Below are 57,671 nucleotides of genomic sequence, written 5' to 3' on the forward strand. Positions count from 1 at the left end.
CACACAGTAAACGTGAAACCGAATATGCCGAAGAAGGCATGGAAGGCTTCCTAGATACCGTGTATCGCCAGATGCGCCTTGTTACTGGCTTCAACATCTGTGTGGAATTCGCTAACTACCTACTGGTATTCAGCATCGCGGGTATCTCTATCTACCTATGGCTCGATAGCGCAATCACTGTGGGTGCCATTGCGATTGCGGTAAGTTTGGCTCTACGTATTAACGGCATGTCGAAATGGATCATGTGGGAGATCGGTGGCCTGTTTGAAAACTTAGGCACCGTGATTGACGGCATTAAAACCATGTCGAAGCCGATCGCTATCGAAGATAAGAAAGATGCGCAGCCACTTAAGGTTCCACAAGGCGGCATCAACTTCGAAAACGTGAGCTTCAACTACGGTGAGAACAAAGGGGTTATCAATAAGCTAAACCTCAACATCAAACCAGGTGAAAAAGTCGGCCTAGTAGGACGTTCTGGCGCAGGTAAATCGACGTTAGTTAACTTGTTACTGCGTTTTCATGATGTCGAAAGCGGCCGTATCCTGATTGATGATCAAGAGATCTCAAGCGTTACTCAAGACTCACTGCGCAGCAATATTGGCATGGTGACACAAGACACCTCACTGCTTCACCGTTCAATCAAAGACAACATTCTTTACGGTCGTCCGGAAGCAACAGATGAAGAGGTGTATGCCGCAACCAAACAAGCGCACGCACATGAGTTTATCGAAACCCTAACCGACCCGTTTGGCAACATTGGTTACGATGCTCAAGTGGGCGAGCGTGGTGTGAAGCTTTCTGGTGGTCAGCGCCAACGTGTAGCAATTTCACGTGTACTTCTGAAAAATGCACCACTGTTGGTTCTTGATGAAGCGACGTCAGCTCTAGATTCAGAGGTAGAGGCTGCAATCCAAGAGAGCTTAATTGAGCTAATGGAAGGTAAGACGGTTATCGCGATTGCACACCGCCTATCCACCATCGCAGCAATGGATCGCCTGATCGTTTTAGATGAAGGTAATATCGTTGAAGAAGGCACGCACCAAGATCTGATTAACCAAAATGGTATCTACGCGCAGTTGTGGAATCACCAGACTGGTGGCTTCATAGCCGATGATCTTGAGCAAGCTAGCAACGATTAATTTGTGTGCTATTTTAAAAGTGCGGCGTATTTCACACCAATTTACTAAATAGCGGCAATTACACATGGCAGAATGTTATGTCGTAATTATATAATGACTTTAACAAACCAAGACGGCTTCGCTTGCGCGTTCTGGAATAAGGCTAGACTTCGGGGGGAGGCTAGCCTTTCTTATGTCCGTAGTTCAGCGATCTTTCCCACCTGTTCCTTCAACTTCATCGATCCTTTTGTTTTTTTCTTGGCGTTTTTTTCTTAAAATGCGCGCAATATTCTTTCTAGAGATCGACCATGAACAAAAGTGTCTTAACTAACGTCATCGCGTTAGCACTGCTTGCTGGCGGCTATGCGACAGCAAATCAATACCTACTTTACGCGGGCCTATTCGCCTTTTCTGGTGCCATCACCAACTGGCTCGCGATTCACATGTTGTTCGAGAAAGTACCCGGCCTATACGGTTCTGGCGTCATTCCAGCACGCTTTGAAGAGTTCAAAGCAGCCATCAAGCAACTGATGATGGAGCAGTTCTTTACTGAAAGTAACATCGACCGCTTCCTAAGCAGCGAAATGAGCGGTGGTCAATCACTGAACCTAGAGCCTGTGATTAAGAAAATCGATTTCAATCCTGCGTTCGATTCACTGGTTAACGTTATCGAGAACTCACAGTTTGGCGGCATGCTAGCAATGTTTGGTGGTACGGAAGCATTAGAACCAATGAAAGCGCCATTTGTTGAGAAGATGCAAGAATCGGTTATCGAAATCAGCAAGAGTGATTCAGTGAAGAATGCCATCAAGGAAGAACTGGAATCACCAGCGATGATGGACGAAATCAAAGAGAACATCGAAGCGATCATCGATCAGCGATTGAATGAACTGACACCGAAGCTGGTAAAAGAGATGGTTCAAACCATGATCAAGAAGCACCTTGGCTGGCTAGTCGTTTGGGGTGGTGTATTCGGTGGTGTGATTGGCTTAATCTCTGCGGCAATTACGCTGTAAGCCGGACAAGTTTATCGGATTACTTTTTATCTGACGCTCAACAAAAAATGGAAGCTCATTAGCTTCCATCTTTTATATCTATCAAAACTGGCTCAAGCCAGGAGGGCACTAATTTAAAGTCGCTAACAGCTCAGGGTTCACACCAAAGCCCTTTTTATGCTCTTCAATCACCACTTCACTGCGCGTCTGAATCACACCAGGCAAGGTACCTAACTTGGTGGCCATAAACGCTTGGTATGCCTTCATGTCTTTCACTCGAACCTTGATCATGGTGTCAAAGTCTCCCGACAACGAATAACACTCTTCCACCTCTGGCATCATTTCTACAGCTTGAGCAAACTTATCAAAAATCGAAAAGCTGGTCTGATCCAAGCGAATATGGATAAACACTTGAACATCGAGCCCCAACTTCTCGGAACACAGCTCTGCGTGGTAACCCGTGATGTAACCCTCTTTTTCTAATCGCTTCAATCTATCAGAGCAAGGGGAGGTCGTTAGGTTAACCTGCTTGGCCAACTCAACCACAGGCAAGCGCCCTTTCATATGCAGAATTCTTAGTATCTCTTTATCGATACGATCAAGCTGATGCTGAGACATAACATTCCTTAAACATTCTAAATTCGGCTCAGTATATTCCATACCTAGAGCAATCGAAGAAAACCCCGCTCACACATTTAAAAACTAAACATACAAGCCACATTTACACCAAATATAAATTCATACAAATAGATAACAATCGTTATAGATCAAACTCTGGCTATTAACAAATTATTATAGAAATGACCCGATAAACAAATAAGTTGAGCCAGAAACGAAAGAAAGGATATATGGCAAAGTGAATAATAGAATTATCAAAGAGAAAGGATGACTCTATTATGAAAACACAAGAACTCGCATATAAACCCTACGGTATCGGCTCATGGACACACGTAACAGTGTCAAAAGATGTGGCTCAAGCACTCGCTAATGAATACTCAAACTACGGATGGGAAGTAAAAATTGATGGCAATGCCATTAACAGCGAGATCGCGCTTAAAGCAGCTTAAATGACAAAAACCTCCCAAAAGGAGGTTTTTTTGATATCAGTTAGTAAGCACTTACCATCAGCTAAGCTAAGCCAACTTGAGGAACTGCATTTCCCGCTTCACAACGGCAGTTGCATGTGCGACAAAAGTGCTGCGTTTCCATATCGTAATATAAATTGCCACTAAATAGCTTTGACGTCCATTGCAACATACGGCCTGAGGTTGTCTCAGGCTCTGATTCACAACGTTTCATTATAGACTTATGTAGTGTTGTTTTTTTACATCCTTTGCAATAGAGATCAGGCATACCTTTGTCCTATAGGTCTTTAGTGGTTACTGACAATTGACACATGATGTCCAATTCGGTTCCACAATTCACCGAGCTAATAACAAAAGTGAGCGCCAAGTTCAAAAAACAGCCACTTTTCTATTTCATTTTTTGACATCACACACCATTGAGTAAGTTGATCTTTCACTTGTCACCGAAGATCCAACCACTTCGATTTACATTGTAAAACCCCACCAACCGCTCGATCACGCCTGATTCCCCCCCGATCTTAAGTACGACAAAGGTCGCACCTCACTAACAAAATACCGATATCGTAGGCTGCTCAAATTGCCGAATCAAAACCCATCACCTATACACCTTTATACGACGCGATTAGAATACTTGGCTATCAATTAAACATGCCTGTTTAGTTCACGCGCTCGCAACCAATGAGGTAGAAATGCTCACCGTTACTCAAATTGCCAAGGCCTACAACATATCTCGTACCACCATTCTCTACTACGAGCGTGCCGGGCTGCTGCTTCCTCACAGTCGCTCCGATAATGGCTATCGTTGGTATGGCAAAAAAGAGCAAGCTCGGTTAGAGAGTATTATCTCTTACCGATCGTTTGGTTTGTCTATACAGGAGATAAGCGCCCTGCTTGATCGCACAGACGATGTGAAACAAGAGCAGACACTAGTGAATCAGTTCAACGCCTTGGAAAAGGAAATTCAGAGCCTGCGTCAACAGCAGAAGGCGATCGTGATGTTACTTGAGCAACCTGAGTTGCTAGAGCAGAAGATGCTGACAAAAGAGCGCTGGGTACGGGTGATGGAGAATGCTGGGTTTGACGAAAAGGATATGAAGAACTGGCACAAGCAGTTTGAAAAGATGGAGCCTACCGCTCACCAAGAGTTTTTGGAGTCATTGAATATCGATGAGCAAGAAGTCGCGAGCATCAGAGAGTGGTCAAAAAAATAGAGCCACCGAAGTGACTCTATTGTTCTTTGTTTATATCTTTTGCTAATTCGCTTGTATTTTTACAATGTAAATTAGTCTAGCTCTACTAGCTTCTTCTCGAACTCAGCGTGTTGCGCTTTCACTTCGTCTTCTGGCTCGCCAGTAATTAGGCTCACGATAACGATAGATAGAGTCGATAGGATGATTCCCGGTACGATTTCGTAAACGTCGAACCAACCGCCAGTGAACTGCTTCCAAAGTACGATTGTCACACCACCAACCACGATACCCGCTAGAGCGCCGTTACGGTTCATACGAGACCAGTAAAGGCTCATCACGATAGCTGGACCAAATGCCGCACCAAAACCAGCCCAAGCGTAAGACACAAGGCCAAGTACAGAGCTGTCTGGCGTCATCGCTAGGAATAGCGCAATAAGAGAGATGATGATTACCGCAAAGCGACCCACACGAACGATCTCTTCAGATGTCGCATCTTTCTTAAGTACTTGCTTGTAAAGGTCTTCTGCCATTGCAGATGAAGATACAAGAAGTTGTGAATCCGCAGTACTCATGATTGCAGCAAGGATAGCCGCCAGTAGAATACCTGCGATTACTGGGTGGAACATAGCGTTAACAAGAAGCATGAAGATCTTCTCACCATCGTCTAGCTTAGGCGCGCCAGAGTTAGTCACGTAGATAAGACCAACCAGACCCACTAGCATTGCACCAACCATAGACAGTGCAGTCCATACCACTGCGATACGACGCGCTGTTGCTAGGTCTTTATTAGTACGTGTTGCTTTGAAACGAGCAAGGATGTGCGGCTGACCGAAGTAACCAAGACCCCACGCCGCTAGCGAGATGATCGCGATAGCAGATAGCGGTTCACCTTTCGCATCATTCCATAGCGTTAGAAGCTCTGGGTTGATGTTGTGAAGATCAGTCGATAGCTGACCAAGACCACCGTTCATCGCTGCAATTGGTACAATCAATAGCGCAGCAGACATCAGTAGACCTTGAACCAAATCCGTCCAAGATACCGCAAGGAAACCACCAAATAGCGTGTAAGAAACCACACATACTGTGCCGATGATTACCGCTGTTGTGTAATCTAGACCGAATACCGTTTCAAACAATTTACCACCCGCTACCAAGCCAGAACTTGTGTAGAAAAGGAAGAATAAAAGGATAAAGAAAGCAGAAATTGTTTGGATCAGCTTAGAATTATCATTGAAACGACGAGATAGGAACTCAGGTAGTGTCAGTGACTCTGTCGTAATGCTGTAAGTACGCAGACGCTTAGCACTGATTAACCAGTTCGCCCAAGTACCAACTAGCAGGCCACCAGCAAGCCAGAATGCTTCAAAACCAGCAGCGTAAGCGTAACCCGGTAGACCAAGTAGTAGCCAACCACTCATGTCTGATGCACCAGCAGAAAGTGCAGCAGGCCATGGGCCTAGCGAACGACCACCAAGGAAGTAGTCTGTCGAGCTAGAAGTACGTTTGTAAGCAATAACACCGATTGCCAGCATCATAATTAGATACGCAATGAACGTCGTCGTTATTGCAAAACTGTTTTCTATCATTTGATAGTCCTCATTTGTAAAAAGCCTTCCATGCCTAATTCAATGCAAGACACTCACCGTAAAGGCAAGCGAGTGCATTGAGTTAGGTATTGAGGCTCCAAGGCACTATGAGTTAAAACCAAAGGTGGTGAAACCAACAATGGAGAAAACAAAAGTGCTTAGAGCCAATGTTACTGAAGGTTAGTGAGCTTCGCTTCCAAGTTCGAGCAAGGTCGCGTTACCGCCCACGGCTGTTATATTTATAGTTCGCGTACGCTCGGTAATGAAACGCAGCGATAGGTGTGGATCGTGAGCAACATGCATTGCTGTCAGATCCGTTTCAGCTACTAAACTGACGATGGCACCGTCACGCTTAGCAAGTTGTAAATTGATAGCTTGAGCCGTTTGTGAGTTACCTACGTAACCTGCGCTACGTACATCGCAAGACAGCAGCTGTTGAGCCGCGTCGTACGAAGCAACCTGCACCAAGTTCGTCGGTAAATTCGCTTGTTTCGCTGCATCAACAATCAAGGTGTTGAATTGCACGTCATCACTGCACAATTGCACGCTGTTACCCGCTAATAGTGCTGCGGTAATCATCGCGGTTGCTGTTTGCAGTGCTGGCTCTTTGTCTTGGCAATCATCAACAATCACCAAAGCCACACCACGTCCTGCAGCATACAGCTCGTTTGTTTCACCAGTCGGGCCAGCCATTAGGTGCTGCTCAGAAAGCAGCGCAGAGGCCTGCTCTAGGTGATAAGTTGCCACTGCCGCCAAAGACGTAGATTGGCTTTCGATCTCTGATTTGAATGCAAGTACCTGAGCACTCTTATGATCAAAATCGGTAAGATTCCATTGTTCCCACGCCAAGAAAGCATCAGAAAAACCTGTCACTTGATGAACCATGATACTGCTCCTTATGCCTTGTCTTGTGATTGAGAGAAATGAACATCAGTAAAGCGGTATAGGTAGTGAGGACCACCCGCTTTAGGGCCAGTACCAGACAAGCCTTGACCACCAAATGGTTGCACACCAACAACAGCGCCGACCTGGTCACGGTTGATGTAACAGTTACCCACACGAACGTGTTTTTCGATCCAACGGTAAGTTGTCTCGTTACGGCTGTGGATGCCCATGGTTAAGCCAAAACCGGTTTGGTTAATTTGGTCTACCACTTGCGCCAGTTCACTCGCTTTGAAGCGAACGATATGCAGCACAGGACCAAACTGCTCTTCTTTCAAACAGCTGATGTCATCGATTTCAAATGCACTTGGTGGAACAAAGTCACCATGTTCACAATCCGCTCCTAGAGAAAGTTGAGCTACTTTCTTCTGGGTCTTGGTCATGTTTTCTAGGTGCGTCATCAACTTCTGCTTCGCATTTTGGTCGATAACTGGGCCCACATCCGTTTTATGAAGATGTGGAATACCAACGCTTAGCTCATCCATCGCACCGTGAATTAGTCCAATCACGCGATCTGCAATGTCTTCTTGAATGTAAAGCACACGTAGCGCAGAACAACGTTGACCTGCTGAAGCAAAGGCAGAACGAATCACATCACGAACCACTTGTTCAGGCAGTGCAGTACTGTCGACAATCATCGCGTTCTGACCACCGGTTTCCGCAATAAACGGCACAGGCTTAGCGTTGCGGCTTGCCAATGACACGTTGATGCGTTGTGCAGTTGGGGTTGACCCCGTGAAGGCAACGCCTGCAATCGCATCGTGGCTAGTTAGCGCACTGCCGATCTCTGCACCACGACCAGGTAGAAGTTGAATCGTGCCAGCAGGGAAACCCGCTTCATTCATCAGTTCAACCGCGCGAGCTGCAATCAAGCTGGTTTGCTCTGCAGGTTTCGCCACAACTGTGTTACCCGCCACTAGTGCTGCAGTAATTTGGCCAAGGAAGATCGCCAATGGGAAGTTCCAAGGACTGATACAAACGAACACACCACGACCTTGTCGCGAAGCGATTCGAGTTAGACCATCAAAGCCTTTTAGCTCAAAACCTTGCAGGTTGTTCGCTTGTTTTGCGTAGTAACGACAGAAGTCGACCGCTTCACGCACTTCATCAATGCTATCGTGAATAGTCTTACCCGCTTCTTGATGACAAATTGCCACCAGCTCTGCAAGGTTCTCTTCCATCAGATCCGCTAGCTTCTCTAGAGCAGCGGCTTTGGTTTCAACCGATGTCGCATTCCAATCAGCAAATGCTGCGTCTGCACCAGTGATCGCTGCGGAAACATGATCAAGGTTTGCAAAAGCCACCTGACCCACGTTAATACGACGATCGTAAGGTGCTGTTACTTGTTCAACATTCTGATCAGCCTTGATCATGCTTTCGGCAAGAGATTCGCCGTTGATCACAGGTCCAGCAGTCCATTGATTGTTCAAAAAGCCTTTTACTTGCTCTTCAAACTGATGCGCTTCGCTCTCGATATCAATGTTCACACCGTATGAGTTCTTACGCTCAGGGAATACCGCTGGCGGCAGAGGAATCTTAGTGTTGTTCAACGTATCGAATGCCAAAAGCATGTCGACTGGATGCTGTGTTAGCTCTGCCACAGGGCAACGAGCATCAACCAAACGGTGTACAAACGAACTGTTTGCACCATTCTCTAACAGACGACGTACTAGGTATGGCAGTAGATCTTTATGGCTACCAACTGGCGCGTAAATACGTACCGACTGTTGGTAAGCTTCCATTGCATGGTTGTAAAGTGAATCACCCATGCCGTGTAAGCGTTGGAATTCAAAGTCTTTATGGTCTGTCATCACTGCAATAGCAGAAACCGTATGAGCATTGTGGCTCGCAAACTGCGGGAAGATATTGCCACGAACACTTGGGCTCAATAGATAACGCGCACACGCTAGGTAAGCAACATCAGTCGCTTCTTTGCGAGTGTAAACAGGGTAGTTATCGAAACCAGCTTGTTGTGACCATTTGATCTCACTATCCCAGTAAGCACCTTTAACTAGGCGAAGTGGGATTAAGTCACCCTGCTCTTTTGCTAGGCGGTTTAGCCAAACTAGAACTGGTAACGCACGCTTTGAATACGCTTGAATAACCAGACCAAACTTACCCCAGCCTTTCACTAGCTCGCTGCGATACAGTTTTTCGAATAACTTAAGCGAAAGCTCTAGGCGATCCGCTTCTTCTGCATCAATCGTGATCGCAACATCAAGCTCAATCGCACGGCGCAGTAACTGCTCTAGCGTATCGCATAGCTCAGTCAGTACGCGGTCTTCGTTCGCCACTTCGTAACGAGGATGAAGTGCAGAAAGCTTGATAGACACAGATGGCGCTGGGCTAGATTTTGAAGAGACATAAGTGTCTCGACCTACGGCTTCAATCGCCATTAGGTAATCTTTAAAGTACTTATTTGCGTCAGCTGTAGTCAGTGCCGCTTCACCTAGCATGTCGTAAGAGTAGGTAAAGCCTTTATCGCGCATAGGCTTACCGTTCTTTTGCGCTTCAGCAATGCTGCGGCCAAGAACAAACTGGTGGCCCATCACTTTCATCGCTTGGTGCATCGCTTTACGAATTACCGGCTCAGAAAGCTTGTTCACTAAACGGTTAACCGCTTGTCCAGCACTCTGCTCGTTCGATGAAAGTCCAACCACCTTGCCTGTTAGCATTAAGCCCCAAGTCGAAGCGTTAACAAAAACTGAATCAGAATTCTTTAGGTGAGACTTCCAATCCGCAACGCTTAGCTTGTCGCGAATCAGTGCATCAGCCGTTGCTGAATCAGGAATACGCATCAAGGCTTCCGCCAGACACATCAGCAAGATGCCCTCTTGAGTATCTAAGCTGTATTCAAGCAACAGTGCATCGATCATCTGGATAGAAGTCTTATCCGCACGGATAGCTTCGATCAAAGAAGTCGTTTTGTCTGTGATTTGCTGCTTTTCAGACTCAGAAGGGGTAGCTAGTGGCAGAAGTTGCTCTAGCCATTGGGTTTCATCCACCATATATAATGGTGAGATAAGCGACCATAGATCATCAAGCGACTGCTCGTTGAATTCTGGCTTTAACACATCAGTAGCTGTAAACATGCGTTTTCCTTAATCTCACACCCGGAATTAGCCCGGGATCTCTACAATGGCTGCAGTGTATTTAGAGTATATAAGGAATACTTGTCAAAAACTCCGAGTTTTTTGCTAAAAACTCGCTTTATTAACAAAACAAACACAATGTCACATATGAAACTTTAATATAATATGCCGTTTCGTTTCACTATTTAACAGAAATTTGCTTTTTGTATTGAGATGGTGACATGCCTTGAAGGCGTGAAAATGTGTGGGTAAAAGAGGATTGACCGGAGAATCCAGCAAGTTCTGCGACCTGACCAAGGCTTAAATTCCCTTGTTCAATAAGACGTCGAGCACGGTCGATTCGCTTACCTAGTACATACTGGTGAGGAGTAATGCCCATTTGCTCTTTAAACAACATATGGAATTGGCTTTCGCCCAAGAACACGCTACCTGCAAGTTGCGCGACTGAAATCTTACTTGCTAAATGTTGCTCGATGTAACGATCAAGCGCTTCAAGATCGAAGCGCGAATCCTTCACTGACGTTTCAAATGCCGAGATGTGCCTTTGCATTAAGGCGATCACCGTGTCATTGCAGGCTCGGCTTAACAACAGATCATCAGGACTCGCCTGCATCTCTTGTACCAGCATATGAATAAGCTTTTGAATTTGCGCATCTAATTGGAAATAGACGTTCGAAGACTCGAGCTGATTAATCTTCTCTAGCATCAGCGGGTCGTCGTCACTGGGCACGGGCATGTTAAGCACCAAAATGTCGGACTGACCGACCACACCACCGAAAGCATGATCAGAGCTCGCTGTCACCACACAACCTTGTCCTGGGCCAACAAGATTCCCCTTACCACTCACTTCAAATTCCGCCTGACCTTTTAAACCAATCACCACCTGAGAATAATGGTGATCGTGGCAATCCATATGCGATGGCAAAGTGATAATCTCAGCAGGACGAGGGCCAGTAAGGCCTAGCGGAGAAAGGTCTAGGTTAGGAAAGGGTAAAGGTTTAGACATGACAGAAAAATACTCGGGTCAACATAGTAAGAATAATACTCTTAAATGCGCATAAGATGAATTTGTAAATGCTCATGACAGTTATTTGCTCGCGAGAATGAAAAGATCATTATCGCGATCATCTTGATCATGCCTCCGGAAAGATGATCAAGAGTGTACAAACTACGGCCTATGTAAAATCAATATTTTCGGTGCTTTTTTATAAATCTCAACCTCACGATTCACTCAACCAAGATGACTCATAAATGAGAAATTAATCATCAGAGCATCACTAAAACATTTGCTTATATAGCTCAAACAATTCGCATAAAACTTATAAAAAGTGTATCCAAAGTACCGAAACGCGGCATTTGAGTAGATTGAAATACAATAAAACGGTATAAAGACGGATACTGTGTTAATTGCTAATAACTAGTGACTCACAACTAGAAAGCAGACACATTATCAATGAGCCAATTTCAATCTATAAGTTGCAGGGACCTATGACTAACTTTCGAATTTCAGCGCTTTTACTTGCGCTATCCCCACTTTGGGTATCTGCATCGGTATCAGCTGAAGAACTGAATCAAGTCGATCCCGTTTCAGCCATCGATGCAAAAATAACAGAGAAAAACTCAGATATTGAGCGTATTTCAGCAACCAAAGTATCGGCGACTGAGAACCTAAAACAACTACAGAACACAAACAGTAAGTTGTTGCGCGAAGGTGAAGAACTTAAGGCAAAACGTAACAGAGCCAAGTCTGTACTAGACAAACAGTACAGTCGTCTACTTGAAGACCCAGAAACGGACCTGGTCTCTTTTCAAAAAAGCTACCAAGATGCATGGGCTGCAGTTAAAGAAAATCAATCGGCTCAGCTAGACAATCAACAAGCGATGAATGAGGGTGAGATTCACCTTTCTCAGATCAAACAGAAGCAAGCTCGAATGAACAATGAGCTGGCAAGCCTGAGAGAGTCAAAAGTTGAAGCTCGCGTAAAACGTATCGCAACAGAACTGCGTGAAAGTGCAGTTTTGGAAACCAGCTACACCACCACATGTGAATCCACAATGACCCTTGGTGAGTGTACAGCTCAAGGTAAATACCTAACGAACCAAAAAGCGGTGCAAACGTTCAAGAGCCAGTTACTTGAGCAGCTCACAGAAAGCACTCTGGCGAAGCAGAACTTGCAAGGCGTTCAGCTGAACATCCACGTTCAGGACAGCCAGCCAATCAAGAGCGGCTTCTCTGGCAACAACTCTTACTTCATGCAGATGCAAGCTCAACTGCAAGCAAAACCTGAAGCGGTTGCCGCATGTAACCTATTGAACGTTTCAACACGCTACTGTTTAACTGGCAGCGATGCGGCTGCAGTTAAAAAGAGCGACAAGAAATGGGCAAACGTAACCGTGCGTTCTGACCAATACAACGACTCTGTGACCATCAACGGTATTAAGTATGGCAGCACACCTCTTGAGGTAGCGCTACCAAGCGGTCGTCATCAAGTAACTATCTCTAAGCAAGGTTACGAGTCATACAACCGCACAGTTACCATCAACGGCAGCGACACTATCTGGGTTAAGCTTCTTCCTAGCAAAGAAAGCTAATTCCCTCAGTAGAAGATCGCCATACCGATTTCACAAAGCTGAATGAACACTCGCCATTTTGTTGATAGTTATAAACTGTTGATCGTTATAAACTTATACGGTCATTATAAACAATAACTGCAGACGAAATGGCGTTGTCGTTTAGAATAGTCGATTAACCTAAATTACGATTGAAGTAGCCCATCATGCGCCAAGGTTTTCCCACTCTATTATTTGCACTTGCTCCCTGCTTAATGACACCTGCTGTTTTCGCTGAAGCAACACCACCAGCAATCACGGCCGCCTCTGTTACTGATCTTGAAAGTTCGCTTTTCGAAAAGCACGCCGAGTTAACGGCTATCGAAAAGAAAGTCGCGGACAAACAAAATCAAGTCGATAACCAAGCACAGCAAACGGCACGTCTTGCTAAACTCTCTGTAGCAGCAGAACAAAAACTTGCAGCGGCCAAAGCAAGCCTAGAGCAAGATTATACGCGCATGATTGATGAGCCAGACTTCGATATCTCGACGGCTCAAAATCACTTCCAAGACGCATGGAAAACCGTGAAAGAAGGCAAACTTGCGGTTTCTGACTCAGAACAGAAGCAGCAAGGTTTGGCTATGGAGCTTGAAGCTATCCAAGCCGAGAAAAGAGCGACAGAAACAGCCATCGCGCAGCTAGAGCAAGACAAGCTAAGAGCAAGAGCCGATCGACTCAGAAACGAGATCACCCAAACACAAGAGCAGACGGTCAGCTTTACCAACCGCTGCAGCAGCGACATGACATTGGCGCAATGTGCTGATCAAACGGTAACACTAGCGCTTCAAAAAGCAGTAAAACAGTTCCAACACAACCTCGTTGATAACACGACAGAGTCGAAAACTGTCAAACAACACTTGGCATCGACATCACTGAATATCCACGTGCTACAACACAAGGTGACTTCCTCTGGTTTCTCAGAAGATAACCGATACAGAGCTGTGATTGCTGCGAATCTAGAAACTCGCCCGGATAAGAATACACCTTGCCGCCTACTTGGTATTCAATCGTCTAACTGTTTCACGCAAACCGATCAACAAGCCAACGACCAACAAAAAGAGGTCGCTTGGGTCAACTTAGTGGTTCGCTCAAATCAGTACAACGACAAAGTGTTAATCAACGGCGTTAACTACGGCAGCACCCCTGTTGAAATCATGTTACCAACCGGCCCACACATGGTGACGATTGAGAAAGAAGGTTACCTTTCTTTCCACCAAGAGCTAAAAATAACTCGCGATCACAACCTAAGAGCGGTATTACAAGCTAAACAAAACACGTTAAACGTCGGTACCAAGTTTGCGGACCCGATGGAAGATAATACTCAGAGCCCTGAAATGATTGTAGTCGGCTCTGGTCGCTACCTGCTGGGTGAGAACAGTGCCAAGCAGGTAACAATAAAACAGCCATTTGCATTAGCCGCGACCCCGACACGTGTGCAAGATTTTAGAGTGTTCGTAAAGAGTACAGGCTACCAGACAGATGCTGAGCTAATGAACACCTGCGACACCTTCACCAATGCCGAGATTACTTCAGTCTCCGACAATGACTGGCAGAAACCGGGCTTCAAACAAGCTGACAACTCTCCAGTAGTTTGTGTCAGTCAGAATGATGCGATAGCCTACACTCGTTGGTTATCTGAGAGCACAGGCTTCACGTATCGCCTTCCTACACCACAAGAGTGGGAGGCCGCAGCAAGAGCAGGCCAAGACACCAACTTCTGGTGGGGTAACGAATTCCGCACAGGTAAAGCGAATACAGGCTGGGCTGGTACACCTTGGTCAAACGTCAGTACGTCTCCTGTTAAATCATTCATGCCAACACCAACGGGCTTCTACGACATGGTCGGCAATGTATGGGAGTGGACAACCGTTCAAAAGGGCCTAGCCAAAGGTGGCGCGTGGAGCTTCTCTCCTGAAGAGGCCAAAGCATTTAACGAGCTATACGTTGCGCCTTCAACAGCAGCCAACTACCTCGGCTTTAGAGTGTTACGAGAGCTGTAAGCTCTCGATAGCTCGCCCATTACTTTAAAATATTTACTCTAGGCTCTCATTTATCGCATTGAATCGTGTTTATAGGGGAATTCCCCCCTTATGCATAGGTACGCCTAGGAGTAAATTCGTCGATAGAGTAGTAAGTCACTCTGGGTATCTAACTGATGCCTCAGCTTAATTTACCTGACCCTCGTAAATTAAGCTGAAAATCTTCTACATGTCGACAAGGCATAACTTGTCTTTGGCCAGCCCCTCTTCAGGCTGGCTTTTTTTTGCCTATTGAACACGCAGTTCGCCGACCTATCATCCGTGAATCACGCAGTTATTCAGCACTTTGATTAACGAAAACTCACCCAGCCTTTTCTACACGTACTCCAACCTGTAATTGCCATTGCAGAGCAATAGTAAACTGATATCATTGCAACATCGCAACACACGAGAGAAAACCTTGCCAGAACCACTAAACCCCATACATCGTTCTTTATTCGAACAACTTCCAGGCTGCTGGGGCTGTAAAAATACTGACTCTGTTTTCGTATACGCAAACCTCGCTTACAACCAATTGATCGGTTTGAAGCCGGGCGAGAGTTGTACCGGCTTGACGGACTTCGATATGCCGAGCCAAACCATCGAATGCGCACAAGACTTTAGAGCGCAAGACAAGCATGTAATGGAAACGCGCTCGACGCTTAAAATCCTTGATATTCACCCCTACCCGGATGGACGCTGGCACGCCCATATCTTCACCAAAACGCCTTGGCTTGATGACAACGACAACGTGCAAGGCACTATCTTCTATGGGCAAGAACTCACAGACACAGCGATTTTAGAAGTGGGTCACTGGGTGTGTCAGGCAACTTGCGCCAAAGACAATCAAGCATCAATCGCAGGCTCAACTCCGCGAGTGTCTAAACTGCAAAAGAAACTGACCTCACGTGAATCAGAGGTACTGTTCTTACTGCTTTTCGGTAAGAAGCCTCAATACATTGCATTGACATTGAACATCTCAATCAAGACGGTCGAGGGGCATGTCGCTAGACTAAAGCAAAAGTTCGATGCACGTAGTAAGAGTCAGTTAATCGAGTATGCATTGGATTCAGGATTAGGCTCTGTGATTCCTGAAACCTTACTCAAGAAACAGATCTCAGTGGTTCTACACAGCGACTGATTAACGACTCACAGCGCCCATAGAGATAAAAAGACAGACAAAAAAATACCGTTGATGTGGATGAACACAAGATCAACGGTATCTTCCTAATTTTACTGTCTTTACTGCTGAGTCCAACAAACTCAAACTATGGCGCTAGGCGATCAATGTCCCAGCTGTTGTCTTGGCGTGAGAACAAGAAGCGATCATGCAGACGGTGCTCACCACCTTGCCAAAATTCAATGCTATCGACGCGCACTCGGAAACCACCCCAGAAAGAAGGAACCGGAATCTCGCCTTTCGCAAACTTCTGTTTAAGCTCTAGATATTTGCCTTCTAAGATGCCACGTGCAGAGATACGGCTACTTTGCTTACTTGCGATAGCTGCCAATTGGCTCTCTTTTGGACGAGACGAGAAGTACTTCATGTTTTCCATCGCCGTCAGCTTTTCAGCGGTACCAGTAATATGAACTTGTCGCTCTAACGGATGCCAAGGGAAGTGCAAACTGATCTTGCTGCTATGCTCAAGTTGCTGCGCTTTGCGGCTACCTAGGTTGGTGTAAAAAACGAAACCATCTTTATCAACATTCTTCAGCAAAACAATACGTTGGAATGGCTGTCCATTTTCATCAACCGTCGCCACTGTCATTGCCGTCGGATCCATCAACTTAGCTTCAATCGCTTGCTCTAACCAAAGGTTAAATTGGTCAATTGGGTCTGCGGCTAAGTCTTTACGTCTCAATCCACCCTGAGCGTATTCACGACGAATGTCTGTCAGTTCCATTTGGTTGCTCCTTTTAATTTTTTTGTGATTCTGCTCTGTAATCCTTTGAAACACAAGTCTAAGCCTTGGTTTTGTCTCATTGAAGGTGCTCTGTGTTAACGAGATCTCGGTACGCTAACCGTCATATTGATAGTCTATATGTAAACTGATTGTAACTTGAGTTTCTCGTGTCTAAAAAACTGTCTAACCTGATCACGCCTTTTGTATTTTTCTCATTGATACTGGGAACGGCAGGGCTAACTGCTACTCACTTTTTGGCCGGTCAATACCAAGAGCAAGTTGTCACACAACAACTCAATGAAGCGGCGAACAAAGCCAACCTCCAGATCGATTCTGAATTGGATAAGTTCAAACAAATACCTGACTTGCTCAGCCACGACCCACGCCTGCTGTCTTACTTTGATGAATCACCAAAGAGCGACAAAATCTCCACAGCTGAACTCAACACCTTGTTATTCGAGTGGTCGGGGCAAAGCCAAGCCGATACCATCTATATCCACGATCCGAGCGGCACAGTGGTTGCATCAAGTAACTATCGAAAGCCTCGAACTTTCGTTGGCGAAAACTTCGCGTTTCGCCCCTACTTTGCCTCTGCAATAAAAGGCCATAAAACCCAATATGTCGCACTCGGCGCTCGCTCTGATGTGCGAGGCTATTTCTTATCTTCACCACTTTATATCGACGATGACATCGTAGGCGTTATCACGGTGAAAGTAAGCTTAGAAAACCTAGAAAACATTCTAACTAGCGACGACTTTGAGATTGTGGTACTTGATTCCAACCAAGTGGTGTTTCTCTCTAGTCAGGTACCTTGGCTTTATCACTCATTACTACCATTAACGGATCAACAGCAGCAAGATATCGCAGCGCAACGCCAATACGGTCAAAACAAAATTTCGATCATTGATGCGTTTAACTCTTCGAGCCAAACAACCGATGCAAGCAAAGCGCTCACTGCAAACCAGTTATTTAAACTTGGAAATTTTAACCTGTACCCTGCCGCTACCAGTGACAACCAGTACCAAGTTGTGGCTATCAAGGACACAAGATCCGAACTGCTCAAGGTGCTGCAGATCGACGTTATCTTCATTGTGATTTACAGCTTAGTCATGCTGATTGCTTGGTCGTGGCGCCAAACCTACCTCGCGAAAGTGGCACTGACTGAACTCAATCAGAACCTAGAGCAAACCGTAGATAAGCGAACTCAATATCTAAAGCAATCCAATCAACAACTTCAACAGACACTCTTTCAATATCAAGAGTCTCAATTGAAGTTAAAACAGACAGAGCGAGAGCTAACGCAAACCGCTAAGTTAGCCGTGCTGGGTGAGCTGTCAGCCAGTATTAATCATGAAATCAATCAACCACTTGCTGCGCTTAGAACCTATAGCGAAAACAGCGTCAAGCTGCTTGAGATGGGACGCTCAGACTTAGTAAAAAGCAATCTGGATAAAATGATCGCGCTAAACACTTCGATTACCGAGATCATTGCACGCCTTAAGGTATTTACGCGCAAGGTAACCAAGCAAGAACATCATGTGGCGAATCTGCATCAAGCGATCAACAATGCCACCAGCATTCTCAGTGCGCTGATGATCAAACAAGGCATCACCCTAAGATTAAGTACCGTGGCAGATGACATTAACATCGCGATTCACCCAACCGAGCTTGAGCAAGTGTTGGTTAACCTGATGCACAATGCGACACAAGCGCTTTCGCAACAAGCCACACAACAAGTAGTACTTCAAAACGACTTGGAAACTCAAGAAGGGAAGCAACCGACCATTCCTCAAATCGGCGTAGAGTGGCAGCTTAATAATGATGCCTGCCAACTGATCATTTGGGATAACGGGATTGGTATCGCCAGCGACAAACTGGAACATTTGTTCGACCCGTTTTTTACCACTAAGCCTGAAGGATTAGGGCTCGGACTTTCGATATCGAAGCGAATCATTGAAGCCTATCACGGCACGATCAGCGCAAGCCAGCTCGAGCCTTCAGGCATGGTATTCTCTCTGAATATTCCACTGTACCAAAACAAAGGCTAAAGGATTGTTATTAATAGCTTTCTTCAACATTAAGGACTCAACACTTGCACTCTATGCCTAAACTCTACTTTGTCGATGATGAACCCGCAATTCGCGACTCAGTAGAACAAGCCATGCTCATTGAAGGTATCGACATTGTCTGCTTACCTAATGCGATTGAGGCTCTCAAGCAGATTAATATCACGCAAGCAGGCATTGTGATCACCGATATTCACATGCCAGTGATGGATGGCATTCAATTTACGCAAAAGCTGTTGAGTCAAAATCCGAATTTTCAAATCATCGTACTGACTGGACACGGCGATGTGCAAACCGCCGTTTCGGCGATGAAGTCCGGTGCTTATGATTTTCTAGAAAAACCATTCGTGGTTGATGCCCTGCTTACCGCAGTAAGAAAAGCAGCAGATAAGCTCGCCTTGGTTGAAGAAAACAACCTGCTTAGAAAAGAGCTCGCGATGCAGAATCAGGTTGGCCCAAAACTGATTGGTCAGTCTCAATCAATGCAGACATTACGCCGCGAATTAATCACCTTAGATTGCAAACAGAACCCGCTATTACTGTTTGTTGGCGACATAGGCACTGGCAAACGCATCACTGCGCAGTACACCCACGATTTACACAGCCAACCAACAGCGGAGCTTTGTCCGATTGCTGCATTTAATTTACCGCGCAATGACGAATCGACATTTCACCAATTCGTGGTTCAATTATTCCAAAAGCATCAAGGTGGAACGCTCTATATTCATGAAACAGAAGCATTAACTTCACAACAATGGCAGTGGTTAGCGGCTCTAAAACCGACTCTACTTCGTGAAAACTCATGCAAGACCAATGCAACTTGTATCATTATCGCAACTACAGTAGTACCGACTACAATTACAAATGAGCTGCGTCGATTTAATCTATTACCATTAGCACAAAGAACGGAAGATATCGGGTCTTTGTTCAAACACTTTGCGCGAGGTGCAGCAAGTCGTTATCAGTTGCCTCCGCCGGTAATCACAGAGAAAGAGATTCAACGCTTGATAACCACTCACTGGGGCGAAAACATTCGCCAGCTTCGTCAACATGCCGAGCTGCGCGTGCTAACTCAGGTGAAGCAACCAGCACTCGACAATCAAGAGTCAGGTCAAGCAGACAGTCCAGAACAAGCGGATGACGGTTCGCTAGACGTCAATATTGAAGAACAACAACAGTCATTAAGCCAACGTACCGACAGCTTTGAACAAATCCTCTTGATAGAAGCACTGCATCGTCATCAAGGGCGCTTAAAAGACGTACAACAAGAGCTGCAAGTGTCGAGGAAAACCCTCTATGACAAGCTAAGAAAGCACCAACTCGACAAAACAGATTTCAAAAACAGATAAGAGTTAAAAAATATATAAATTCAAATATTTAAAGGAGCAATTTCTTAACATTTATCAAAAGTAAGAATACACTCAATAGGCTTGCACTTTTATTCAGCAAACAAGGACTGTTATGAGCCAGAAGAATTTCAGCAAATTGAACGAAACCGAACTTGAGTACGTCGACGATAAAACCGCGGCACTACTACTCAATACGCCGACCAGTGCGCGTATCATGTTGTGGATGATCGTTCTGTTCTTTATTGCTGCTATTGGGTGGTCCGCTTGGGCGGAGATCGACAAGGTTACTGTCGGGCAGGGCAAAGTGATCCCCTCTTCCCAGATCCAAGTGGTGCAAAACCTCGAGGGGGGCTTAGTTAAAGAGATCTTAGTTAAAGAAGGACAACAGGTTCAAAAAGGCCAACAACTGCTATTGATCGACGACACTCGATTCCGCTCTGACTTCCGTGAACGTGAACAGCAAGTTGCCAACTTAACTGCCAACGTATTGATGCTTTCCGCCTCGTTAACCAGCGTAGTAATCAATGAAGACTTTAACGAAAAAGAGTGGAAGAAAAGTGTCACTCTCGATTATGGAAAGCTCGCTTTCCCACCTAAGTTCTACGAGGTTCAACCTGATCTGGTCAATCGTCAAAAAGCAGAGTACCGCCAAGATTTAAACAACCTTAAAAACCAACTTTCCGTTTTTGATCAACAAGTTGAACAGAAACAACAAGACCTTGTCGAGATCAAAGCGCGTGTGCGAAACCTAAAGCAGAGTTACCAATTTGCTCGCCAAGAACTGGACATCACCAAACCGCTTGCCGACGAAGGCGTGGTACCAAGAATTGAATTGCTTAAGCTGCAACGACAAGTCAACGATACTCGCCGAGAAATGACCTCAAGTGAGCTTAAAATCCCTCTGCTACGCTCTGCAATCAAAGAAGCCATGCTCAGCCGTATCGATGCGGCACTCAACTTCCGCTCTGAACAGCAAGAAAAGCTCAACCAAGCACAAGATAAACTCTCGGCACTGACTGAATCTGCGGTTGGCCTCGAAGACAGAGTAAACCGTACAGTTGTCGTTTCTCCAGTAACCGGCACCGTTAAAACGTTAGGTATCAATACCGTGGGTGGCGTAATCCAGCCAGGTATGGACATCGTTGAGATTGTACCGACCGAAGACTCCTTGCTGGTTGAAGCAAAAATTGCCCCACAAGACATCGCATTCCTGCGCCCAGAACTGACCGCCATTGTTAAGTTCAGTGCTTATGATTTCACTAAATATGGTGGCTTAGAAGGTGTGTTGGAACACATCAGCGCCGATACGACACAAGATGAAGAAGGCAACAGCTTTTACATCGTGCGTGTACGTACCGAGAAACATAATTTTGGACAAAACGAAGAGCTGCCAATCATTCCAGGTATGACAGCCTCGGTCGATATCATCACGGGTAAAAGAACCGTACTTGAGTACATGTTGAAACCTATCCTCAGTGCACAAAACAACGCACTGAAAGAGTAAGGACGTTTGATGGTTAACAATGCCTTTCAATACATAGTGAACCAACAAGAGCTGAGGCTATGAAGTCTCGAATATCGCTGTTACTGCTCGTCCTCACCTCTTTTACTTCTGTCGCTCTCAATAAGAACGACCAAAGGTGGATCGATGCGGTCACGCAGACCTACGGTGAGAGAGCCGGAAAACGTGTGGCAACCTGGCGTTCAAATATGACGTCATACGATGGTTTAAGCGAAAAAGAGAAACTCACGTCAGTTAATCAGTTCTTCAATCAGATGTACTTTGTCGACGACAGCATTCTGTGGGGAAAAAACGACTACTGGGCGACCCCGCTGGAATTTTTAGGCAGTAACGCAGGCGACTGTGAAGACTTCACCATTGCCAAATACTTCTCTCTGCTTGAACTAGGCGTTCCAGATAAGAAATTGCGATTAGTGTACGTAAAAGCACTAGAGCTAAACCAATTCCACATGGTGTTGGCTTACTACTCCACACCGAGTGCAGAGCCACTAATTTTGGATAACTTAAACCCTGAGATAAAGCGCGGTTCTAAGCGCCCTGACCTACGACCAATTTACAGTTTCAACGGTAAAAACCTTTGGTTAATCAAGTCGGCAGCAGGCAGCGGCAAGCTAGCAGGGAAATCTTCAAGATTGAGCTTATGGAACGACTTACGTTCCCGTGAGCGCTCTCTAAAATTAAACAAACCCATTATCAATTACGATGAGTAGGTACAATGACTTTATATAAACAGCTTGTGGTCGGGATGGTTGCGGTGTTCATATTACTGATGACGTCAGTCTTTATGATCGAATTCAATACTACTCGTGGATACTTAGAGGAGCAGCAACGCTCTGAAGTAAGTAATACCATTAATACTGTTGGACTGGCTCTTGCCCCTTACCTTGAAGAAAAGGACAAGGTATCGGTAGAGTCTGTTATCAACGCTCTGTTTGATGGCAGTTCTTACTCGGTCGTACGATTAATTTTTCTCGACAGCGGTGAAGACATCATCCGTTCATACCCTGTAAAGCCTTCGGGCGTGCCCCATTGGTTTACCAATCTCAACCTATTTGAACCCGTTCATGATCGCCGAGTGATCACCAGCGGCTGGATGCAACTTGCTGAGGTAGAGATCGTCAGCCATCCAGGCCCGGCCTATGATCAACTGTGGCAAGCCTTTACCCGCTTATTAAGCATCTTTGGTGTGATCTTCTTACTCGGCTTGATCTCGATTTCATGGATCCTTAAGCGAGCACTACGCCCACTATCGATGATCATCACCAAAATGGATCAGATCGCTAAGAACCAATTCGGTGAGCCATTAACACGTCCTAAAACAAAGGATCTGATCTTGGTGGTTGATGGTATCAATCACATGTCGACTCAAGTTGAACAAGCCTTTAAAAACCAAGCGAAAGAAGCTCAGAAACTGCGCGAAAGAGCGTACATTGACCCGGTTTCTCAGCTGGGTAATCGCGCTTACTACATGTCGCAATTAAATCAGTGGTTAGAAGAGTCGAGTTTAGGTGGTCTTGCAGTACTGAAAGCGGAATTTATCAGTGAAGAGTACGACGAGAAAGGTTACCAAGAAGGTGATGCGTTAGTTCATCAATTGGCAGAACAACTGCAAGCTTCCATCTCATCGCCAGATATCACCATCGCACGTATTTCTAGTGACGAGTTTGGTTTCATTATGCCAAACATTGATGAAAGCGAACTTAAACTAGTCGCAGGCAGCATCGTCAACTGTATTCAAAGCCTAGGTTCAGATCCTACAGGCATGGCAAATCCACACATTGCATTGGGTGTAACGTACAGCAACAAACGTAAAACCAGCACCGAAATCATGTCACTGGTCGATAACGCGCTGTCTAGTGCTAAAGCGAACCGTGAACTCGCTTACGGCTACGTCACTGCTGACGACCATGGCGCAGTAATGGGTAAACAACAATGGCGTATGTTGGTTGAAGAGGCGATCATCAATGACCTTGTGACATTCCGCCTACAAGCTGCAAACAATGCGTTTGGCAAAACCTATCACCAAGAGGTGTTCTCTGCGATTGAGAAAGATGGCATTCGTTACGGTGCCAACCAGTACCTATACGCACTAGAACAGCTTGAAATGAGCCACATTCTCGACCAATACGTTATCGAGAAGATGATTGAGAAGCTAACAGCACAAGAGGTGACCAGCCCAATCGCAATCAATATCTCACCAAGCAGTATTTCTCAACCAAGCTTTATCCGTTGGATTGGTAAAACGCTTGAGCAAAACGCTTCAGTCGCTCACCTGCTGCACTTTGAGATCCCAGAAAACTGTTTCATCAACGTTCCGCACTACACGGCACTATTGTGTAACACCATTCGTAATGCTGAAGCGATGTTTGGTGTCGATAACTACGGACGTAACTTCCAATCACTGGACTACATCAACGAGTACCGTCCTAGCTACGTGAAACTGGATTACCTGTTCACGCATAACTTGGACGATGAGAAGCAGAAATTCACGCTCACATCGATTTCACGAACGGCTCATAACCTTGGTGTCACCACCATCGCATCTCGAATCGAAACTCAGACTCAGTTAGATATCTTGTCTGATAACTACGTAGAAGTGTTCCAAGGCTTCATTGTTGATAAATAGTTGTAAGGGTTATATCGCATGCAAGATCCACTATTGAACTCATTGATCTACGTTAGCCGATATTACGGGTTAGCGAACTCGCCTGAGGCGTTGGTCAATGGGTTGCCACTATCAGACGGAAAGCTAACCCCTTTCCTGTTCCCACGTTCGGCAGAACGTGCGGGGCTAGTGGCAAAAGAAAACCGTTCCGACTTAGATAACATCCCACACCTAATTTTGCCGGCGGTATTATTGCTAAAGCAGGGCGAAGCGTGTGTGCTCAACAGCATCGACCTTGAAAAACAAGAAGCTGAAATCATCACTGCTGAGAGTGGAATGGTGCCAATCATCATTCCTGTTGCCGAACTTAAAGAGCAGTTCATTGGCCGCTACTTCTTAGTGAAAAAGCAGTTCCGCTATGACGAGCGTTCACCAGAAGTTCTGAAAACACGCAAAGGTCACTGGTTTTGGAGCACCATTTGGGAATCGAAAAACATCTATCGTGATGTTTTGATCGCATCAATTCTTATCAACATTTTCGCGATTGCTGCACCGATGTTTACGCGTTTGGTGTACGACAAAGTAGTACCCAACCTCGCATTTGAAACCTTGTGGGTATTAGCGAGCGGTATCTTCGTAGTCTTCCTGTTCGATCTACTCTTAAAATTGATGCGTAGTTACTTCATCGACGTCGCAGGAAAAAAATCAGATATCCTGATTTCATCTAAATTGTTCAGTAAGGTACTTGGCATTCGTATGGAAGCAAAACCAGCTTCAGTTGGTGCCTTCGCGAAGAACTTGCAAGAGTTTGAGTCAATTCGAGAATTCTTTACCTCGGCGACGATCGGCTCTCTGATCGACTTACCCTTCGCCATCATGTTCCTCGCCTTAATCTGGTTAATGGCGGGTAACTTAGTGTTCGTTCCAGTCGCGGGCGTTGTGATTCTGATCATCTACGCGTTGCTGATTCAAGGTCCATTGCGTCGCACCATTGAAGAAGGTTCACGCCTAGCCTCTCAGAAATACGCAAACTTGATTGAAAGTTTGGCGGGCCTAGAAACCGTTAAACTATTCAGCGCACAGAGCCAGTTCCAATTCCGTTGGGAAGAAGCCGTTGCTCACATGGCGAACTGGAATATTAAAAGCCGACGCATTACCGACAGCATCCAAAACACCGCAGGCTTTGTTCAGCAGAGTACCAATGTAGGGATGATCATTTTTGGTGTGTATCTAATTGCTGAAGGCGAACTGACAATGGGTGGTTTGATCGCTGCAACCATGTTGAGCGGCCGTGCGATTGGTCCTCTTGTTCAATTGTCGCTGCTTTCTACACGTTACAACCAAGCCAAATCTTCAATGACGCTGATTGAGCAAGTGATGTCGATGCCTGATGAGCAGGAGGAAGGTAAGCGCTACATTCACCGACCAATCATCCAAGGTCATATTGCGCTAGATAAAGTGACTTTCCACTACCCTGATTCCCCCGTCGCTTCAGTGCGAGATCTCAGCCTGACCATCACACCTGGCGAGAAGGTGGCGATCATCGGTCGTATTGGTTCAGGTAAAACAACCCTAGAACGCCTGATTATGGGCCTGTACAAGCCCACAGAAGGCCATGTACGCATTGATGATACCGATATGGATCAACTTCACCATGTCGACGTACGACGCAATATAGGCTGTGTACCGCAAGACAGTAACCTATTCTATGGTTCAGTCAGAGATAACATTACTCTAGGCCGCCCTTTGGTGGACGATCGTGATGTGATGGATGCAGCGAACCGTGCCGGTGTGACAGCCTTTACTCAGCAAGATCCTGCCGGTCTAGAGCGCCAAGTGGGTGAAGGTGGTGGTTTGCTTTCTGGTGGTCAACGCCAGTCAATTGCCATTGCGAGAGCCTTTCTAGGACGCCCGCCAGTATTGTTAATGGATGAACCGACCAGTGCTATGGATAACCGTTCAGAGATGCACATCAAACACCAACTAAACCAATTGCTACCAAGCGAGACGTTAATTCTGATTACACACAAAACGTCGATGTTGGACATTGTCGATCGAGTGATCGTAATGGAGAAAGGCTGCATAATAGCTGATGGTCCGAAAGCGAAGGTTCTGTCCGATCTAAAACAAGGTCGCGTAAGAGCAGTTAGCTAAAGCCTGTCATCAACACAATCACCAAAGGGGAGCGAATGCTCCCCTTTTTTATTCCCTTAAACCGTGACAAAAGGGGAACAAAGTAACTGAACATTTTCTTATTTTCTCGAAGTTAAGTTGAGTAAAATACCAGGCTATCCATTAACAAAGGGCTCTTGGTGTCTAATCTCAACCTGCTTAGGTATTATCAGCGAATCGCACCCATGGGTGTCGGTAGCGAAATGAAAACCACAGTTCAGGAAGTGGCTGATTTACTGTGTACTTCTCCTCGACATGCTCGCAACCTGTTATCACAAATGCAAGAACTAGCGTGGTTAACCTGGCTACCTAAAGCCGGCCGAAACCAACGATCTTCGCTACTGTTAAATATCGAATTAGGCGCACTCAAAGAGAGCCTTGCTCTAGAGAGAATCCAACAAGGCAAGTATGAGAAAGCTTTGGCTATTGTTGATGAAGACGAAGCAACGTTTGGCCGCCTGCTGAAAACCACGTCAGGGGCTTCTGTTCAGGAAGGCCGTGTCAGTATCCAACTCACATACAAGCGCATGTTCGAGCGCATTGTGCCACACCAATTACACCGCTGTAGCGAGCGCTTCTTCTTGCGTCAGGTGTATTGCTGCTTGGTATCCAGCCATGACAATGGCGTTATCAAACCAGAACTCGCTCACCACTGGCGCTATGACGAAGCGAGCTATCAATGGACATTCCACCTTCGTCCCGGGCTTACGTTCCACAACGACGAGCCAATTGACGCTGATACCATTGTGAGCCTCTTTGCTAAACTCTGTGCCCTTCCCTATTATCAAAAAGAGCTCGCGCATGTCAGCGATATCAGCGCCCCACATCCACTGAAAGTGGTATTTACACTAAGCAAGCCAGATCAAGGGTTTGCAGGCCTTATATCCGGAGTCAAATACGGTATTCAGCCGCCGAGCCAAGTGAACATGGCAAACAATAATTCGGTGATTGGTAGTGGGCCATTTTCGGTGATCGAACACGATAAAAATAAACTTAAGTTGCAAGCGTTCGATGGCTACTATTCGTGTCGCATGTTAGTCGACTTAGTCACGATTTGGAGTGTCAACGACGAAAAAATGGAGAACCCGTCGCTATCCAGTAATGCACCGATCCAAGTATCTGAAACGACAAGCGGTATTGAAGTCTCAATACAAACACCCAATGCGACTCACTCAAGTCAACACAGTCGCACTGAAGACGGCTGCTTGTTCGCGTTATTCAACCATCATGCAAAGCATCCGTTAACACGTGCCCAACGCTGTTGTATTACGGAATTGATCCAACCGCAGCGACTGCTCGAAGTATTCCAGAAAGAGAAGATTCATTACGGCAGTGTCGTTGCCAACAACTTATTACCTGTTTGGAACCCCGTTTTACGCCCATTTGGTGAATTCAGCGCGCTACCAAAAACCATTACCATTGCTGGATACAACTACACAGCGCTGCGCCGATGCGCTCGGGCTATTTCTTCAGTACTTGCCGAGCACAACTGTGTGGTTGAAATGGTGATGTACTCCTATCGGGAGTTGAGTGAAAAAGCGAACAGCGGCACACTCGATGAGACACTGATCTTAACGAATATCAATTTAGACGATAACCGTCATGCTTCAGCGTTTTCTAATTTCTACTGCAATAACGTGCTGTACCACACTCTAGGAGAGACAAATGCCAACTGGCTTGATCAACAATTAGAAAATCTAAGAGCGAGCACTCCGTTAGAAGATTACCTAACAGCGCTAGAACCGATCGCCTCAACGTTAGTCAGTGAGTACTGGATTGCCCCAATGTTTCATCACACGCAAACATTACGCTTTCAAGGTGTCTTAGAAGATGTCGCACTCACTAATTGGGGATGGCCAGATATTCGTTCGGTGTGGTCTTCTGATTAAAGAGCTGTTGCGATGAGGATGTTTTTATAGAGGCGCCGCACACTGACGCCCTTTATAGTGAAATGTCTTCTTGTTCCATCTTAAAGGAACATTGAATCTCGTATTGATTGAAGGAAAACACACTTCCCCCATGGGTGCGCTTGGTCGTCACAGTTTCATCACCAAACTGCACGGTGACTCGTGTATAAACCTTTTCGTGTGCTTCGACTGTACACTCCGCAAGGTTCGTTTCAAATTCCGCTTCCAGAGTATCCAGCTTTTGTTTAGTGCTTTCTATGGCGTGATTGTTCTTCTCGCGCTGCTGCTCTATTTGTAACGCTTGTTCTTCGCTTCGCTCTGCTTTAGGTAGTTTCTTAAACTCGAGCTCTTGGCGAATCACGTCCATAGTCTGTTCTTGAGCGTGTTTGTAGATTTCCTTGAGCTCAGCAATCTTCTGTCGGTATCCATCATAACGAGCAAAACCATGAACCTTAGTAGCAGTATCCCCCTCAACGCCCAAGAAAACGCACTCCACCTTACCACCGACTTTCGCTTCACCGCCACTGAGTGTGCCGTGCTTCTTGAGAGAGTCCATCACGATAAGGTTGTTACCACAGCGAATTTCATTACTCATACTGTGTACACCAAGGCGAATATCGCTCGCTGTCTGTAACTCGGCGTTTTGGGCATAGCTTGCCGTGATAGAGCCTTTGCTAAATACCTTACAGCTTTTCGGCTCTCCCTCTTTGGTTGTGTGGCCGATAATACCTTTCGCAACTTTAATATCACCTTGAGCCTGAACTTCTGCTGATTCAATAAAGCCGCCGACGGTAATGCTGCCCGTGGCTTTCACAACCATTCCTGGTTCAATGTTGCCAGAGACAAACACATTACCTTTAAACTTTACGTGCCCAGTCGTGACATCGACATTACTGACACACAGAGCATCATCGACTTCGATGGTGCGATCTTTAATGATGGGTAAACCAGGGTGGGAAGCGAGTAATAGATTGGGATCGTCTGGAGAAATGTAAGTGCCTTTGCCAGGCTTGATTAAACTGTCTTGTCCAGGGGTTGGTGGGATGACTCGACCTTGGACCGTAAAGCCAGCGACGCCTTTGGTCGCGGGAGTACGCTTCATCAGTTGATCATTCAATCCAACGGTGATGGTTTCTCCCAAATCCCGCATATCAATCTTGCCTTCGTCTTTACTACGGGGCTTAAGAACTTGGCGTGTAATGTCTTCTACAAGTGCTGCAAACTTAGCGTCCTTGCCCCTGACCGGCTGAGTACCTTTGGCGACAGGTTGAGTAAACTTTTCACCAGGCCTAAGTTTACTGCTCATCATCAAGACTTTTCTTAGAGCTAACTTGTTAATCCCTTTCGTGATATGGGCCTGAGCAAGGCAATGAATGATGTCACTACCACGCAGTGGGTTTCCGCGGTATGGACCTGTGACAACAAGACTCGCTAACATCTCGTCATCTGATAATTGCACCTCTACACTGGCATCACGAACTTCAGCAAGCAGAACCCCTTCGTAAGCTTCCCCTTTACCTTCTTTAGCAAGAGAGACAAAACGCAGCACTTCTTCTTCTAAAAGAAAATAGCTTGATGCGTCTATCGCTTCCAAGGCTGGTGGCAGTGTCTTATTGTCAAAGCTTGCGTCGACCACAAACCCTGACGGCAGACGTGCCATCACTTGTTGCTTATCTTCCGACAGTGTAACGATGTTATCCCACATTCGAATTGAGTATCCCTAATGACTCAGTTGTTATTCAGTCTATATAAATCAATCTGAGCTTAGAATCGTCACATTATAATAATCAGCGTCACATCACTTACTTTCGTTATTGCAAAGATGACTCATAATTAAGACTTACCCATTTTATGATTTGCCTCACCTTTACCGATAAAAAGCATTATTCTCTGAACGTTGTAATTTGGAGTTTTACGCTTCGCTAACGTGGCGACTTGCCTTAGCTCGACAAGAAACGGAGACAATGAAATCGGAAATGGGCTTTGTGGCTTGAAGGTAAGAAGGTAAGAAGCAGTTTACAGTGTAAATTCAACCTTCTAATTTACACTGTAAATCTCGTTTGAAATCGGCTGTCGCTATTTACACTGTAAATTAGCGAGTAAGGCTTCGACATCTTTTCGAAATTGAGCCTCTGCTTGCTTACGCCCAATAAAGTTAAACTGTTCAACACAGCTCCCCCACCCTTTCTGTTGAACGACTTTAGCAAGCAACAAATCAGAAACGAAAGAATAAGCAAAATTCGTAGAATCGAGGGGGACTACCTGAGCTTGACGTGCATTACTAATAAGCACCAACTTCAACACGCTGTAGCCGATGCTGTCGTAACTATTGCCTCCATCAACATAGTTCTTGATAAGTTGGGCTTCAAGCTCGCAGATTGATTCACAATAAGTTGGCAGCAGTGCACGCACCATATCGACTTCAAGAGAGGCTAGTGAACCCGAAACGACAAAACAAAAGCTGCGCTCAAAATGTTGCAGAAGTTGGCTGACCCAACTTTCAGAATTGGCATTAAGAGGCTTAACCATTAGCACAGAGTGACAACCACTTGCCTGATCACGCTGATGGCCAATATGTACTGGAGCAAAATCGTTGTTACGCCAGAATGCAATCAAATCACTGGTCGCGCCGAAACTCGTCGCTAAGTAGTCGGCTTGTTCGATGTGTTGCGACAACTTATCCAACATCCAACTGCCAATACCAAAACCTTGATGACGTGTTGATACAGCAATACGCATCACTCTGATACAGTGGTTCGTTGCTGCTTGTGTGGCTCCAAGTTGATTAGCTAACAACACAGGAGCAAGATGACCTTGTGGTCTGCGTTTTCCAATTTGAATCTGGGAAATCAATTCACTGTCTAACCCACCCTCTTGCGTGACCAACATACAACCCAAACACTCTTCTTGCTGCCACACGGCGTACAATTGAATCGCAGAGTTGCTTAGGAACTGAATCAGGTCATTTGGAGATGTTTGATAATGAGCATCAACCAGCAGAGAGAAACATTGATGGAGCTTACTTGGGTTAGCTAAACAATCTTGCTTGGATAACTCGACCAAACTTAGTGAGTTGAGTTTCTCATTAGAAAGCACTTCAACTTTGTGCTCTGCCGTATCAATTGATGAGGCTGCACCAAGTAAGAAACAATCAAACAACCAAGCTTCAAGCGGGTCGTTATTATTCCAACGGATAGGCTGTTCAAGTCTGTATCCTTTCCAGCCTGGGCGATGCTTAGAAAGCCATGCTTCGAATTTGATTCCGAAACCTCGACCGCTCCCTTCATAGCCATGAACCGTGGTTGAAAAAACCATACGGTGATAACTATCAACCATAGACTTCAACATTGGAATGGGAATCGCCGCTGCTTCATCAACCAACAACAGATCGCAATCAGGCTTGGATTTTAGTAATTCGTCTGGCGCGACAAATCTAAGGCTGCCACCTTGGTAGCAAACATGAGTGGCATTAAGAACTTCACAACCGTCGAGTCTTTGCTGCGCATGCGCAAAAACAGGCTCAATGGCCTTAACAGATGGAGCTGTCACAACAATGTTGAATCCTGGACGTTCAGCCAAAAGCTGCGCTGCTGCAATACCTAACGTCGAGCTTTTACCACGGCCTCTGTCTGCAGTTAAAATCAAAGGACGCTTTCGATGACCAGACACCACTTTCTTGACCGACTCAACAGCAATATTCTGCTGCTCAAATCGATTTAGACGGGTTGCTTCAATGCGTTTTTGCGGAAGCGAATCATAACTGCACTTCAATCCCGACGCTTCATCGCTTTGGGAAACTGAGATGAGTTTATCAAAATGAGTTTTGAGCCAACATTCACCAAACGCCGATTCTTCGGTGTGTTCAGGATCTTTTATGTTTGGTGGCAGCACCAACAATAATCCACCTCCCACTAACGAACCAAGCGCAGCGCTAAAACCGTTTGCATCAAACTGCTCTCTAAAATCACACACCAACACTTGGCATTCGCGACCGAGAAGTTGCTGACCTTTCTTTACTGGTGCATGCATTACCCCTTCAAACGGAGTGCCACCGATTTGGAAAACACTTTGTGTGTTTGCGCCAATTAGATAGGTAGAGATAGCGGAATTTTGCCATGTCGCACTGCCATTAAACACCACGCCGTAACGGTGGTCATTATGTTGGGCGATATCGGAAAGTGTATACAGAAACGTGTTGGTTAGGCTTGTCATAATTTGTGTCCAGATTCATCTAAACACAGTTTATCACAGCCAAATAAAAAGCCGCATAAAGCGGCTTTAGAGAAGTTTGGAAAGAAATTTACTTAGTCGAGTTTCGATTGCACGAAAGCTAGGATTTCTTGCATCGTTGCATCGTCAACTTTCTTCAGGTTTAGCGCTAGATTTGAGCCCTTGCGGCTGTATGAAGCACGACCTTTGATAAGCTCAACTTTAGGTGATGCTTTTTTCGCTGGCGCAGGAGCCAGTTCAAGAATCCAACCTTCTAGTGTTTCCGTTACGTCTTTAGTTAAACGAGTTACACCTTGTGCTTCGCTGCGCTGCCACACAAAGCCTTCAGACGCATCACACTTAGTCAGTAGTGATTGTTGTTGGTCGTCAGTCAGGCCGCTGAATTGTTTATGCAGTTTAACAATTGTTGGGCGACCAAGATCACTCACATTTGGGTAAGCTTGCAGTAATTCCAGTGGTAAAGCGGCTGCTTTCAATGCACCACTTACTAGCGCCTCACTGCATTGGAACATTTTTGCTAGCGCTTTTTGGTCTTCAGCTTCGCCTTTATCAAGCTTGGCTTGCATCTCTTTCCCCTTCTCGTACAGAGAAAGTGGTTTATGAGCATTTGCAACGTCAGATAAGAACTTAGCGTGTTCGCCGTTAATGTTTTCAGCAACATAGATAAGGAACTCTTTGTCAGCCAAAATACACGACATACGACGACGGCTACCATCAAGAACTTCAATCTTACCGTCTTTGTTTTTACGACCAACTGCTGGATATTGCTGACCGCGTTCTTTCAATGTTGTCAGAACATCAGAAAGAGCATGTTCGTTTAGGAAAGATTGCTCACGAGCATTCTCTTCAAAAACAACGGTGCGAGTTGCTACTTCAGAAGCAGGAATTCGAACCAATTCAAATGAAACTAAATCTTCGCCAGCAACAGAAAGCTCGATCACTTGAGCCTGTTCTTTAGCAGCCGTTTGCGCTTCTTGAGGCGTAGCAACACGACGTTTGTTCGCCTTACCAAATAGCTTTGCATTTAAGTCAGATGTTTTAATTGCCATTCTTGTTATCCCTGATTAAGTGAAGGCCAGTTGCTATGTAATACTCGCTCTAATTCTAGAGCACTTTTTTGTACCGCGTCTTGAGCGACAGCCAGAGTCTTCTTACCACCTTCAAAATCACTCACAGTAAGGTCGAAAACCGTGCTGTAAGTATCTGCGCAAGTCTCGAATGCGCGGCTTCTTGGAATGGTTGCCATCATGACTTGGTCATTCAACAGGTAGTTCATTTCAGTCAGTACTGATACCTGTTTCTTGTTGTCGTCTTCAAACATGGTTGGCATCAGACGAACAAATTCAAGCCCTTTCCAATCGTCCGGGAACATTTCGTAGACGGTTGGTAAGTGCTGGAAGAAGTTAACCGTTGAAGCCCAGTCCAAACGCTTCGCCGCACATGGAATCAACAGTGCGTTAGACGCGTACATTGCGTTCCATACAAGTGGGTCTACGTGAGGGCCAGTATCAATCATAATCACATCAAAATCGTCCGCGATTTTATCGATAAGCTTCTCTTTTAAAAGACGAACAATGTCTAAAGACTGATCTTGAGAAAGGCTTTGCCACGCTTCAGCATTAAACATTGCATCTTCTGGGAACGCAGAAATCGTCTTTAGGTTTGGATATTGTGTTGGCAACAATACATTTTTGCGCAGAAATTCTTGGTCAACCTCTTGGCCTTCAGGCACGTTGTCCAGCATGATATCAACAGCAGAATAAATGCTATCGTGCTCAGCACCACTAATTTGTGGGTTTAGGAACAAACGCAGTGAGCCTTGTGGATCTAAATCGATCAGACAGATGCGGTAACGCTTATCAAGATTCAAAGATAAACATGCCGCTAAATGAACCGCTGTCATTGATTTACCCGTACCACCCTTTTGGTTCTGTACATTGATAATCCATGGCTTATTGCCCGCATGCTGTTTACGTTGGTGGAACTTTGGCACTTCAGCCGCGTCCATTAGCATGTGAGCTTCGGTCAATGAAATCGAGTAATGGTTGGCATTATTCTTCGTAAACTGATGGCCTTCCGCCTCAAGCTTAGTGATAGCTTCATCCAATTTACGACGAGTTAAACCAGAACGAGTCTCCATCATAGCCTTAGACATAGGCGGAAAATGCTCATCACTTCGCTCTTCCAAAATAATCTCAATTCGGTCAGCCTGAACTTGTTGAGTTTGTTCGGCTAGCTGATAGAGCTTATCAATCGTTTGTTCTCTTTTCATTGCCAGTTTCCGTAATGATTAACTAAGTACAAATTGTACAGCGATTAACAATAAAAACAACAAAAACATGAACATACATTTATGAGTAAAATCACATAAAATAGACTGAATTTTTACAGTTTGATGAAATAGTATCTAAAACGAATACAAATTTGACCATTTTCATAGTGTATAACGAGCCTAATTTCCCCTTAGATTTTAAATGTTACAGCATCACTTATTTACAATGTAAATGCGAATATGAAGAAAAACCTTCGGAACGATTGAAATACAACCATAGATTACGGTAGATGTGATTTGTATTCGAATATTGATTATGGAACAGGTGATGAACATACACGCTCAATAACAGAGTTGATTGATGCTAGATAAATAACTCGTAGACCTACAATTTAGTCGTCAGTTGGCCAAACGAACAATCGTGTCGCCGACGACGACGGAAGAATGATCATGGGTTTCATCACATATACTTGGATTGATAACTGCATATTATGAAGCATGATCAAGGCTTATGGTCCCCAATATTGATCCACTAAAATGCGCGCTCCAAATGATCAATCTCCGGAAAAATGATCAAGTAGATATCGTTCCGGAAGCATATATTTTCAGGGCTAACTTACGGACGAATGCTTTTGGAATGGGGATTCAAGGCTCATAAGGCTTAAACACTAGGAAATTCAATCGACACGAGCTGAGAATACGTAAACATGACAATTTCATGATCATGCTTCCTATATTTAACGGGTTCTCTTTCCGAAGCTCCAAATCAGTAATGAGTAATCAATATTGAGTGGATTTTGTACGAAAGGGGGTAGGAACGATAAAAATACTGACTTACTTGATCATCGTTCCGATACATTGATAATCAAAAATATCCACATTGCCAGCAAATAAGTACTTCGAAGCAAAGTAGACAAAGATCGGCTGTGGATAAGCTGTATAACCATAATGATCATGCTTTCGAATCAATAATGATCATGCTTACAATGACTTAATGATCATCGTTCTGATGTTCTGTGATCATGCTTTCTCAAGTTTAATGATCATACTTTCGGTATCTTTATGATCATGCTTTCCAAGTCGATTTATTTTAATGCTTTAAATTCATAAACTTAAAAGCAAACTTACAGCCAGATCATTAGATCACTTAATCATTTAAGATCATATTAATCAAAAAGATCAGTTATTTAAAAGCCAATAAATTCTCTTTATTTATGATCATTCTTTCTTTATCATTCAGGAACTATAGTGAAATTACGGTTAGTGTGATACGGATCAAAAATGAAACCAGAAGAGAAATTGTTAATTAAGGCACGAAGCCACAAAGATGGTCATTTATTTGAGGTATCTGAAACAGCCGTTGAATGGATAGAACAATATCAACACTTCAAAGGTGTCACCAAAAGCATAGTTGAGCTTCTTAACCTAATTTCACTTCGTGGGTTTAGTAGCAAAGACGGGTACGTTTCCACCACTGAGATTATTGAATCAACTGATGGTCAAGTCACTCGTGCGGCCTTACAGCAAAGGCTGAGAGCAGCAGTCAATATCGGATTGTTCAAACAAATCCCCGTTCGCTTTGAAGAAGGCCTTGCTGGTAAAACCATGTTGCATCGCTTTGTGAACCCAAACCAATTGATATCGGTACTGGGTGCCACCAGCTTAGTAACAGAAAGCGTGAAGCAAAATGAAAAGCAAAAGCGCTCTAAAGCCCTAGCTCAAACCAAAGTAAACAAGCGCTTACTGAATGAACATGGACTGAATACCCCACCAACGATGAAAGATGAAGCGGATCAATTCATTGTTTCGCCAACCAATTGGGCGGGGATTATTGATCAAGCGTTAGCGCCACCTAGAACTCGTAAGAGCTACCAGAAATCCATGGTTTCGATCTCTGGCACTCGAGCGGTGATCGAGACACGATCTTCTAAAAACATCATGACTGTTGACGATCTGATGACGCTATTCGCGTTATTCACGCTCACCGTTCAATATCATGATCATCACCAAGATGATTACCATCTAGACGCGAAACACACACCGAACAAAACACCACTCTACATCACTGATATTTTGTCTTTGCGTGGCAAGAAAGACAGCGGCCCTGCACGTGATTCGATCCGCGACAGTATTGATCGTATTGAATTCACTGATTTCCAACTGCATGAGCTTACAGGCCGCTGGCTTAGTGAGAACATGCCAGAAGGCTTTAAGAGTGATCGTTTCCGATTCTTAGCTAGAACCATTACCGCATCGGAAGAAGCGCCTACAGAAGGCTCTGACGGCGAAATTCGCATTAAACCGAACCTATACATCTTGGTTTGGGAACCTTCGTTCTACGAAGAGCTGCTGACGCGTGATTATTTCTTCCTATTTCCGCCAGAAATTCTGAAGCAACATACCTTGGTCTTCCAAATGTATTCGTACTTTAGAAGCCGCATGGCACGTCGTCATTCAGATTGTATGTTGCTCAGTGAGCTCAACCAGAAATTGGCGCGTAACATTGATTGGCGTCGGTTCTCGATGGATCTGATCCGTGAACTCAGAAAGTTGGGCGAAGTAGGGGAGCATGAAGATACTTTCCTGGTTAACCTTTGGGGTTATCACTTGACGATCACCGCGTTGATCGAAAAAGGCAAAACGACGGATTATCAAGTAGATATCAAATGTAATGTGGAAGAAGTATTACGATATTCAAGAGCGCGCACTACCAACGCCGGTAAGCGTAATATGGCGCCGACGCTACCGAACCCGCTTCGTAACGAAATGGTGTCCAAGCAGAAGCTGGAAGAGCTGTCTGAAATCATTGATGGTGAGTTCGAGCCAATCCAACGTAAAGCACCATCACCAAGAGGCAAGTTAGGACGTCGCGTTAAACAACGTAAGCACTCTGTAGAGATTAACGCTGATGAGATCATGATAACGCTCTCTAAATATACCTCTGCAGAGGCTCTAGAACGCAGTATAACGGCTTTATCTGCTATGACAGGGCACTCACATGCCTCAATCAAAGAAGAGTGTTCAGAGCTTATTGAGAAGCTTGATTGGCTAAGAGTAGGGGATGAGATCATTCCTTACGAAACACTAAGTAAGTTAATTGAGCTGTATAACGATCGCGATAGTAATAGTAATCGCCACCTTTCGATTGAACGTCTTATCTCAGGCTTAGCGGTGCGTCGTAAGGTCTGTAAGCAAGTTCACGAAGGGCATTTGGATGAAAATGTGTTCCTAGCGTTGGATGAAATGGCGATAGGTCATTAATTCTGTGCCAGTTTTCAGTGCTATGAATGGGTCTTTGAAACACATTAGGTGTTGATAAGAACCGCACCTAACGCTGACAAAGTGATGACAAAGTAGCGCACTCGGTTGATTATTATTTATCCCGAATAGACAACCTTTTGTCCTTTCTTATGATTAATAGATTGGCTCATATTTTGTTACATCATACTGAATAGATTTTTGCGAGTTCCCCCAAGGGACTCGCTTTTTTTTGTCTAAAATCCGCCTAACTATTAAAAATCAAAAGCTTAAGATATTCCTTACCGAAGCATGATCAAGGCTAGATCATGCTTTCATGGATCCAACTCATCGCTACCGATGAAAACTTTTATGAAAAAGTATCAGATCAATAACTCGGTGATCAGTGAATCTGATGTTTTACATTACCTTGATCATCGTTTCGGGGATGGCTGGCCATAAAGCGGACATGTGACTCGATCAACTTCTCTGATTCTGCTTGCCAGCGCGGCTCCTGCTGCTGATTGGCAAACTCTAGAGCCAGCACACACAGGTGCTGAACCCGCTGAGTACACCACTCTTGCAAGTCTGGCTCTGCTTTAGGGTCACACGACACTGCTTGCAGCTTGCCGTAAGCAAACATTAGATATTGGTAAGCCTTTTCTTGATGGTGTGCATTTTCGTTCGGCTGTCGATAGAAGGTAAAGATTCTCAGGCAGCCATCTAACCAACATGCGATGCCTTTGCTTTGTTCATCCGTGATCAACGGCCCCCAGAGTGCATCTGGAGGCGTTAAGATCAAAGGTTCTAACCGTTCCACTTGATCATGCTTTCGGGCTTTGTACCAATCTCCGATCCGCTCTAACCAAGTGTCTAGTTCATTCATGCAACATTATCCCATTGTTTTACAAAGTGATTATCAGCAACTTGCTTAACGTTATGCTGTATTTCACTGCTTTGCTCTCGAATACGATCAGCGTCTATTGAATAGTTTGGTTCATTTTTAACGAGTTCGCCAAACGGTAGATCAGGATCTGGCACCGCAGAGATCAATAGCTTGGTGTATGGGTGTTGAGGATTGGTCAAGATCGACTGAGTGGATCCCCATTCGACGATCTGTCCTTTGTACATAACTGCTGTCTCTTCTGCGATGTAATGTGCGGTGGCGAGATCATGGGTGATGTACAAAAAGCCAATCCCGAGCTCTTTCTTCATTCTTTGCATTAGGTTAAGTACGCCAAGTCGAATCGAAACATCCAGCATGGAGGTGGGCTCGTCGGCAAGAATGACCTCAGCGCCAACAGCCAGTGCTCTTGCTAGGTTAACTCTTTGTCTTTGGCCTCCACTGAGCTCGTGAGGGTACTTAGCCAATGTTTCAATGGGTAACTCCACCAGCGTTAATAACTCTTCCAGTCGCTCTGCTAGCGCTTGTTTGTTGGCGACTTGCTTATGAATCTTGAGAGGGCGTGTTAAGTGGTGCTCTATAGTATGTGTCGGATTCAACGAGCCAAACGGGTCTTGGAACACCATTTGTACTCGGCTGCGGTAGTCCAAGATGTCTTTGCGGCTGTTGAGGGTTGAGATGTCTTTGCCATTGAAAAGGATCTTGCCCTCTGTCGGTGGGTAAACTTTGGTCATCAGCCTCGCACAGGTACTCTTTCCGCAGCCTGATTCGCCAACGAGTGCTAGCGTTCTTCCTGGGTATAAATCAAAACTCACGCCATGTAGGGCTCTAAATATCTCCTCTTTGCCAAATCCACCACCTACGGTGAACTCTTTAACGAGGTTTTTTACTTGCATAATTGGTTGTGACATTGAGGCTCCTAGCACGCTGTGGCGTGAGCATGTTCGTGAATATTAGGGAATGAACTCCACAGCTTTTGGGTGTAGGAGTGCTGAGGGTTATTGCGAATCTCATAGGCTTGATTGACTTCAACTATCTTGCCATGACGCATAATGGCAATGCGGTCACACAGCTGGCTCATCAGGGCTAAATCGTGGGTGATAAACAGGATTGAGAAGCCGAATTCTTCTCTGAGTTGATGTATTTGTTGCAATATTTCTCGTTGAACGACGACATCCAAAGCCGTAGTTGGCTCATCCATGATGATCAGTTTGGGATTGAGCGCGAGAGCAATCGCAATCACTAATCGTTGACGCATACCGCCGCTAAATTGATGAGGGTATTCGGTCAGGCGATGGCGAGGAATATTCACTAGGTCGAGCAGCTTTTCTGCGCGGTCCTTGGCTTGTTCATCACTCATTCCTTTGTGGTGGCGTAGTACGTCAGCAAATTGTTCTTCGATAGTTAATACAGGGTTGAGTGAGTTCATGGCACTCTGGAACACCATGGCGATCTCACTCCAGCGTAATGTATTAAGCTGGCTGTCAGATAGTCTCAGTAGGTCTTGTCCATCAAAAAGTATTTGACCGCCAGAGATGAATGCGGGCGGCTTGTGAAGTCGGTTAATAGCAAATGCGATGGTGCTCTTGCCACAACCTGACTCGCCGGCCAGGCCAAAGATTTCTCCTTGCCCTATGCTAAAGCTGACGGACTTTACGGCATTGAAGTCACTGTCGTCGGTGATGTAGTCGACACATAGATTCTTCACTTCAAGAAGCGGTGTATCTGGTTTTTCCATAGACATGATTGATACTCAGTTATGATATTGATAACCATTATCATTAGCATGTGTTGGATTTAGTGAAAGCGATCAGCGCAAAAACAATGAAGTGCCTCGAAATTTATCTTGGAGAATTTCAGGAATTTTCAGGGTAAAACAAGAAATGAGAGGGAGGAAAGTGAGAGTTGGATCAAACCACATTTCTTATGGGGAATCTTTTAAATGTAATGGCAGAAAATGGCTTTGGCAAAGTTTAAATGAGCTATTTATTAATTAGCTTTGTGAAGCGTCGGAATCATCACATTTCAGTGCAGAATTTCTTAACAAGCGAAATAGCATTTGCTACAGATTACCTGTCCATTACATGGTGCTTTTCGGAGGAAAACATGTCCATTAATTCTATCAACCATGATGAAATGACAAATATTGCAAACAAGTGGGATGCTGAAGAAGAAGTATCTTTCAAACCAGAAAAGAAAATGAAGTCCGCTGAAGCTCGTCGTCGTATCGAGGCTCTAAGAGAAATTAGAGAAAGCGGTTTGAGTCTGGAAGAAGCGAGGGAGCTGGGTCTTATTCACTAATATCCCCAATTGCATTTAAGAGGGTGGCTCAGTGCCACCCTTTGATTTATAAGTACTTTATTTACTGCCTACCCCATTCAAGCTGGTTTCCTAACTTTGTTTGGTCGCTATTCAATCGTATTACTCCTCTCTGTAACTCTCTTTCTACGTATAAAAACAGGCTGACGGCATACTCTTGAACTAAGTTGTTTGACAGCAATATGTGACGCCACTAATTTTAAAGGCAAAGCAAAAATATGCGATGTCATTGGTAAGGAGAAGGCTATGTCGAATTCTGTGGCTCAAGCTGAAGAAGTCTTGTTTTATGAACCAGAAGATCCGAATGGATATTTGTCTAATTTTGCCGCTTGTCCTATCAAAGTGGATGGTCAAGTTTGGGCAACCAGTGAACATTACTATCAGGCGATGAAGTTTGTTTCACCAGCACTTAGAAACATGATTCTTGAAGCCTGCACACCCGCAGAAGCATTTTCATTAAGCCGTCAATATGAAGACCAAGTTCGAGACGATTGGTACGAGGTTCGTGTTGAGGTGATGCGTTTCATTGTCACCGAAAAGTTTAAACAGAACCCACAATTTGCTCTGTTCCTGACGGGAACTGGTGACTCAGTGATCAAAGAGCACTCACATAAAGACCCTTTTTGGGGGGATGGGGGAGACGGAAGTGGTGAGAACCATTTGGGTGAGATTCTAATGGCAGTACGCCAACAACTTCGTACCCAACAACTGCACTTGATCACATCACATTAAGCACACATTAAAAAGGCCGCTCTGGTTAGCTTGTATGCTAAAAACAGAGCGGCCTTTTGTATTTCTGTAGTTCCGGTATCCGAAGTCGCTAGAGTGCGCTAACGAGCCACAGATTGACGCTAGTACTATAAGTAACTTTGGACGATGTCATCGAGCTGCCCATCGTCTTTCATTTGGTCTAGGCGTTGGTTAATAAAAGTCTCGAGCTTAGGATCCATTTCTGGGTCGAAAGCTAAATGAATAGGGTAGTTGTTGATGATGGAACCAAAATCCTGCATTTGGTAATCATCAATGCTTAGCTTCTGTTCGTTGAGGTTGTATTTGATTCGTGATTCCATTTCGACAAACACAGTATCACCAGGTGCTCGGTTCAGGACACGAAACGCTGCGGTGTAATCTTTTACTCGGATCTCATTGAGCTTACCTTGTTGGATGTAAGGCTCTAAGTTTGGATATTCAAATCCCACCAGCAATACCACAGCCTTGCCATCTAAATCGTCAATCGTATTGAACTCGAACGGCTTTTTACCGCTACTCAGCAATACGTGTTTTACATTGTAAATTGGCTCTTCAGATAGGTTGACTGATTGGATGTTCCCCCAGCTAGGGCTGCCGTAAGTTACCCAATTTGGGTTCTCTCTCGCATCTAGCTTGTCAATCATTCGATTAAAAGGGTAGGTATGGTAGTTAATCTCGTACTGGCTATCGTCAAACACTGCTTCAACAATATCAGAAACGATTCCTCTGTGGGATGACCCGTCAGTTTCTATCTGAAAAGGTTGCGCTTGGCTCGCAATAATGTAGTAGTGAAGAGGCTCGCTTGAGAAAGCATAACTGCTTGAAAACAAACTGACTATGGATGCAACGATAAGATGTTTTTTCATAACCTTCCCTAGTTATTTGATGAATGACTACTACTATACTAGTTGAGTAATTGTAGTTTACTAAGATAACAACATTGGTAATTTTTATATGGTGAAAAAAGGAAAACGCTATATTGGACTCTCTCGACAGTTGATCGGGGCCATCATTGCTATCAGTACCTTATTCACAGTTATAGTGACAGGTCTGGGGCTGTATGTGGAGTACCAAAATCGAGTTTCTTTTATTAGTTCTCAGATCGAACAGGTTAAAGCAGGCTACCTTTCTGGCTTGACGTCAAGTCTATGGGTTGAAGATCGTGCTCAGTTGTTTGTGCAAGCAGAGGGCATCTCCCGCCTTCCTTCGGTCAGTTATCTCCTTATCGAAAGCCCTGATGAAAAAATCTTAGAGCTTGGCAGCCCAACGACAGGGCAGTCATATTCTCAGTCATGGGAAATGGTGTATCAGATGGGGGGCAAAGACTTCCCACTGGCCACCCTCACGGTGCAATCCGATTTAAGTATGATCCTCAATGACTTCGAAGAACGAGTACTGTTGCTACTCGCTTTTGAAGCCGTGAAAATCTTTTTGCTGTCATTGGTCTCTTTGGCCATTGTTTATCGCTTGGTTGTCAAACGCTTAATGACCATGTCCTCTCAGATAAACGAGCAGCAAGTTGAAGACAATAAACCACGTTTTTTAACGCCAACCGACTCTACTTATAAAGATGAAATATCGACGTTGGAAAACAGCTACAACCAATCAATTGAACGCATTCGTCAACAGTATCAAGAGTTGATTAAAGCCAAAGAGACGGCTGAAGTTGCTAACCACAACAAGAGTGAATTTTTGGCTAACATGAGCCACGAAATCCGCACTCCAATGAATGGAATTATCGGACTTTCGTCTCTGCTCTCAGAAATGGATATGCCGAAAGAGCAAAAAGAGTACGTCAACATGCTCAATACCTCTTCGTTAACTCTTCTAGACCTTATTAACGACATCTTGGATTATTCGAAAATTGAAGCGGGACGTTTAGAACTGCAACAAGAACCAATGAAAATGATGGGTATTGCAGCCGATGTTGAATCGACCTTCAGAGTGAAAGCCGAACAAAAAGGTTTACGATTCCAATTGGAGATAGACCCTAAGATCCCAACCATGGTGATCGGAGATGGAACCCAGCTCAGACAGGTACTGAATAACTTAGTCGGCAACGCCATCAAATTTACCGAGCGAGGTCATGTGACGCTTTCTCTTCGCTTAGAAAAAGTGATCGAGCCTGAGCAGAAGTTGAGAGTTCGATTTGAAGTTGCTGACAGCGGTATTGGTATCGCAGAAGATAAACAAAAATCGGTATTCGATAAGTTTCAGCAGGCCGACGGCAGCACCACTCGTATTTACGGCGGCACAGGATTGGGCCTGACCATATGCGATAAGATAGTGTCCTTAATGGGCAGCAAGCTTGAGCTAACCAGTATCGAAGGCAAGGGCAGTACCTTTTACTTTGTGGCTGACTTTGATCCGTGTTTGGAGCTCGACGAGAGTAATATCGATTTCAATAAGGTCTCGGTGTTGCTGGTAGATGATAGCCAACTTAACATGCGTATCACCTCGACACAGCTACAGTCTTTTGGTGTGTCCTCTACATGCTGTGAAACCGCAACCCAAGCGCTAGAGCTCGTTTCAGAGTCTGTCGAAAACGCTTCGCCTTACGACTTAGTGTTGATTGATAAAGTGATGCCTTCTATTGACGGGTTCCAGCTTGCAAGAAACCTGATAGAGCGCTTGGGCAAAGCCTGCCCTAAGCTAGTTATGATCTCTGCCGACCCTCGTAAGCAAGACGAAATGCATGCCAAACAAGTGGGTTTTATTGCCTACATTGCTCGCCCATATCAAGATAACCAGCTTAAGTGGACCATCAGTGAGGTATTAGCGAGATCGGCGGACACCTCGACCTTCACCTATCCAAACCGAGGTGAAGTCGCGTTTAAGGACAATGAGCCTGTACCAACCACTAAACCAGCGGTAGTGGCGAAAGAGAGCGTTAAGGCTGAAGAGTCTAAGCCTCAATCTGAAACTGGGTTGTTTAGCGGTAAAGTACTGGTAGTTGAAGACTCTAGAGTCAATCAGCAAGTTGCCAAGATGATGCTTAAGAAGCTTGGTTTTGAAGTGGATATTGCCGACAACGGTAAAGTCGGAGTCGATAAGTTTAAGCACAACGAATATCAAATGATCTTCATGGATTGTCAGATGCCAGTGCTCGATGGTTTTGAAGCGACAAAACAAATTAGAGCACTCGAAGAAGGGACGTCGAAACATATTCCTATTGTGGCGCTGACAGCTAACGTAGTGCAGAGAGATAAGCACTTATGTTTTGATGTGGGTATGGATGAGTTTTTACCTAAACCCGTGAATCAAGGTAAATTGAGAGAGATTGTCGCGAGTTTTTTGTCTGATAAAAGCGAACTAACAGGTGAAGGTGAACAGAAGATTGTTTAGTCCGCGCGCCATTAAATCTCATCGTGAGAACCCAAAACTCCGACCTAATCAGTCGGAGTTTTTGTATATGTGGGGTTATTCTTTCAACGGATGCGGCACTAGCCAATACTATCGATGTGAATCACTACTGAGTCTGGTCGCCAGTATTCCAATTCGCAGTCCATTAGCTCGCCATCTTGCTTGTAGTTCACACGGCAGATCTTCAGCACTGGCTGGCCCTCAGCCAAGTTTAGCGCCTTAGCGACATAGGCTGGGGCTGAAGTGGGAATGACATCAAAGCGCGAACGTTTGGTCTCATAGCCATACTTCTCTCTATAAATGCCTGTCAGCGACATGGTGAGGTTTTCCGACAATATTTTTTCGAACAGGGGCGCTTTCAATACGTTTTCAACGAACAGTACCGCTCTGCCATCAATAAAGCGTAATCGCTCGATCACGTGTATTGGCGTTATCTGTTCTATTTCTAATGCTTTGGCGTAATCGCCTGCCGCCATCTCTGTGCGAGTGCTCAGTAGCCGTGTTTCTGCGATACGGTCTTGCTCGCGAATCATTTGATGAAAGTGAGAGCGAGACAATGGGTTGTAGCGAATACGCTCGGGCGACACATACCATCCTCGGCGCTCCTCTCGGTATATCAGACCTTCAGTTTCTAACGACACCAATGCATCTTTGAGTGTGATTCGTGTGGTGGAAAACAGTTCGCTGAGCTCTCGTTCGGATGGCAGTTTTTGCCCCTCGGTGAAGATACCCGATTGAAGTTGTTCTCTAATGCTCGCCTTAATTCTACCTAGCTGTGTCCCTGATTGTGCTGTTGCCAATGTTCTCATTACTGATCTAGTCCATAAGTTCGTATGCTCAATAAGGTAAACCATGGAGTTAACAGGAATGTGACAGTAAACAAAGGCTTACTGTCATATGAGTGAAATATAACTGCCACGAAAATGCACCCTAACTGTCAAATAAGTTGCGCGAAAGCGTCATATTCTGGCGATAGCATACAAAACGAACTTACTGACCTAGTCCAGAGGGATAGAGACAATGAAAACTTTGCTTAGCCGTTCAACTGTATCGCCAGCCAAACTGATTGGTTCACCTGCAAAATTAATCGGCGCAACGCTAATAACGGCAACACTTTCAATGCCAGCGATGGCGAAGGATGCTGATCTTGAGTCACTGATTGAGGCCGCTCAAAAAGAGGGTGCGGTTTACAGTGTGGGCATGCCAGACAGTTGGGCAAACTGGAAAGGCACATGGGCTGATCTGAAAGCGAGCTACGGTTTGAAGCATCAAGATACAGACATGAGCTCGGCACAAGAGATCTCGAAATTTGAAGCAGAGAAAAGAAACGCAACCGCAGATATCGGTGATGTTGGTTTCGCCTTTGCACGTGTTGCGGTGAAGAAAGACGTAACACAGCCATACAAGCCAACCACTTGGAATGACATTCCTGACTGGGCGAAAGATAAAGATGGTCACTGGGCTCTGGCTTATACGGGCACTATCTCGTTCATCTCAAACAACAACCTTGTTGAAGATGCACCAAAATCTTGGAGCGACCTACTTGAAGGCGACTACAAAGTCACTGTTGGTGACGTAGGCGTAGCAGCGCAAGCAAACAACGCGATTCTCGCGGCGGCATTTGCTAATGGCGGTGATGAGTCGAACTTAAAACCGGCGATTAAATTCTTTGGTGAGCTAGCGAAGCAAGGCCGCCTATCTTACACCGATCCAAGCATTGCGAACCTTGAAAAAGGTGAAGTGGAAGTAGCGATCATGTGGGATTTCAATGCACTGAACTACCGTGACAAGATTGACCGTGAGCGCTTTACTGTAAATATCCCACAAGATGGTTCAGTGATCTCTGGTTACACCACCATCATCAATAAATACGCAAAGAACCCGAATGCAGCGAAGCTAGCTCGTGAATACATCTTCAGCGACCAAGGCCAGATCAACCTAGCAGAAGGTTACGCACGCCCAATCCGTAGCAACGTGACGCTACCTCAATCAGTACAAGACAAGCTGATCTCGAACGAGCAATACAGCAACGTTCATCCCGTCACTAACTTCTCAGCATGGGAAAAATCAGCACGTCGTCTGCCGCGCCAATGGCAAGAAAGCGTCTTGATTCACCAGCAGTAATCCATATTCAAAACAAGCAACAGAGAATAGACCATGAGTAATAAGGTTATCCTTGTTGTTCTAGATGGACTGAATTATCAGGTAGCCCGTGATTGCATGGGCTACCTGAACGGTCTTCTAGAACTGAGTGATATGCATGAAAAGCAGGGCGATTTGCAGAATAAAAAGATCACTTCGCAGAGCACGCAGAAAAACAAGCTGCGCGCGACGCTTTACCCAATGCAGTGCGAGATGCCATCCATGTCACGCCCACTGTATGAGTGCATTTTAACTGGGGTTCACCCTGTTGAGAGTGGCATTGTTAACAACCAAATCGTGCGTTTATCGAATCACGAGTCGATCTTTAGCTTGGCTAAGTCACAGGGCAAAGTAACGGCTGCCGCGGCGTACCATTGGGTGAGCGAGTTGTATAACCGAGCGCCTTTTGACGCTGTGCGTGACCGTTTTACCAACGATGAAACCATGAACATTCAACACGGTTGTTTCTACCATTGGGACCACTACCCAGATGAAGCCTTGTTCTTGGATGCTGAGCACTTGCGTGTCACTCATCAGCCGGACTTCTTACTGATTCACCCAATGAACATTGACGACATGGGTCACAAGCACGGGTTGGACTCTCGCCAATACCGCAATAGTGCACGTGGCGCGGATATCTACCTATCGAACTACCTTGAGAAATGGGTTGACGATGGTTATCAGGTGATCATCACCAGTGACCACGGCATGAACAATGACTTATCGCACGGTGGCATTCTGCCTGAAGAACGTGAAGTGCCATTCTTTGTGATTGGCGATAAGTTCACACACCAAGCCTGTTCAGTGAAACAGACTGATATTTGCGGCAGTGTGTGTCAGCTACTCAACCTTGAACACGATAAATCTTACACTCAGGAATTGTTGGCCCTATGAGCAGTTCTGTAATCACGCAGAGCGATGGTTCTGCGCTTAAACCTCAAACCAAATCTTGGTTCAAACGCTTCAAGCCCGCTTTGTGGCTTGCGCCTTTCGCACTGTTTTTCTACTTGTTCCAACTGGCCCCTATGGTCTGGGTGCTGATCAACAGCTTCTTCTACGACGATGAGCTTTCTCTCGAAAACTACTCTGAAATATTCGACTCTGCTTTTATGATGCAGGCCTTTGGCAACAGTTTATGGTTGTCTATTTGGTCGAGTATTGTCGGCTTGGCGATTGCGACTCTGCTCGTTTCTTCATTGCGTCGCGTTGATTCTAAAATCCGCGATGCGGTGATTGCTTTCACTAATATGAGCAGCAACTTCTCTGGCGTACCTTTGTCGTTCGCCTTCATCATCATCTTAGGCACTAACGGTGCAATCACCTTATTGCTCAAGCAGTACGGATTGCTTGGGGACTTCGACTTGTACGGCAAGTGGGGCTTACTGGCGATTTACATCTACTTCCAGATTCCACTGGCGGTGTTGTTGCTGTATCCAGCGTTTGATGCCCTTAGTGATGACTGGCAAGCCGCCTCGGCACTGCTTGGTGCGAAAACCTGGCAATACTGGACCAAAGTTGCGCTTCCTGTGCTGTCTCCGGCCTTATTTGGCACCTTCATCATCTTGATTGCTAATGCGATTGGCGCGTATGCAAGCGTGTATGCGTTGACCTCGGGTAACTACAACGTGATTACGATTCGTATAGCGAGCTTGGTATCGGGCGATTTGTTCCTAGAACCTAATCTAGCTGCGGCGATCTCCGTGATTCTGATGGCGATGCTGGCCTTCATCACAGTGATTAACCAATGGCTGATCAGCAAAAGCTACGCAGGGAAGAGAAAGTAATGAATACTGTAAATACTCACTTTCATAAAACGGTTGTCTATTCGATCGTTGGTATCATGATGATCCCGATCTTAGCGACCTTCATCTACTCGATCTCTTCACGTTGGGGCGCGACAATCCTGCCTGACGGTTTTACTCTGGATTGGTACATCAATCTGCTGACGGATCCTCGCTTCTTACAAGCCTTCGGCCGTTCACTGTTTATTTGTGTGGCAGCATTGTCATTAAGTGTGGTGTTGATTCTGCCTGCGATTTTCGTGGTGTTTTACTATTTCCCGAAACTCGACAAGGTCATGAATATCATGATCTTATTACCGTTCGCGGTGCCACCAGTGGTGTCGTCGGTGGGTTTGCTTCAGCTGTATGCCGATAGCGAAATCTCACTGATAGGCACACCATGGATTCTGATCGGTACTTACTTCACCATCGCGCTGCCATTTATGTATCGCGCGATTGCCAACAGCTTTGAAGCGATCAACCTGCACGACTTGATGGACGCGGCTCATCTGCTCGGCGCAAGCACCACCAAGGCGTTCTTGTTGATTATTCTGCCAAACCTTAAGAAAGGGTTAATGGCGTCACTGTTCTTATCGTTCTCGTTCCTACTAGGCGAGTTCGTGTTTGCCAACATCTTGGTGGGGACACGTTACGAGACATTGCAAATCTACCTATACAACATGCGTCAAACCAGTGGTCACTTCACGTCAGCCCTTGTGATGACGTACTTTCTGTTTATTTTCTTACTGACTTGGTTGGCAAGTCGTTTCAGCCAGGGAACCAAATAATGAGCTATGTAAATGCGAAAAACCTCACCAAGCGTTTTGGTGAAAACACAGTATTTGAAGACATTGAATTCTCCATCGAGAAGGGGGAGTTCATCACGCTACTTGGCCCGAGTGGCTGCGGTAAATCAACGTTGCTACGTAGCTTAGCAGGTCTAAATCCGGTCGATGGTGGCGAGATTTGGGTGAATGGTGAAGAGATCACTCATCAAGTACCGCAAGAGCGTGGCATCGGCATGGTGTTTCAATCTTATGCGTTGTTCCCGAATATGACGGTTGAGGGCAACATTGCGTTTGGCCTTAAGATGAAAAAGCTTGCCGCTGACGAGATAAAGCGCGAAGTCGCGAAAGTGATTGGGCTGGTGGATTTAACGGGCAAAGAGAAGTTCTACCCGCATCAGTTATCGGGCGGTCAGCGTCAGCGTGTGGCTTTGGCAAGAGCCTTGGTGGTCAAGCCGCGTATTCTATTGCTCGATGAGCCACTTTCAGCTCTGGATGCGAAGATTCGTAAACATCTGCGCCAACAGATCCGAGACATTCAAAAAGAGATGAACCTGACCACGATCTTCGTGACTCACGATCAAGAAGAAGCGATGATCATGTCTGACCGTATCTTCTTGATGAATAAAGGCGAGATCGTGCAAGCGGGAACACCTGAAGAGATCTACACTCAACCAGCCAATGAGTTTGTGGCAGGGTTCATGGGACACTACAACTTGGTACAAGCGAACAAGGCTAAGCAGCTGTTTAATATTGAAACCGAGTGGAAAGTGGCGATTCGACCTGAATCTATCTACGTTAAAGAGCAAGGCCGACAATATGGCGAACATATCTCTGCGCCGAAAACCGGCACCATTCGTAACCACCAGCTGTTGGGCAACGTGATTCGCTACCAAGTGGATGTCGATGAGTGCGAGCTAACGGTCGACCTACTTAACCGTTCTTCTGAACGACTATTGGCAAATGGCAGCCAACTTGAACTCCTGTTTAACCTTAACGAAATTCAACCTGTGAGAGCCTAAGATGTTCAAACCTTTGTATGTATTCGATATGGACGAAACGCTGATCAACGCTGATGCAGCGATGCTCTGGAATGAATTCTTGGTTGAAAAGGGCATAGCTACAGCGCCGAACTTTATTGAAGAAGACCAGCGCTTAATGGGCTTGTATTCGGAAGGTCAGCTGAACATGGAAGACTACCTTGCGTTTGCTATGGAGCCATTGGCTGACATGCCAACTGAACAAGTCAGCGCTTTGGTTGAAGAGTGTGTTGAGCAGCATATTTTACCTAAGCAGTTCAAACAGTCTAAACCCTTGATAGAGCAGCTCGAGCGTGACGATATCGACATGTTGATCATCTCAGCCAGCGTCACTTTCCTAGTAGAAGCAGTGGGTCGTAAGATTGGTATCGAGAACGCACTCGGTATCGATTTGGTCGAAAACCAAGGCCGCTTTACGTCTCAAATATTAGGCGTGCCAAGCTATCGAGAAGGTAAAGTTACCCGTTTGAAAGAGTGGTTAGACAATCAAGAAACTAACTACTCAGACATTCACTTTTATACAGATTCAATCAACGACTTACCTTTGTGTGAACACGCTGATTTTGCGTACCTAGTGAATCCATGCCCGCGTTTGAAAGCATTGGCCGATCAACCGAATTGGTCGATTTTAAACTGGGATTAACGTGAATCCTATATTCGAATTAGCTTCGTTTTAGAACTTATCAAGCCGCTGACTACAGCGGCTTTTTGTTTGCCAGTGAATGAGATTTGGTGGAATTCTCTAATTTGTACTTTCCATTGAAAATCTCATATGTAACAACTTAATAACATCTCTTGCTTGATTGTAAATCAAACCACCATCTTTCAATCCCTTGATAGCGCTCACTTTCTTGTTACTAGAGATTGTGTGTAACAAATATTTTACAATTTGACGGGTTTTTAGCGTGATTGCCCATTTCTCTCCATCCATTCCAATCTGTCAGCTTGTGAGCCAAATTTAATTAAGGACAAAAAACACACAACCATTTCATAAAAAACGTAACACAAGACCGATAGGTACAAGGAGAAAGTTCATGGTGGAGTCATACAACCCGCTTGGTACGGATGGATTCGAGTTTGTTGAATACACAGCTGTCGACCACAAGGGAATTGAGCAACTTAAAGCGCTGTTTGTGTCACTTGGTTTTGCCGAGATCGCTAAGCACCGTTCAAAAGAGGCTTGGCTTTATCGACAAGGTGACATCAACTTTATCGTCAATGAACAACCACACAGCCAAGCTGAAGCGTTCGCTAAAGTTCACGGCCCATCGGTGTGTGGCATGGCGTTTCGTGTTAACGATGCAACCACGGCAATGACGCAGGCGTCTAGCGGTGGTGGTGAAGAGTACAAGACCGAAATCGGGCCAATGGAGCTGAGCATTCCTGCTATTTACGGTATTGGTGAAAGTTTGCTTTATTTCGTAGACCGTTACGGCAAGCAGAGCATCTATGATGTTGATTTCCGATTCTATGACGATGCGGAAGAGCGCATGGCAAAAGCTGATGTAGGCCTCTACGAGATCGACCACCTTACGCACAACGTGAAACAAGGCAATATGGATCTGTGGTCTGGTTTTTATGAGCGTATCGGTAACTTCCGCGAGATTCGTTACTTTGATATCGAAGGTAAGCTGACAGGCCTTGTGAGCCGCGCAATGACATCCCCATGCGGCAAAATCCGCATTCCTATCAATGAGTCTTCAGATGATAAATCACAAATTGAAGAGTTCATCCGCGAATACAACGGTGAAGGCATTCAACACATCGCGCTTGCTACGGATGACATCTACAAAACAGTGAAAACCCTGCGTGATCGCGGCATGGACTTTATGCCAACCCCAGATACTTATTACGAGAAAGTTGACGAGCGTGTGAAAGGTCACGGTGAAGACACCGATCTGCTGCGCGATTTACGCGTTCTGATTGATGGCGCGCCGACCAAAGACGGCATCTTGCTGCAAATTTTCACGCAGACAGTAATCGGGCCTGTGTTCTTTGAAATCATTCAGCGTAAAGGCAACGAAGGCTTTGGTGAAGGTAACTTCAAGGCGCTGTTTGAATCGATTGAAGAGGACCAGATTCGTCGAGGAGTATTAGACGATGCATAAATGGATCTCGTTTCCTCATCGGGAGGGGGTGTGTTCTAAACAAGCGCATGCCGACTTCCCCGAAGAGGCAATCTATGAGCGAGAGGCGGGCCGAAGTGGTTTCTTCGGCCCTGCCGCTCACTTCCATCACCAACATGCGCCAACAGGTTGGTCTGAGTGGGAGGGCGACTTACGCCCTCGCGCTTTTGATTTTACGCTGGTGGAAAAAGCCAGCCAGATAACCCCTTGGGCTGTGCCTCATCTTTTGCACAACGCGGACTGCAAAATTCGCGTATGGCGCATGGATGAGAAGATGGATTTCTTGGTACGTAACTCCGATGGCGATGAGCTACTGTTCATTCACCAAGGCAGGGCTGATCTCTATTGCGACTATGGTCATTTAGAGGTGAATGAAGGGGATTACGTGATGATCCCGCGCTCAACCAGTTGGCGCTTGGAGCCAAGTGAGCCGATGTTCATCTTGATGATTGAGAACACCGACGCCGCTTATTCCTTGCCAGAGAAGGGCATGGTCGGCAATCACGCGGTGTTTGATCCAGCGGTTCTTGAAATCCCGTCGATCAACGATCAATTCCGTGCTCAGTACTCCGAAGATCAAACTCAAGTTCAGGTGAAACGCCACGACAAAGTCAGCGTGATCACTTATCCGTTCAATCCTTTAGACGCGATTGGCTGGCATGGTGATTTGGCTGTGGTGAAAGTGAACTGGCGCGATATCAGACCGCTGATGTCACATCGCTACCATTTGCCACCCTCTGCACACACGACCTTTGTTGGCGCAGGTTTTGTGGTGTGTACCTTTGTGCCGCGCCCGATTGAGAGCGACCCCGGTGCGCTGAAAGTGCCGTTTTACCACAACAATGATGATTACGACGAAGTACTTTTCTATCACGCTGGAGACTTCTTTAGTCGCGACAATATTGAAGCGGGCATGGTGACTTTCCACCCTGCGGGCTTCACTCATGGGCCTCACCCGAAAGCCTTTAAGGCTGGGCAAGCGTATAAGAAAAAGTTCACCGACGAAGTGGCTGTGATGATCGATACCCGCCATGCACTGCAGTTTTCCGATGAACTCGATAGCGTTGAGAACAAAGAATATGTCTACAGTTGGCAAGAGAAGTAAGGGGCAACAAGGATGAAATTAGCAACCAAGAAAAATGGTACTCGCGATGGTCTGTTGATGGTCGTGAGTAGAGATCTCAAACAGTGTGTGCCAGCGACGGAGATTTTTCACGCGATGCATCTGGCGCCAACAATGCAAGTCGCCTTGGATAACTGGGACAGTGTGGCATCTCAGTTAGAGGAGCTATACAACTCACTCAACACTGGCCATGTGACAGGCAGTGAAGTGTTTGCACCTCAATATTGTGAATCGCCTCTGCCACGTGCTTATCAATGGGCAGATGGCAGCGCGTATGTAAACCACGTTGAGCTGGTGCGTAAGGCTCGTGGCGCTGAAATGCCAGAAAGCTTCTGGGTTGACCCGCTCATGTATCAGGGTGGCTCAGATGCCTTTATTGGCCCTCGTGACAACATTGAATTTGCCAGTGACGAGTGGGGTATCGATTTCGAGGGTGAAGTCGCGGTGGTTACCGGAGATGTGCCAATGGGTGCCAGTGCCAAGCAAGCGCATGATGCGATTCGCTTATTGATGCTAGTGAATGATGTGTCGCTGCGTGGTTTGATTCCTGCTGAGCTCGCCAAGGGCTTTGGTTTCTTCCAGTCTAAGCCGTCTTCAGCGTTCTCTCCGGTTGCCGTTACACCCGATGAGCTAGGTGAACAGTGGAAAGGGAGTAAGGTGCACCTGCCACTGACTTCAACCTACAACGATACGCCTTTTGGTTGTCCAAATGCTGGTGTGGACATGACTTTCAATTTCGCGGAGTTGGTTGTGCATGCTGCGAAGACTCGTCCACTGTCGGCTGGTGCGATCATTGGCTCTGGCACGGTATCGAATAAGCAAGGCACTGATCACGGCACCTCAATTGCGGAAGGTGGAGTGGGCTACTCCTGCATTGCTGAAGTACGCATGATAGAGACGATTCGTGATGGTAAGCCGTCGACTCAATTCATGTCGTTTGGTGATTCGATTCGCCTAGAGATGTTCGATGCCGATGGTGACTCGATCTTTGGCGCGATTGACCAAAAAGTCAGTCAATATCGACCACGCTAGTGATATCAACAAGAGTAAAACTACAGAGAGGCACGTTATGAACGAGGGCTCTTTATGAACAAGAAGATCACACTCTATGGTTATTGGCGCTCTTCGGCAGCCTATCGAGTGCGTATTGGGTTGAACCTAAAGCAGCTTAGCTATGAGTCGAAATCGGTGCATTTGGTGCGTAACGGCGGCGAGCAGCATGATCCACAATATCGCGAGCTCAATGCCAATGAACTAGTGCCAGTGCTGGTGGATGGTGACGTTAAGCTCAATCAGTCGCTGACGATATTGCAATACTTAGACGAAAGCTATTTGTGTGAGCGCTACCCAGATACCTTGTTGATCCCTGAGCAATCACCACTGCGCTATCAAGCGTTGGCGATGGCTCAGGATATTGCGATGGAAATTCACCCTCTCAATAACCTGCGCGTGTTGCAGTATTTGGAGCGAGAATTGTCGTGCGAGCAAGAGGCGAAAATGGAATGGCTTCACTATTGGATGAGCCAAGGGTTCCGTGCACTAGAAGAGAAACTGGCGAAGCTCAGAAAAGCGCATGGCGACTCAGTGTATAGCCTCATGGACTCGCCTTGTATCGTCGATATTTGCTTAGTGCCGCAAGTCTACAATGCACTGCGTTTTGGCGTTGATATGTCGCCTTATCCGCTGATTAACTCGATTGTTGCAGCGTGTAACAAGTTACCTGCGTTCATCGAAGCAATGCCAGAGAATCAGGCGGATGCGAACGGATAGCCATAGATTAAAATTTAATAGTCTCTAAGATTAAGGAAGCCCTCCACGATGTTCATTCGTGGAGGGCTTTTTTGTTTCAAGTTTAAAGCGAAATCACACGCTTGATCTCATCGAGCACATCCGCATTGGCTATCGCGCCGAGGTTCTCAACGGGTTTACCATTCACGATCTGTTTCACGGCCAGCTCAACTAGTTTTCCTGAGCGTGTTTTTGGTACGTCGCTGATAGTAAAAATTTGGCTTGGTACATGCCTAGGTGAACAAGAGGATTTGAGCTTGTGCTTAATGGCGGCCAATAGCGTTTCATTGAGAACCACACCTTGCTGCAGTTGAACGAACAACCAAATCTGCTCATTGCGGTCGATATCTTTACCGACGGCGATGGAATCTATGATGCCCTCAATGGTGTTCACTTGTTGGTAGATCTCAGCAGTACCAATACGCACACCTCCAGGGTTGAGCGTAGTGTCACCTCGCCCGTAGAACAGATAACCGCCATGCACGCTCTGTGCGACCTCGTCACCGTGATGCCATACATTGTCGAATCTATCCCAATAAGTGCTGTGGTAGCGCTCTCCGGTGTCATTCCAGAAGCCAACTGGGAAGTTTGGGAGGGAATTCGTGCACACCAGTTCACCACGTTCGTGATCGACTTTATGGCCCGTTGAATTGAATACCTTGATGTCGACGCCAAGCCCTGCCTGTTGGCACTCACCGCGATACACCGGCGAGATAGGATTACCTAACACAAAGCATCCGCAAATATCCGTGCCGCCAGAAATGGATGCTAAATGCAGATCTTGCTTGATGTGTTTGTAAACGAAATCAAACTGCTCTGGGTAAAGCACTGACCCAGTTGAACACAGTGTCCTCAAATGAGGCAGAGAGTGGCTGTCGATAGGCGAGACTTCAGCCTTCTCAATCGCTTCTAGATACTTGGCTGAGGTACCAAACAGCGACACATCGGCGCGCTGTGCCAAGTCCCACAGCACATTAGGTTGCGGGTAAACAGGGCTGCCATCAAAGCTCACCAAACAAGCTCCGCTGGCGAGTGCAGAGACGTGCCAGTTCCACATCATCCAACCACATGTGGTGTAGTAGAAAACGCGATCGTTCTGCTTAACATCGCTGTGCAGTTGATGCTCTTTTAAGTGGTTGATGATGGTGCCGCCAACAGAGTGCACTATACACTTTGGCTTACCTGTGGTTCCGGAAGAGTAGAGCACAAACAGCGGATCATTGAAGCCGATACGCACAAATCGAACAGGCTGTGGCTGGTAATGATTGATGATGTTGTTCCAGCTTTGTAGCGATACGTCATGCTCAAAATCATTCTTTTTTAAATAGCCGATCTGACACACCTGTTTTAGCTCGCTGAGATGTTCAATGATGGCGCTGTTCTTGTCTGCCATATCAAATGTTTTACCATTGAAGGTGTAACCATCGCAGGTGAATAGCACTTTGGGCTTCACTTGGCCGAATCGCTCAATCACACTCTCAACGCCAAAATCAGGCGAGGTTGACGTCCAAATCGCCCCTAAGCTGGTGGTCGCGAGCATGGCGATCACGGTTTGTGGCAGGTAGGGCGTATACGCAGCAACCACATCACCTTGCCTTACGCCGCTATCAACAAGCCATTGCTGAACGTTGGACACAGCCTCACATAGGG

General features: G+C 45.6%; 46 protein-coding genes (2 of these 46 only partly in view). 28 read left to right on the plus strand and 18 right to left on the minus strand.

Translation table 11 applies throughout. The annotated features are described in order from the left end of the window. Positions 1–1,139 carry the 3' portion of an ABC transporter ATP-binding protein gene (locus tag F0228_RS04860; RefSeq protein ID WP_105058609.1) on the plus strand. The gene continues 712 nt to the left of window position 1, outside the view, so 1,139 of the gene's 1,851 nt are visible here — the last part of the coding sequence; its start codon lies off the left edge, out of view; the stop codon is at positions 1,137–1,139. A gap of 287 nt (positions 1,140–1,426) precedes the next feature. Next, on the plus strand, positions 1,427–2,134 hold the full coding sequence (locus tag F0228_RS04865) for a hypothetical protein (protein ID WP_008218014.1): 708 nt from the start codon (positions 1,427–1,429) through the stop codon (positions 2,132–2,134). A 108-nt stretch (positions 2,135–2,242) separates the two neighbouring features. Here the strand turns inward: F0228_RS04865 and F0228_RS04870 are convergent, their stop codons facing one another. Beyond that, complete coding sequence (locus F0228_RS04870) at positions 2,243–2,731, minus strand: Lrp/AsnC ligand binding domain-containing protein (RefSeq protein WP_061031933.1); 489 nt, start codon at positions 2,729–2,731, stop codon at positions 2,243–2,245. Positions 2,732–3,009: 278 nt separating this feature from the next. On the opposite strand from F0228_RS04870, the gene F0228_RS04875 reads away from it, so the two are divergent. Further along, entirely contained in the window at positions 3,010–3,180 is a 171-nt protein-coding gene (locus F0228_RS04875) for a hypothetical protein (RefSeq protein ID WP_004736895.1), read from the plus strand. 61 nt (positions 3,181–3,241) lie between these two features. Here F0228_RS04875 and F0228_RS25790 read toward each other — a convergent pair whose 3' ends face one another. Beyond that, positions 3,242–3,466, minus strand: a complete 225-nt coding sequence (locus tag F0228_RS25790; protein ID WP_061031932.1) for a hypothetical protein — start codon at positions 3,464–3,466, stop codon at positions 3,242–3,244. Between the two features lie 421 nt (positions 3,467–3,887). Here F0228_RS25790 and F0228_RS04880 point away from each other — a divergent pair, with 421 nt between their 5' ends. Further along, entirely contained in the window at positions 3,888–4,409 is a 522-nt protein-coding gene (locus tag F0228_RS04880) for a MerR family transcriptional regulator (protein ID WP_102426498.1), read from the plus strand. Positions 4,410–4,480: 71 nt separating this feature from the next. Here the strand turns inward: F0228_RS04880 and putP are convergent, their stop codons facing one another. The 4 genes from putP to F0228_RS04900 form a co-directional block, all read right to left on the minus strand. Beyond that, positions 4,481–5,971 carry a sodium/proline symporter PutP gene (putP, locus tag F0228_RS04885; RefSeq protein ID WP_061032388.1) on the minus strand — a complete coding sequence of 497 codons (1,491 nt, stop codon included), beginning with the start codon at positions 5,969–5,971 and terminating at the stop codon, positions 4,481–4,483. Between the two features lie 183 nt (positions 5,972–6,154). Then, positions 6,155–6,859 (minus strand): hypothetical protein, encoded by a 705-nt coding sequence (locus F0228_RS04890; protein WP_063524875.1) that lies wholly within the window; start codon positions 6,857–6,859, stop codon positions 6,155–6,157. An 11-nt stretch (positions 6,860–6,870) separates the two neighbouring features. Beyond that, on the minus strand, positions 6,871–10,008 hold the full coding sequence (putA, locus tag F0228_RS04895) for a bifunctional proline dehydrogenase/L-glutamate gamma-semialdehyde dehydrogenase PutA (protein ID WP_171761953.1): 3,138 nt from the start codon (positions 10,006–10,008) through the stop codon (positions 6,871–6,873). A 181-nt stretch (positions 10,009–10,189) separates the two neighbouring features. Next, positions 10,190–11,014 carry an AraC family transcriptional regulator gene (locus tag F0228_RS04900; protein WP_017071242.1) on the minus strand — a complete coding sequence of 275 codons (825 nt, stop codon included), beginning with the start codon at positions 11,012–11,014 and terminating at the stop codon, positions 10,190–10,192. 482 nt (positions 11,015–11,496) lie between these two features. On the opposite strand from F0228_RS04900, the gene F0228_RS04905 reads away from it, so the two are divergent. The 3 genes from F0228_RS04905 to F0228_RS04915 all read left to right on the plus strand — a co-directional run bounded on the left by F0228_RS04905 (position 11,497) and on the right by F0228_RS04915 (position 15,777). Further along, entirely contained in the window at positions 11,497–12,600 is a 1,104-nt protein-coding gene (locus F0228_RS04905) for a PEGA domain-containing protein (protein ID WP_061031929.1), read from the plus strand. Between the two features lie 185 nt (positions 12,601–12,785). Continuing rightward, entirely contained in the window at positions 12,786–14,618 is a 1,833-nt protein-coding gene (locus F0228_RS04910; protein ID WP_171761954.1) for a formylglycine-generating enzyme family protein, read from the plus strand. Between the two features lie 409 nt (positions 14,619–15,027). Continuing rightward, positions 15,028–15,777 (plus strand): helix-turn-helix transcriptional regulator, encoded by a 750-nt coding sequence (locus F0228_RS04915; RefSeq protein WP_171761955.1) that lies wholly within the window; start codon positions 15,028–15,030, stop codon positions 15,775–15,777. Between the two features lie 127 nt (positions 15,778–15,904). Here the strand turns inward: F0228_RS04915 and pdxH are convergent, their stop codons facing one another. Continuing rightward, positions 15,905–16,540 carry a pyridoxamine 5'-phosphate oxidase gene (gene pdxH / locus F0228_RS04920; RefSeq protein ID WP_171730282.1) on the minus strand — a complete coding sequence of 212 codons (636 nt, stop codon included), beginning with the start codon at positions 16,538–16,540 and terminating at the stop codon, positions 15,905–15,907. Positions 16,541–16,707: 167 nt separating this feature from the next. Here pdxH and F0228_RS04925 point away from each other — a divergent pair, with 167 nt between their 5' ends. From F0228_RS04925 to F0228_RS04955, 7 genes are all read left to right on the plus strand, one after another. Next, positions 16,708–18,588 (plus strand): ATP-binding protein, encoded by a 1,881-nt coding sequence (locus tag F0228_RS04925; RefSeq protein WP_171761956.1) that lies wholly within the window; start codon positions 16,708–16,710, stop codon positions 18,586–18,588. 53 nt (positions 18,589–18,641) lie between these two features. Then, positions 18,642–19,955, plus strand: a complete 1,314-nt coding sequence (locus F0228_RS04930; protein ID WP_116871124.1) for a response regulator — start codon at positions 18,642–18,644, stop codon at positions 19,953–19,955. A gap of 112 nt (positions 19,956–20,067) precedes the next feature. Further along, complete coding sequence (locus F0228_RS04935; RefSeq protein ID WP_008217986.1) at positions 20,068–21,459, plus strand: HlyD family type I secretion periplasmic adaptor subunit; 1,392 nt, start codon at positions 20,068–20,070, stop codon at positions 21,457–21,459. A 59-nt stretch (positions 21,460–21,518) separates the two neighbouring features. Further along, complete coding sequence (locus tag F0228_RS04940; RefSeq protein ID WP_061031924.1) at positions 21,519–22,187, plus strand: transglutaminase-like cysteine peptidase; 669 nt, start codon at positions 21,519–21,521, stop codon at positions 22,185–22,187. 5 nt (positions 22,188–22,192) lie between these two features. Next, positions 22,193–24,103 (plus strand): LapD/MoxY N-terminal periplasmic domain-containing protein, encoded by a 1,911-nt coding sequence (locus F0228_RS04945; RefSeq protein ID WP_171761957.1) that lies wholly within the window; start codon positions 22,193–22,195, stop codon positions 24,101–24,103. 18 nt (positions 24,104–24,121) lie between these two features. Further along, positions 24,122–26,236 carry a type I secretion system permease/ATPase gene (locus F0228_RS04950; protein ID WP_061031922.1) on the plus strand — a complete coding sequence of 705 codons (2,115 nt, stop codon included), beginning with the start codon at positions 24,122–24,124 and terminating at the stop codon, positions 26,234–26,236. 158 nt (positions 26,237–26,394) lie between these two features. Beyond that, positions 26,395–28,143, plus strand: a complete 1,749-nt coding sequence (locus F0228_RS04955) for an SgrR family transcriptional regulator (RefSeq protein ID WP_171761958.1) — start codon at positions 26,395–26,397, stop codon at positions 28,141–28,143. A gap of 52 nt (positions 28,144–28,195) precedes the next feature. Here F0228_RS04955 and F0228_RS04960 read toward each other — a convergent pair whose 3' ends face one another. The 4 genes from F0228_RS04960 to F0228_RS04975 all read right to left on the minus strand — a co-directional run bounded on the left by F0228_RS04960 (position 28,196) and on the right by F0228_RS04975 (position 34,663). Further along, on the minus strand, positions 28,196–29,866 hold the full coding sequence (locus tag F0228_RS04960) for a FapA family protein (RefSeq protein ID WP_171761959.1): 1,671 nt from the start codon (positions 29,864–29,866) through the stop codon (positions 28,196–28,198). A 371-nt stretch (positions 29,867–30,237) separates the two neighbouring features. Continuing rightward, positions 30,238–32,373 (minus strand): GNAT family N-acetyltransferase, encoded by a 2,136-nt coding sequence (locus F0228_RS04965; protein ID WP_171761960.1) that lies wholly within the window; start codon positions 32,371–32,373, stop codon positions 30,238–30,240. A 92-nt stretch (positions 32,374–32,465) separates the two neighbouring features. Next, entirely contained in the window at positions 32,466–33,440 is a 975-nt protein-coding gene (locus F0228_RS04970; RefSeq protein ID WP_102425412.1) for a ParB/RepB/Spo0J family partition protein, read from the minus strand. 5 nt (positions 33,441–33,445) lie between these two features. After that, positions 33,446–34,663: a ParA family protein gene (locus F0228_RS04975; protein WP_008217969.1), complete on the minus strand. Its 1,218-nt coding sequence runs from the start codon at positions 34,661–34,663 to the stop codon at positions 33,446–33,448. A 1,281-nt stretch (positions 34,664–35,944) separates the two neighbouring features. On the opposite strand from F0228_RS04975, the gene F0228_RS04980 reads away from it, so the two are divergent. Further along, positions 35,945–37,924, plus strand: a complete 1,980-nt coding sequence (locus tag F0228_RS04980; RefSeq protein WP_116871120.1) for a replication initiator protein RctB domain-containing protein — start codon at positions 35,945–35,947, stop codon at positions 37,922–37,924. A 379-nt stretch (positions 37,925–38,303) separates the two neighbouring features. Here the strand turns inward: F0228_RS04980 and F0228_RS04985 are convergent, their stop codons facing one another. Genes F0228_RS04985 through F0228_RS04995 form a run of 3 tightly spaced genes read right to left on the minus strand, consistent with a single transcriptional unit; the run spans position 38,304 to position 40,548 of the window. Beyond that, positions 38,304–38,786 (minus strand): hypothetical protein, encoded by a 483-nt coding sequence (locus F0228_RS04985; protein WP_008216907.1) that lies wholly within the window; start codon positions 38,784–38,786, stop codon positions 38,304–38,306. Further along, positions 38,783–39,715, minus strand: coding sequence for an ATP-binding cassette domain-containing protein (locus F0228_RS04990; RefSeq protein WP_171761961.1), 933 nt, complete (start codon positions 39,713–39,715; stop codon positions 38,783–38,785). The genes F0228_RS04985 and F0228_RS04990 overlap by 4 nt, the downstream gene beginning before the upstream one ends. 8 nt (positions 39,716–39,723) lie before the next feature. Continuing rightward, positions 39,724–40,548 (minus strand): ABC transporter ATP-binding protein, encoded by an 825-nt coding sequence (locus tag F0228_RS04995; protein WP_171761962.1) that lies wholly within the window; start codon positions 40,546–40,548, stop codon positions 39,724–39,726. Positions 40,549–40,910: 362 nt separating this feature from the next. Between F0228_RS04995 and F0228_RS05000 the strand changes: the two genes are divergently transcribed. Next, entirely contained in the window at positions 40,911–41,105 is a 195-nt protein-coding gene (locus F0228_RS05000) for a hypothetical protein (RefSeq protein ID WP_004736928.1), read from the plus strand. Positions 41,106–41,294: 189 nt separating this feature from the next. Continuing rightward, positions 41,295–41,855, plus strand: a complete 561-nt coding sequence (locus tag F0228_RS05005) for an NADAR family protein (protein WP_081090378.1) — start codon at positions 41,295–41,297, stop codon at positions 41,853–41,855. Positions 41,856–41,980: 125 nt separating this feature from the next. Here F0228_RS05005 and F0228_RS05010 read toward each other — a convergent pair whose 3' ends face one another. After that, a complete protein-coding gene (locus tag F0228_RS05010; protein WP_171730291.1) occupies positions 41,981–42,739 on the minus strand; it encodes a transporter substrate-binding domain-containing protein in 759 nt (252 codons plus the stop codon). Between the two features lie 88 nt (positions 42,740–42,827). Between F0228_RS05010 and F0228_RS05015 the strand changes: the two genes are divergently transcribed. After that, positions 42,828–45,218, plus strand: coding sequence for a response regulator (locus tag F0228_RS05015; RefSeq protein ID WP_061033989.1), 2,391 nt, complete (start codon positions 42,828–42,830; stop codon positions 45,216–45,218). A 98-nt stretch (positions 45,219–45,316) separates the two neighbouring features. Here the strand turns inward: F0228_RS05015 and F0228_RS05020 are convergent, their stop codons facing one another. Continuing rightward, positions 45,317–46,045, minus strand: a complete 729-nt coding sequence (locus F0228_RS05020; protein ID WP_061033990.1) for a UTRA domain-containing protein — start codon at positions 46,043–46,045, stop codon at positions 45,317–45,319. A gap of 211 nt (positions 46,046–46,256) precedes the next feature. Between F0228_RS05020 and F0228_RS05025 the strand changes: the two genes are divergently transcribed. From F0228_RS05025 to F0228_RS05050, 6 genes are read left to right on the plus strand one after another with little or no spacing between them, the layout of a single operon-like run. Continuing rightward, complete coding sequence (locus F0228_RS05025) at positions 46,257–47,360, plus strand: ABC transporter substrate-binding protein (RefSeq protein WP_171761963.1); 1,104 nt, start codon at positions 46,257–46,259, stop codon at positions 47,358–47,360. Positions 47,361–47,393: 33 nt separating this feature from the next. Beyond that, on the plus strand, positions 47,394–48,272 hold the full coding sequence (locus F0228_RS05030; protein WP_171761964.1) for an alkaline phosphatase family protein: 879 nt from the start codon (positions 47,394–47,396) through the stop codon (positions 48,270–48,272). After that, positions 48,269–49,162 (plus strand): ABC transporter permease subunit, encoded by an 894-nt coding sequence (locus tag F0228_RS05035; RefSeq protein WP_061033993.1) that lies wholly within the window; start codon positions 48,269–48,271, stop codon positions 49,160–49,162. Before F0228_RS05030 ends, F0228_RS05035 begins: the two co-directional genes overlap by 4 nt. Further along, positions 49,162–49,947 carry an ABC transporter permease gene (locus F0228_RS05040; RefSeq protein WP_171730294.1) on the plus strand — a complete coding sequence of 262 codons (786 nt, stop codon included), beginning with the start codon at positions 49,162–49,164 and terminating at the stop codon, positions 49,945–49,947. The genes F0228_RS05035 and F0228_RS05040 overlap by 1 nt, the downstream gene beginning before the upstream one ends. Further along, positions 49,947–50,966 (plus strand): ABC transporter ATP-binding protein, encoded by a 1,020-nt coding sequence (locus F0228_RS05045; protein WP_116871116.1) that lies wholly within the window; start codon positions 49,947–49,949, stop codon positions 50,964–50,966. The genes F0228_RS05040 and F0228_RS05045 overlap by 1 nt, the downstream gene beginning before the upstream one ends. A gap of 1 nt (position 50,967) precedes the next feature. Next, entirely contained in the window at positions 50,968–51,627 is a 660-nt protein-coding gene (locus F0228_RS05050) for an HAD family hydrolase (protein WP_171761965.1), read from the plus strand. Positions 51,628–51,726: 99 nt separating this feature from the next. Here the strand turns inward: F0228_RS05050 and F0228_RS25795 are convergent, their stop codons facing one another. Next, the gene (locus tag F0228_RS25795) at positions 51,727–51,915 is read right to left on the minus strand and encodes a hypothetical protein (RefSeq protein WP_253820277.1); all 189 of its coding nucleotides are present in this window, start codon (positions 51,913–51,915) and stop codon (positions 51,727–51,729) included. 103 nt (positions 51,916–52,018) lie between these two features. On the opposite strand from F0228_RS25795, the gene hppD reads away from it, so the two are divergent. Genes hppD through maiA form a run of 4 tightly spaced genes read left to right on the plus strand, consistent with a single transcriptional unit; the run spans position 52,019 to position 56,003 of the window. Then, complete coding sequence (gene hppD / locus F0228_RS05055) at positions 52,019–53,092, plus strand: 4-hydroxyphenylpyruvate dioxygenase (RefSeq protein ID WP_060980836.1); 1,074 nt, start codon at positions 52,019–52,021, stop codon at positions 53,090–53,092. Beyond that, entirely contained in the window at positions 53,085–54,215 is a 1,131-nt protein-coding gene (locus F0228_RS05060) for a homogentisate 1,2-dioxygenase (protein ID WP_171761966.1), read from the plus strand. The genes hppD and F0228_RS05060 overlap by 8 nt, the downstream gene beginning before the upstream one ends. A 12-nt stretch (positions 54,216–54,227) precedes the next feature. Then, positions 54,228–55,265 carry a fumarylacetoacetate hydrolase family protein gene (locus F0228_RS05065; RefSeq protein WP_171761967.1) on the plus strand — a complete coding sequence of 346 codons (1,038 nt, stop codon included), beginning with the start codon at positions 54,228–54,230 and terminating at the stop codon, positions 55,263–55,265. A gap of 54 nt (positions 55,266–55,319) precedes the next feature. After that, positions 55,320–56,003 carry a maleylacetoacetate isomerase gene (gene maiA, locus F0228_RS05070; RefSeq protein ID WP_171761968.1) on the plus strand — a complete coding sequence of 228 codons (684 nt, stop codon included), beginning with the start codon at positions 55,320–55,322 and terminating at the stop codon, positions 56,001–56,003. A gap of 82 nt (positions 56,004–56,085) precedes the next feature. Here maiA and F0228_RS05075 read toward each other — a convergent pair whose 3' ends face one another. Then, positions 56,086–57,671 carry the 3' portion of an acetoacetate--CoA ligase gene (locus F0228_RS05075; protein WP_171761969.1) on the minus strand. Its footprint extends 400 nt past the window's final position, so 1,586 of the gene's 1,986 nt are visible here — the last part of the coding sequence; its start codon lies off the right edge, out of view; its stop codon occupies positions 56,086–56,088.

Origin of the sequence: Vibrio sp. 99K-1 (assembly GCF_013114585.1) — a bacterium.
GTDB lineage: Bacteria > Pseudomonadota > Gammaproteobacteria > Enterobacterales > Vibrionaceae > Vibrio > Vibrio chagasii_B.

Bases quoted from the DNA above. Each gene is read 5' to 3' on its own strand.
- F0228_RS04910 (WP_171761954.1), top strand. From the start codon at position 12,786: ATGCGCCAAGGTTTTCCCACTCTATTATTTGCACTTGCTCCCTGCTTA.
- F0228_RS04935 (WP_008217986.1), top strand. From the start codon at position 20,068: ATGAGCCAGAAGAATTTCAGCAAATTGAACGAAACCGAACTTGAGTAC.
- hppD (WP_060980836.1), top strand. From the start codon at position 52,019: ATGGTGGAGTCATACAACCCGCTTGGTACGGATGGATTCGAGTTTGTT.
- maiA (WP_171761968.1), top strand. From the start codon at position 55,320: ATGAACAAGAAGATCACACTCTATGGTTATTGGCGCTCTTCGGCAGCC.
- F0228_RS05050 (WP_171761965.1), top strand. From the start codon at position 50,968: ATGTTCAAACCTTTGTATGTATTCGATATGGACGAAACGCTGATCAAC.
- F0228_RS05035 (WP_061033993.1), top strand. From the start codon at position 48,269: ATGAGCAGTTCTGTAATCACGCAGAGCGATGGTTCTGCGCTTAAACCT.
- F0228_RS04930 (WP_116871124.1), top strand. From the start codon at position 18,642: ATGCCTAAACTCTACTTTGTCGATGATGAACCCGCAATTCGCGACTCA.
- F0228_RS04945 (WP_171761957.1), top strand. From the start codon at position 22,193: ATGACTTTATATAAACAGCTTGTGGTCGGGATGGTTGCGGTGTTCATA.
- F0228_RS04975 (WP_008217969.1), bottom strand. From the start codon at position 34,663: ATGAAAAGAGAACAAACGATTGATAAGCTCTATCAGCTAGCCGAACAA.
- F0228_RS05060 (WP_171761966.1), top strand. From the start codon at position 53,085: ATGCATAAATGGATCTCGTTTCCTCATCGGGAGGGGGTGTGTTCTAAA.
- F0228_RS04940 (WP_061031924.1), top strand. From the start codon at position 21,519: ATGAAGTCTCGAATATCGCTGTTACTGCTCGTCCTCACCTCTTTTACT.
- F0228_RS04905 (WP_061031929.1), top strand. From the start codon at position 11,497: ATGACTAACTTTCGAATTTCAGCGCTTTTACTTGCGCTATCCCCACTT.
- pdxH (WP_171730282.1), bottom strand. From the start codon at position 16,540: ATGGAACTGACAGACATTCGTCGTGAATACGCTCAGGGTGGATTGAGA.
- F0228_RS05025 (WP_171761963.1), top strand. From the start codon at position 46,257: ATGAAAACTTTGCTTAGCCGTTCAACTGTATCGCCAGCCAAACTGATT.
- F0228_RS04980 (WP_116871120.1), top strand. From the start codon at position 35,945: ATGAAACCAGAAGAGAAATTGTTAATTAAGGCACGAAGCCACAAAGAT.
- F0228_RS04990 (WP_171761961.1), bottom strand. From the start codon at position 39,715: ATGTCACAACCAATTATGCAAGTAAAAAACCTCGTTAAAGAGTTCACC.
- F0228_RS04875 (WP_004736895.1), top strand. From the start codon at position 3,010: ATGAAAACACAAGAACTCGCATATAAACCCTACGGTATCGGCTCATGG.
- F0228_RS04995 (WP_171761962.1), bottom strand. From the start codon at position 40,548: ATGTCTATGGAAAAACCAGATACACCGCTTCTTGAAGTGAAGAATCTA.
- F0228_RS04960 (WP_171761959.1), bottom strand. From the start codon at position 29,866: ATGTGGGATAACATCGTTACACTGTCGGAAGATAAGCAACAAGTGATG.
- F0228_RS25795 (WP_253820277.1), bottom strand. From the start codon at position 51,915: ATGGATGGAGAGAAATGGGCAATCACGCTAAAAACCCGTCAAATTGTA.
- putA (WP_171761953.1), bottom strand. From the start codon at position 10,008: ATGTTTACAGCTACTGATGTGTTAAAGCCAGAATTCAACGAGCAGTCG.
- F0228_RS05015 (WP_061033989.1), top strand. From the start codon at position 42,828: ATGGTGAAAAAAGGAAAACGCTATATTGGACTCTCTCGACAGTTGATC.
- F0228_RS05045 (WP_116871116.1), top strand. From the start codon at position 49,947: ATGAGCTATGTAAATGCGAAAAACCTCACCAAGCGTTTTGGTGAAAAC.
- F0228_RS05020 (WP_061033990.1), bottom strand. From the start codon at position 46,045: ATGAGAACATTGGCAACAGCACAATCAGGGACACAGCTAGGTAGAATT.
- F0228_RS05030 (WP_171761964.1), top strand. From the start codon at position 47,394: ATGAGTAATAAGGTTATCCTTGTTGTTCTAGATGGACTGAATTATCAG.
- F0228_RS04865 (WP_008218014.1), top strand. From the start codon at position 1,427: ATGAACAAAAGTGTCTTAACTAACGTCATCGCGTTAGCACTGCTTGCT.
- F0228_RS05065 (WP_171761967.1), top strand. From the start codon at position 54,228: ATGAAATTAGCAACCAAGAAAAATGGTACTCGCGATGGTCTGTTGATG.
- F0228_RS04900 (WP_017071242.1), bottom strand. From the start codon at position 11,014: ATGTCTAAACCTTTACCCTTTCCTAACCTAGACCTTTCTCCGCTAGGC.
- F0228_RS04890 (WP_063524875.1), bottom strand. From the start codon at position 6,859: ATGGTTCATCAAGTGACAGGTTTTTCTGATGCTTTCTTGGCGTGGGAA.
- F0228_RS04870 (WP_061031933.1), bottom strand. From the start codon at position 2,731: ATGTCTCAGCATCAGCTTGATCGTATCGATAAAGAGATACTAAGAATT.
- F0228_RS04970 (WP_102425412.1), bottom strand. From the start codon at position 33,440: ATGGCAATTAAAACATCTGACTTAAATGCAAAGCTATTTGGTAAGGCG.
- F0228_RS04985 (WP_008216907.1), bottom strand. From the start codon at position 38,786: ATGAATGAACTAGACACTTGGTTAGAGCGGATCGGAGATTGGTACAAA.
- F0228_RS05000 (WP_004736928.1), top strand. From the start codon at position 40,911: ATGTCCATTAATTCTATCAACCATGATGAAATGACAAATATTGCAAAC.
- F0228_RS04950 (WP_061031922.1), top strand. From the start codon at position 24,122: ATGCAAGATCCACTATTGAACTCATTGATCTACGTTAGCCGATATTAC.
- F0228_RS25790 (WP_061031932.1), bottom strand. From the start codon at position 3,466: ATGCCTGATCTCTATTGCAAAGGATGTAAAAAAACAACACTACATAAG.
- F0228_RS04965 (WP_171761960.1), bottom strand. From the start codon at position 32,373: ATGACAAGCCTAACCAACACGTTTCTGTATACACTTTCCGATATCGCC.
- F0228_RS04880 (WP_102426498.1), top strand. From the start codon at position 3,888: ATGCTCACCGTTACTCAAATTGCCAAGGCCTACAACATATCTCGTACC.
- F0228_RS05040 (WP_171730294.1), top strand. From the start codon at position 49,162: ATGAATACTGTAAATACTCACTTTCATAAAACGGTTGTCTATTCGATC.
- F0228_RS05010 (WP_171730291.1), bottom strand. From the start codon at position 42,739: ATGAAAAAACATCTTATCGTTGCATCCATAGTCAGTTTGTTTTCAAGC.